General features: G+C 71.5%; 55 protein-coding genes and 2 tRNA genes (1 of these 57 only partly in view). 21 read left to right on the plus strand and 36 right to left on the minus strand.

The window, feature by feature from the left end; genetic code table 11:
* Window positions 1-422 carry the 3' portion of a protein kinase domain-containing protein gene (locus IO24_RS0120015; protein WP_031137510.1) on the plus strand. Its footprint begins 1219 nt before the window's first position, so only the last 422 of its 1641 coding nucleotides appear in the window; the start codon falls outside the window, past its left edge; it ends in the stop codon at window positions 420-422.
* 63 nt (window positions 423-485) lie between these two features.
* On the opposite strand, the gene IO24_RS0120020 is transcribed toward IO24_RS0120015, so the two are convergent.
* The 3 genes from IO24_RS0120020 to IO24_RS46620 form a co-directional block, all read right to left on the minus strand.
* Window positions 486-1025: a bacterial proteasome activator family protein gene (locus tag IO24_RS0120020; RefSeq protein ID WP_031137512.1), complete on the minus strand. Its 540-nt coding sequence runs from the start codon at window positions 1023-1025 to the stop codon at window positions 486-488.
* 85 nt (window positions 1026-1110) lie between these two features.
* Window positions 1111-1680 carry a PadR family transcriptional regulator gene (locus tag IO24_RS0120025; RefSeq protein WP_031137513.1) on the minus strand — a complete coding sequence of 190 codons (570 nt, stop codon included), beginning with the start codon at window positions 1678-1680 and terminating at the stop codon, window positions 1111-1113.
* 279 nt (window positions 1681-1959) lie between these two features.
* The gene (locus IO24_RS46620) at window positions 1960-2289 is read right to left on the minus strand and encodes a hypothetical protein (protein ID WP_037668075.1); all 330 of its coding nucleotides are present in this window, start codon (window positions 2287-2289) and stop codon (window positions 1960-1962) included.
* Window positions 2290-2350: 61 nt separating this feature from the next.
* Between IO24_RS46620 and IO24_RS47200 the strand changes: the two genes are divergently transcribed.
* Window positions 2351-2482, plus strand: a complete 132-nt coding sequence (locus IO24_RS47200; protein WP_267886815.1) for a hypothetical protein — start codon at window positions 2351-2353, stop codon at window positions 2480-2482.
* A 116-nt stretch (window positions 2483-2598) separates the two neighbouring features.
* Here the strand turns inward: IO24_RS47200 and IO24_RS0120035 are convergent, their stop codons facing one another.
* A complete protein-coding gene (locus IO24_RS0120035) occupies window positions 2599-3588 on the minus strand; it encodes an NAD(P)H-quinone oxidoreductase (protein WP_031137516.1) in 990 nt (329 codons plus the stop codon).
* 213 nt (window positions 3589-3801) lie between these two features.
* Between IO24_RS0120035 and IO24_RS0120040 the strand changes: the two genes are divergently transcribed.
* Window positions 3802-4821, plus strand: coding sequence for an ATP-binding cassette domain-containing protein (locus IO24_RS0120040; RefSeq protein ID WP_031137517.1), 1020 nt, complete (start codon window positions 3802-3804; stop codon window positions 4819-4821).
* A complete protein-coding gene (locus IO24_RS0120045) occupies window positions 4818-5666 on the plus strand; it encodes an ABC transporter permease (RefSeq protein WP_031137518.1) in 849 nt (282 codons plus the stop codon). The genes IO24_RS0120040 and IO24_RS0120045 overlap by 4 nt, the downstream gene beginning before the upstream one ends.
* 74 nt (window positions 5667-5740) lie before the next feature.
* Here the strand turns inward: IO24_RS0120045 and IO24_RS0120050 are convergent, their stop codons facing one another.
* Genes IO24_RS0120050 through pdhA form a run of 6 tightly spaced genes read right to left on the minus strand, consistent with a single transcriptional unit; the run spans window position 5741 to window position 12881 of the window.
* Entirely contained in the window at window positions 5741-6850 is a 1110-nt protein-coding gene (locus IO24_RS0120050) for a potassium channel family protein (protein WP_031137519.1), read from the minus strand.
* Window positions 6847-8235 (minus strand): molybdopterin molybdotransferase MoeA, encoded by a 1389-nt coding sequence (locus IO24_RS0120055; RefSeq protein WP_031137521.1) that lies wholly within the window; start codon window positions 8233-8235, stop codon window positions 6847-6849. The genes IO24_RS0120050 and IO24_RS0120055 overlap by 4 nt, the downstream gene beginning before the upstream one ends.
* A complete protein-coding gene (locus IO24_RS0120060; RefSeq protein WP_031137522.1) occupies window positions 8232-9242 on the minus strand; it encodes an NTP transferase domain-containing protein in 1011 nt (336 codons plus the stop codon). The genes IO24_RS0120055 and IO24_RS0120060 overlap by 4 nt, the downstream gene beginning before the upstream one ends.
* Window positions 9243-9301: 59 nt before the next feature.
* On the minus strand, window positions 9302-10729 hold the full coding sequence (locus tag IO24_RS0120065; protein WP_031137523.1) for a dihydrolipoamide acetyltransferase family protein: 1428 nt from the start codon (window positions 10727-10729) through the stop codon (window positions 9302-9304).
* Window positions 10729-11733: an alpha-ketoacid dehydrogenase subunit beta gene (locus tag IO24_RS0120070; RefSeq protein WP_031137524.1), complete on the minus strand. Its 1005-nt coding sequence runs from the start codon at window positions 11731-11733 to the stop codon at window positions 10729-10731. The genes IO24_RS0120065 and IO24_RS0120070 overlap by 1 nt, the downstream gene beginning before the upstream one ends.
* A complete protein-coding gene (pdhA, locus tag IO24_RS0120075; protein WP_031137525.1) occupies window positions 11730-12881 on the minus strand; it encodes a pyruvate dehydrogenase (acetyl-transferring) E1 component subunit alpha in 1152 nt (383 codons plus the stop codon). The genes IO24_RS0120070 and pdhA overlap by 4 nt, the downstream gene beginning before the upstream one ends.
* A 190-nt stretch (window positions 12882-13071) precedes the next feature.
* On the opposite strand from pdhA, the gene IO24_RS0120080 reads away from it, so the two are divergent.
* Entirely contained in the window at window positions 13072-13557 is a 486-nt protein-coding gene (locus IO24_RS0120080; protein WP_031137526.1) for an Lrp/AsnC family transcriptional regulator, read from the plus strand.
* 18 nt (window positions 13558-13575) lie between these two features.
* Here the strand turns inward: IO24_RS0120080 and IO24_RS0120085 are convergent, their stop codons facing one another.
* From IO24_RS0120085 to IO24_RS0120095, 3 genes are all read right to left on the minus strand, one after another.
* Window positions 13576-13884: a hypothetical protein gene (locus tag IO24_RS0120085; RefSeq protein ID WP_031137527.1), complete on the minus strand. Its 309-nt coding sequence runs from the start codon at window positions 13882-13884 to the stop codon at window positions 13576-13578.
* Window positions 13885-13972: 88 nt separating this feature from the next.
* Entirely contained in the window at window positions 13973-14563 is a 591-nt protein-coding gene (locus IO24_RS0120090) for a TetR/AcrR family transcriptional regulator (RefSeq protein WP_031137528.1), read from the minus strand.
* The gene (locus IO24_RS0120095; RefSeq protein WP_031137529.1) at window positions 14560-16083 is read right to left on the minus strand and encodes a 3-hydroxyacyl-CoA dehydrogenase; all 1524 of its coding nucleotides are present in this window, start codon (window positions 16081-16083) and stop codon (window positions 14560-14562) included. Before IO24_RS0120095 ends, IO24_RS0120090 begins: the two co-directional genes overlap by 4 nt.
* Window positions 16084-16243: 160 nt before the next feature.
* Between IO24_RS0120095 and paaN the strand changes: the two genes are divergently transcribed.
* Window positions 16244-17935 carry a phenylacetic acid degradation protein PaaN gene (paaN, locus tag IO24_RS0120100; RefSeq protein WP_031137530.1) on the plus strand — a complete coding sequence of 564 codons (1692 nt, stop codon included), beginning with the start codon at window positions 16244-16246 and terminating at the stop codon, window positions 17933-17935.
* Here paaN and IO24_RS0120105 read toward each other — a convergent pair.
* The 3 genes from IO24_RS0120105 to IO24_RS0120115 are packed head-to-tail and all read right to left on the minus strand — an operon-like array spanning window position 17932 to window position 20731.
* Window positions 17932-18747 carry a TrmH family RNA methyltransferase gene (locus IO24_RS0120105; RefSeq protein ID WP_234335181.1) on the minus strand — a complete coding sequence of 272 codons (816 nt, stop codon included), beginning with the start codon at window positions 18745-18747 and terminating at the stop codon, window positions 17932-17934. The genes paaN and IO24_RS0120105 overlap by 4 nt on opposite strands.
* Window positions 18744-19955 (minus strand): HTTM domain-containing protein, encoded by a 1212-nt coding sequence (locus IO24_RS0120110; RefSeq protein WP_031137532.1) that lies wholly within the window; start codon window positions 19953-19955, stop codon window positions 18744-18746. The genes IO24_RS0120105 and IO24_RS0120110 overlap by 4 nt, the downstream gene beginning before the upstream one ends.
* Window positions 19952-20731, minus strand: coding sequence for a DUF5819 family protein (locus tag IO24_RS0120115; protein WP_031137533.1), 780 nt, complete (start codon window positions 20729-20731; stop codon window positions 19952-19954). Before IO24_RS0120115 ends, IO24_RS0120110 begins: the two co-directional genes overlap by 4 nt.
* A 380-nt stretch (window positions 20732-21111) precedes the next feature.
* Here IO24_RS0120115 and IO24_RS0120120 point away from each other — a divergent pair, with 380 nt between their 5' ends.
* A complete protein-coding gene (locus IO24_RS0120120) occupies window positions 21112-22245 on the plus strand; it encodes an acyl-CoA dehydrogenase family protein (RefSeq protein ID WP_031137535.1) in 1134 nt (377 codons plus the stop codon).
* A 30-nt stretch (window positions 22246-22275) separates the two neighbouring features.
* On the opposite strand, the gene IO24_RS0120125 is transcribed toward IO24_RS0120120, so the two are convergent.
* The 4 genes from IO24_RS0120125 to IO24_RS0120140 form a co-directional block, all read right to left on the minus strand.
* Entirely contained in the window at window positions 22276-22605 is a 330-nt protein-coding gene (locus IO24_RS0120125; protein ID WP_031137536.1) for a rhodanese-like domain-containing protein, read from the minus strand.
* Window positions 22606-22667: 62 nt separating this feature from the next.
* Entirely contained in the window at window positions 22668-23495 is an 828-nt protein-coding gene (locus tag IO24_RS0120130; RefSeq protein WP_031137538.1) for a hypothetical protein, read from the minus strand.
* Between the two features lie 287 nt (window positions 23496-23782).
* Entirely contained in the window at window positions 23783-25222 is a 1440-nt protein-coding gene (locus IO24_RS0120135) for a DUF2252 domain-containing protein (RefSeq protein ID WP_045296004.1), read from the minus strand.
* A 156-nt stretch (window positions 25223-25378) separates the two neighbouring features.
* A complete protein-coding gene (locus tag IO24_RS0120140; protein WP_031137541.1) occupies window positions 25379-26059 on the minus strand; it encodes a ScbR family autoregulator-binding transcription factor in 681 nt (226 codons plus the stop codon).
* Window positions 26060-26461: 402 nt separating this feature from the next.
* Between IO24_RS0120140 and IO24_RS0120145 the strand changes: the two genes are divergently transcribed.
* Window positions 26462-27421: a ScbA/BarX family gamma-butyrolactone biosynthesis protein gene (locus IO24_RS0120145; RefSeq protein ID WP_078899088.1), complete on the plus strand. Its 960-nt coding sequence runs from the start codon at window positions 26462-26464 to the stop codon at window positions 27419-27421.
* On the plus strand, window positions 27418-28341 hold the full coding sequence (locus tag IO24_RS0120150; protein ID WP_031137544.1) for an NAD-dependent epimerase/dehydratase family protein: 924 nt from the start codon (window positions 27418-27420) through the stop codon (window positions 28339-28341). Before IO24_RS0120145 ends, IO24_RS0120150 begins: the two co-directional genes overlap by 4 nt.
* Here the strand turns inward: IO24_RS0120150 and IO24_RS0120155 are convergent.
* The 4 genes from IO24_RS0120155 to IO24_RS0120170 form a co-directional block, all read right to left on the minus strand.
* Window positions 28286-29644: a cytochrome P450 family protein gene (locus tag IO24_RS0120155; RefSeq protein ID WP_031137546.1), complete on the minus strand. Its 1359-nt coding sequence runs from the start codon at window positions 29642-29644 to the stop codon at window positions 28286-28288. The genes IO24_RS0120150 and IO24_RS0120155 overlap by 56 nt on opposite strands.
* 116 nt (window positions 29645-29760) lie before the next feature.
* On the minus strand, window positions 29761-30474 hold the full coding sequence (locus IO24_RS0120160; protein WP_031137548.1) for a ScbR family autoregulator-binding transcription factor: 714 nt from the start codon (window positions 30472-30474) through the stop codon (window positions 29761-29763).
* 97 nt (window positions 30475-30571) lie between these two features.
* Complete coding sequence (locus IO24_RS0120165; protein WP_031137551.1) at window positions 30572-31231, minus strand: response regulator; 660 nt, start codon at window positions 31229-31231, stop codon at window positions 30572-30574.
* Window positions 31221-32492, minus strand: a complete 1272-nt coding sequence (locus IO24_RS0120170; protein WP_031137553.1) for a sensor histidine kinase — start codon at window positions 32490-32492, stop codon at window positions 31221-31223. Before IO24_RS0120170 ends, IO24_RS0120165 begins: the two co-directional genes overlap by 11 nt.
* Window positions 32493-32648: 156 nt before the next feature.
* Here IO24_RS0120170 and IO24_RS0120175 point away from each other — a divergent pair, with 156 nt between their 5' ends.
* Together IO24_RS0120175 and IO24_RS0120180 are read left to right on the plus strand one after the other, a co-directional pair.
* Window positions 32649-33374 carry an ABC transporter ATP-binding protein gene (locus IO24_RS0120175; RefSeq protein WP_031137555.1) on the plus strand — a complete coding sequence of 242 codons (726 nt, stop codon included), beginning with the start codon at window positions 32649-32651 and terminating at the stop codon, window positions 33372-33374.
* Window positions 33368-35806: an ABC transporter permease gene (locus IO24_RS0120180; RefSeq protein ID WP_031137557.1), complete on the plus strand. Its 2439-nt coding sequence runs from the start codon at window positions 33368-33370 to the stop codon at window positions 35804-35806. The genes IO24_RS0120175 and IO24_RS0120180 overlap by 7 nt, the downstream gene beginning before the upstream one ends.
* 143 nt (window positions 35807-35949) lie before the next feature.
* On the opposite strand, the gene IO24_RS0120185 is transcribed toward IO24_RS0120180, so the two are convergent.
* Window positions 35950-36033: transfer RNA gene (locus tag IO24_RS0120185), tRNA-Leu, on the minus strand.
* 473 nt (window positions 36034-36506) lie between these two features.
* Here IO24_RS0120185 and IO24_RS0120190 point away from each other — a divergent pair.
* From IO24_RS0120190 to pknB, 6 genes are all read left to right on the plus strand, one after another.
* Window positions 36507-37376 (plus strand): FhaA domain-containing protein, encoded by an 870-nt coding sequence (locus IO24_RS0120190; protein ID WP_031137559.1) that lies wholly within the window; start codon window positions 36507-36509, stop codon window positions 37374-37376.
* Between the two features lie 10 nt (window positions 37377-37386).
* Window positions 37387-37899 carry an FHA domain-containing protein FhaB/FipA gene (locus IO24_RS0120195; RefSeq protein ID WP_031137561.1) on the plus strand — a complete coding sequence of 171 codons (513 nt, stop codon included), beginning with the start codon at window positions 37387-37389 and terminating at the stop codon, window positions 37897-37899.
* A gap of 140 nt (window positions 37900-38039) precedes the next feature.
* Window positions 38040-39596, plus strand: coding sequence for a Stp1/IreP family PP2C-type Ser/Thr phosphatase (locus tag IO24_RS0120200; protein WP_037668080.1), 1557 nt, complete (start codon window positions 38040-38042; stop codon window positions 39594-39596).
* 22 nt (window positions 39597-39618) lie between these two features.
* Entirely contained in the window at window positions 39619-41067 is a 1449-nt protein-coding gene (locus IO24_RS0120205) for an FtsW/RodA/SpoVE family cell cycle protein (RefSeq protein WP_031137563.1), read from the plus strand.
* Entirely contained in the window at window positions 41064-42542 is a 1479-nt protein-coding gene (locus IO24_RS0120210; RefSeq protein WP_031137565.1) for a peptidoglycan D,D-transpeptidase FtsI family protein, read from the plus strand. The genes IO24_RS0120205 and IO24_RS0120210 overlap by 4 nt, the downstream gene beginning before the upstream one ends.
* A 169-nt stretch (window positions 42543-42711) precedes the next feature.
* Window positions 42712-44742: a Stk1 family PASTA domain-containing Ser/Thr kinase gene (gene pknB, locus IO24_RS0120215; protein ID WP_031137567.1), complete on the plus strand. Its 2031-nt coding sequence runs from the start codon at window positions 42712-42714 to the stop codon at window positions 44740-44742.
* Window positions 44743-45143: 401 nt separating this feature from the next.
* On the opposite strand, the gene IO24_RS0120220 is transcribed toward pknB, so the two are convergent.
* The 6 genes from IO24_RS0120220 to IO24_RS0120245 are packed head-to-tail and all read right to left on the minus strand — an operon-like array spanning window position 45144 to window position 49349.
* Window positions 45144-45893, minus strand: coding sequence for a class E sortase (locus IO24_RS0120220; protein WP_031137568.1), 750 nt, complete (start codon window positions 45891-45893; stop codon window positions 45144-45146).
* A 13-nt stretch (window positions 45894-45906) separates the two neighbouring features.
* Entirely contained in the window at window positions 45907-47022 is a 1116-nt protein-coding gene (locus IO24_RS0120225; RefSeq protein WP_031137569.1) for a class E sortase, read from the minus strand.
* Window positions 47019-47657 carry an aminodeoxychorismate/anthranilate synthase component II gene (locus IO24_RS0120230; protein ID WP_031137570.1) on the minus strand — a complete coding sequence of 213 codons (639 nt, stop codon included), beginning with the start codon at window positions 47655-47657 and terminating at the stop codon, window positions 47019-47021. The genes IO24_RS0120225 and IO24_RS0120230 overlap by 4 nt, the downstream gene beginning before the upstream one ends.
* Window positions 47654-47851 (minus strand): hypothetical protein, encoded by a 198-nt coding sequence (locus IO24_RS0120235; protein ID WP_037668147.1) that lies wholly within the window; start codon window positions 47849-47851, stop codon window positions 47654-47656. Before IO24_RS0120235 ends, IO24_RS0120230 begins: the two co-directional genes overlap by 4 nt.
* Before the next feature lie 17 nt (window positions 47852-47868).
* Window positions 47869-48546 carry a class E sortase gene (locus tag IO24_RS0120240; RefSeq protein ID WP_031137571.1) on the minus strand — a complete coding sequence of 226 codons (678 nt, stop codon included), beginning with the start codon at window positions 48544-48546 and terminating at the stop codon, window positions 47869-47871.
* Between the two features lie 20 nt (window positions 48547-48566).
* Window positions 48567-49349: a DUF881 domain-containing protein gene (locus IO24_RS0120245; protein WP_031137572.1), complete on the minus strand. Its 783-nt coding sequence runs from the start codon at window positions 49347-49349 to the stop codon at window positions 48567-48569.
* A gap of 139 nt (window positions 49350-49488) precedes the next feature.
* Here IO24_RS0120245 and crgA point away from each other — a divergent pair, with 139 nt between their 5' ends.
* The gene (gene crgA, locus IO24_RS0120250; RefSeq protein WP_031137573.1) at window positions 49489-49743 is read left to right on the plus strand and encodes a cell division protein CrgA; all 255 of its coding nucleotides are present in this window, start codon (window positions 49489-49491) and stop codon (window positions 49741-49743) included.
* Window positions 49744-49997: 254 nt separating this feature from the next.
* Here crgA and IO24_RS0120255 read toward each other — a convergent pair whose 3' ends face one another.
* Together IO24_RS0120255 and IO24_RS0120260 are read right to left on the minus strand one after the other, a co-directional pair.
* Complete coding sequence (locus IO24_RS0120255; protein WP_031137574.1) at window positions 49998-50888, minus strand: rhomboid family intramembrane serine protease; 891 nt, start codon at window positions 50886-50888, stop codon at window positions 49998-50000.
* An 88-nt stretch (window positions 50889-50976) separates the two neighbouring features.
* Window positions 50977-51504: a peptidylprolyl isomerase gene (locus tag IO24_RS0120260; protein ID WP_031137575.1), complete on the minus strand. Its 528-nt coding sequence runs from the start codon at window positions 51502-51504 to the stop codon at window positions 50977-50979.
* Window positions 51505-51842: 338 nt separating this feature from the next.
* Between IO24_RS0120260 and IO24_RS0120265 the strand changes: the two genes are divergently transcribed.
* The 3 genes from IO24_RS0120265 (at window position 51843) to IO24_RS0120270 (ending at window position 53853) form a co-directional block, all read left to right on the plus strand.
* Window positions 51843-52544, plus strand: coding sequence for a DUF5324 family protein (locus IO24_RS0120265; RefSeq protein WP_031137576.1), 702 nt, complete (start codon window positions 51843-51845; stop codon window positions 52542-52544).
* Between the two features lie 133 nt (window positions 52545-52677).
* A complete protein-coding gene (locus tag IO24_RS43155) occupies window positions 52678-52875 on the plus strand; it encodes a DUF397 domain-containing protein (RefSeq protein WP_078965992.1) in 198 nt (65 codons plus the stop codon).
* Window positions 52876-52962: 87 nt separating this feature from the next.
* The gene (locus IO24_RS0120270) at window positions 52963-53853 is read left to right on the plus strand and encodes a DUF5753 domain-containing protein (protein ID WP_031137577.1); all 891 of its coding nucleotides are present in this window, start codon (window positions 52963-52965) and stop codon (window positions 53851-53853) included.
* 40 nt (window positions 53854-53893) lie between these two features.
* Here IO24_RS0120270 and IO24_RS0120275 read toward each other — a convergent pair whose 3' ends face one another.
* The 3 genes from IO24_RS0120275 to IO24_RS0120285 form a co-directional block, all read right to left on the minus strand.
* Entirely contained in the window at window positions 53894-54703 is an 810-nt protein-coding gene (locus tag IO24_RS0120275; RefSeq protein ID WP_031137578.1) for an SAM-dependent methyltransferase, read from the minus strand.
* Window positions 54704-54906: 203 nt separating this feature from the next.
* Window positions 54907-55080, minus strand: coding sequence for a hypothetical protein (locus IO24_RS0120280; RefSeq protein ID WP_157851277.1), 174 nt, complete (start codon window positions 55078-55080; stop codon window positions 54907-54909).
* An 867-nt stretch (window positions 55081-55947) separates the two neighbouring features.
* Window positions 55948-56020, minus strand: a tRNA-Ala gene (locus IO24_RS0120285).
* Between the last annotated feature and the right edge of the window lie 45 nt (window positions 56021-56065).

The raw sequence follows: 56065 nt of genomic DNA on the forward strand, positions 1-56065 counted from the left end.
TCATCGTGTCCGTCGTCGCGGTCGGCGGCCTCGTCTCGGCGCTGCTGCTGAACGGCGGCAGCGAGGACGACAAGGGCGGCGGTGGCAGCAGCGCGAGCGCGTCGGCCTCGGCGGAGAAGAAGGCCGGCTACCGCGGGCCGGACACCACGAAGACGATCGACACCGAGGAGTGCACGGAGCCGCGGGAGTCGTACAACGACCCCGACAAGATCCAGATCCCGGACTTCAAGTTCAAGAACATCAAGTCGGTCAAGGCCTGTCTCCAGGCGGCCGGCTGGGAACTGAACGAGAAGAAGGTCGACGAGAACACCTACGGCGACGGCACGGTCATGAACCAGTTCCCGTCCGCCGACACCGACGTCGACCCGAAGGACATGCCCGAGATCGAGCTCAGCGTCTCGACGGGCAACCCGCCCTCCTGACCGGTCCTGACAAACGGACGGGCCCGGCAGCTTCGGCTGCCGGGCCCTTTGGTCGGTGGTGGTCTACAGGTACGGGCCGCCGGTCCGGCCTCCCGGGTGCTGCTCGTCGAGGCCGTCCCCGACACCCGGCGGGAGGGCGCGGCGCATCTGCTCCAGCTGGGCGCGGGCCGCCATCTGCTGGGCGAACAGCGTCGTCTGGATCCCGTGGAAGAGCCCCTCCAGCCAGCCCACCAGCTGGGCCTGCGCGATACGCAGCTCCGAGTCGCTGGGGGTCGCCTCGTCCGTGAAGGGCAGCGACAGCCGCTCCAGCTCCTCCACCAGCTCGGGCGCCAGACCGTCCTCCAGCTCCTTCACCGAGCTGGCGTGGATGTCCTTCAGCCGGACCCGGCTGGCCTCGTCCAGGGGAGCCGCGCGCACTTCCTCCAGCAGCTGCTTGATCATGCTGCCGATCCGCATGACCTTCGCGGGCTGCTCCACCTGCTCCGTGACCGGGGTCTCGCGGGAGTCCTCGTCTGCGCTGCCGCCACCGAGCGCCATGCCGTCCTGGCCCACGACCAGGATCTGAGGGTTCTCCGGCGACCTTTCGTTCCTCGGCATCTCCATGTCGCCATTCTCTCGTACGCCTGCACCTCACCTCCGTGGTGCCCCCGCAGGAGGCTGATCCACCGTGCTGGAGGAGACGAACCGGTCACGCTCCGGGTTGCTCCTGCGGGGGCGGTTCCTCCTCGCGGGTGAAACGCAGCAGGCGGGCCTCGCAGTGCTCCAGCCAGCGGACCTCGGCCTCGGCCTGGAAGACGAGCTGCTCCAGGACGAGCAGCCGGGCCATCTCCTCGGGGTGCTCCGGGGCGCGGGCCAGTGCCTCGGCGCGCTGCCGCACGTGGTCGTGCAGGGCCCGCGTCACGTGCCGCCGCTGGGCCTCGACGACCTCCCTCACGTCGACGCCGTCCGCGCCGAGAGCCATCACCAGCTTGATCGCCAGCTCGTCGCGCGGCGGGCCGGCCCGTTCCACGGGACGGTCGTACCAGGCACGCAGTTCGGCCCGGCCGGCCTCGGTGAGCGCGTACAGCGCCCGTCCGGCCGCGTCGACGTCGTCCTGGGCGACCATTCCGTCCCGCTCCAGACGGCTCAGCGTCGTGTAGACCTGCCCGATGTTCAGCGGCCAGGTCCCGCCGCTGCGGGCCTCGAAGTCGGTGCGCAGGCGGGAGCCGTAGCGGGGGCCGGCCGCCAGGAGCGCCAGCAGCCCGTGACGTATCGACATAACCGGATTGTGCAGTGATTCCGCCCCGTCGGCCGAACCCGGAGTGCCGGGACTCCGGTGCGGTGTGAGGCTGATGGCCTCGATATGACCGAACTTGCCGTTTCTGCCCCACCGGGCGCGGCGGGAGGGGGTCACCCACGTGACTCCATGGCTACGCGCACTGCGGGCGACGGGACTGGTGCTCGCCCTGGGGGCGGGCGCGGTCGTCTCACCCGGCGGATCCGTCCCGTCCTACGGGGCCGTCCCCACCTACGAGGAGGAGGCCGAGGGAGCGGCGGCTCAGGAGACGGGGTCCGGGCCCGTTTCCGCCCCGCCGCCCAGATCCGCTTCATCGGCCCCGTCGGCCCGGTCCGCGCCCTCGTCCCTGGCTGCTCCATCGGCCCCGTCGCCCCCGGCGGCGTCGTCGGCCCGGTCCGCCCCGTCGCCGCTGGCGGCCCCGTCGGCCCGGGCGGCTTCGGCGGCCCGGGCGGCTTCGTCGGGCCCGTCGGCTTCGGCGGCCCCTTCCGGGCCCGGCGAGCCCTCGCGGGCCGGGAGCCGGGCGGGAGAGGGCCGGGTGCGGCCGGGGCGGCCGGAGGACGCCGGGGAGAGGCCGGGTGTCGCGGACGCCACGGCCGTCCCCGAGGAGCCGCGGGAAACCGTCCCGGCGCCCACCGCCCCGGCGGAGCGGCCCGTGCGAGAGGCCGCGACCGCCGAACGACCCGTCGGCCCGGTCCTGCGCATCCTGCCCCTGGGCAGCGGCCTGGTCCTGATCGGACTGGGACTGGGCCTGGCGTTCGTCGCACTGCGGCTGCGGAGGGTCTAGCCGCGAGCCCGGCGACGGGTCATGCCGCTGCCGTGGGCCGGAGCCGGGCCCGTCGAACCCCTGCCGCGGGCCTGAGCCGGGCCCGTCGAACCCCTGCCGTGGGCCCGGATGCGGGTTCAGGTGCCTTGCGGGGCGATGAGCAGGACCTTGCCGACGTGGCCGCTCTCCTCCACCACCCGGTGCGCGGCGGCAGCGTCCGGCATCGGGAGTTCGCGGTCGACGACCGGGCGCAGATGGCCGCCGGTGAACAGGGGCCAGACGTGTTCGCGTACGGCCGCGACGATGGCGGCCTTCTCCTCCAGTGGCCGGGCGCGCAGGGACGTGGCACTGATGGCGGCGCGCTTGGCCAGCAGGGCACCGATGTTCAGCTCGCCCTTGACACCGCCCTGCATGCCGATGATCGCGAGCCGGCCGTTGACGGCGAGGGCCTTGACGTTGCGCTCCAGGTACTTGGCACCCATGTTGTCGAGGATGACGTCGGCCCCGGCACCGTCCGTCGCCTTCCTGACCTCCTCGACGAAGTCCTGCTCGCGGTAGTTGACCAGGATGTCGGCGCCCAGCTCGGCGCACCGGTCCAGCTTCTCCTTCGTACCGGCCGTCACGGCCACCCGCGCACCGACGGCCTTGGCCAGCTGGATGGCCATCGTGCCGATGCCGCTGGACCCGCCGTGCACGAGCAGCGTCTCGCCCGGGCGCAGGTGGGCGACCATGAAGACGTTCGACCAGACGGTGCAGACCACCTCGGGCAGCGCCGCGGCCTGTGTCAGGCCGACCCCCGCGGGCACGGGCAGCAGCTGCCCGGCCGGGACGGCCACCTTCTCGGCGTAGCCGCCGCCGGAGAGCAGCGCGCACACCTCGTCGCCGATGTTCCAGCCGGAGACGCCGGTGCCGATCCCGGCGACCCGCCCGGAGCACTCCAGGCCGGGGTAGGGGGACGCGCCGGGCGGCGGTTCGTAGAAGCCCTGCCGCTGCAGGATGTCGGCCCGGTTGACGGCACCGGCCGCCACCTCGACCAGGACCTCGCCCTCGCCGGGCACGGGGTCCGGGACCTCGTCCCAGACCAGCGCCTCGGGCCCACCAGGTTCGGGAATCGTGATCGCATGCATGCAGGGGACCGTACCCGTCGGTCCCCGGACCGAGTCCCCTCCGTCCCCGGACCGAGTCCCCTCCGTCCCCGGACCGAGTCCGCTCCGTCGCCGGGACCGCCACGCCTACGCCTTTGGTCCGGTCCCGGCGAAAAACCGTGTGCGGGACCGATGAGTTTGCGCGACGGTAAAAGTCTCCCCATGCGTAGCCCAAGCACGCGGAAGGACCCCAGCATGAGCACGCAGACGTCCGGCCTGGCAATCGAGACCGCGGGCCTGGTGAAAACGTTCGGCGAGACGAGGGCCGTCGACGGAGTCGACCTGTCCGTGCCCGCGGGCACGGTCTACGGCGTCCTCGGCCCGAACGGCGCCGGCAAGACCACCACCGTGAAGATGCTCGCCACACTCCTGAGGCCGGACGGCGGGGAGGCGCATGTGTTCGGCCACGACATCGTCCGCGAGGCGGACGAGGTACGCGGCCGGGTGAGCCTCACCGGCCAGTACGCGTCGGTGGACGAGGACCTCACCGGCACCGAGAACCTGGTCCTGCTGGGCCGGCTCCTCGGACACCACAAGAAGGCGGCACGCGAGCGCGCCGGCCAGCTCCTGGAGGCCTTCGGGCTCACGGAGGCGGCCGTGAAGCAGGTCAAGCACTACTCGGGCGGCATGCGGCGTCGCATCGACATCGCCGCGTCCATCCTGAACACCCCCGACCTTCTCTTCCTCGACGAGCCGACGACCGGCCTCGACCCGCGCAGCCGCAACCAGGTGTGGGACATCGTGCGGGCCGTGGTCGCGCAGGGCACCACCGTGCTGCTGACCACGCAGTATCTGGACGAGGCCGACCAGCTGGCGTCCCGGATCGCCGTCATCGACCGCGGCAAGGTGATCGCCGAGGGCACCAAGGGCGAGCTGAAGTCGTCCGTCGGCGCCGGATCCGTCCATCTGCGCCTACGAGATCCCGACCAGCGCGCTCTCGCGGCCGACCTGCTGCGCCGCACCCTCGACGCGCGGGTGCAGCCGGAGCCCGACCCCGTGGCCCTCACCGCCCGCCTCGGTACGGCGGCCGGCGACGACTCCGCGGCCGAGCAGGCCTCCCGCGCCCTGGGCGAGCTCGCCCGCGCCGGGATCACCGTCGACAACTTCTCGCTGGGCCAGCCCAGCCTCGACGAGGTGTTTCTCGCCCTCACCGGGCACGACACGCACGACTCCTCCGACCGCTCCGACGACCCGAAGGACGAGGTGGCGGCATGAGCACCGCGACGACCACCGAGGGCAAGGAACTCGCCCCGGTCAGCACCGAGACTCTCGCCGCGCTGCTCGTCTCCAAGGAGCGTCCGCCGCGGCCGAGCGCCTGGTCGGCCTCGATGACCTTCGGCTGGCGGGCGATCCTCAAGATCAAGCACGTGCCGGAGCAGCTCTTCGACGTCACGGCGTTCCCGATCATGATGGTGCTGATGTACACGTACCTGTTCGGCGGGGCGCTGGCCGGTTCGCCGAAGGAGTACATCCAGTTCCTGCTGCCGGGCATCCTCGTGATGTCGGTCGTGATGATCACGATGTACACGGGTATCTCCGTGAACACCGACATCGAGAAGGGCGTGTTCGACCGGTTCCGCAGCCTGCCGATCTGGCGGCCGTCGACGATGGTCGGCTATCTGCTCGGTGACGCCCTGCGGTACACGATCGCGTCGATCGTGATGCTCACCGTCGGCATGATCCTCGGCTACCGGCCGGACGGCGGGGTCGCCGGTGTGCTCGCCGGGATCGCCCTGCTGGTGGCCTTCTCGTTCGCCTTCTCGTGGATCTGGACGATGTTCGGGCTGATGCTGCGCACCGAGAAGTCGGTGATGGGCGTCAGCATGATGGTGATCTTCCCGCTCACCTTCCTGTCCAACGTGTTCGTGGACCCGAAGACCATGCCGGGCTGGCTGCAGGCGTTCGTGAACAACAGCCCCATCACGCATCTGGCGTCGGCGGTGCGCGGTCTGATGGGCGGCGACTGGCCGGCCGACGAGGTCGCTTGGTCGCTGGGCTGGGCGGGGCTGTTCGTGCTGGTCTTCGGGCCGGTCACGATGCGGCTGTACAACCGGAAGTAGTCTCGAGGCCCTGGTCTTGGCCGGCCGTCGCGCACCGCGAGGGTGCGGGGCGGCCGGCCCGTTCGCTTCGCTCGTCAGGTGTTGCGGGGCATCGGGGGCATCGGGCGGATGTCCGGCGCGACCTGGGTGGCCGGGGTCTTCCGCACGATCGTGATGAGCCGGTCGGTCAGCTCCAGTCTCCCGACGGCCGGATCGTCGTAGCCGAGGACCCGGTGACCACGTATGACGCTCACCACCAGGTCGGCGACCTCCCGCGGCGTCTTGCCCACCTCGGCCTTGACGACCGGCCGTTCGACGATGTCGAGGCCACTGCCCTGCTGGATGAGGTCCTCCATCACCATGCCGGCGGAGGGGCTGAGCACGGACAGGCCGAGCAGCCGGCCGGCCGCACTGGCGCTGGTGACGACCGCGTCGGCGCCCGACTGCTTGAGCAGCGGAGCGTTCTCCTCTTCCCGCACGGTGGCCACGATCTTCGCCCCGCGGTTGAGCTGGCGGGCCGTCAGCGTCACCAGGACCGCGGTGTCGTCACGCTGGGTCGCGATGATGATCTGGCGGGCCCGGTGCACCTCGGCCTGCTTCAGCACCTCGCTGCGGGTCGCGTCCCCGACGATGCCCGCGTAACCTTCGGCGGTCGCGGCGTCGACCACCTTGGAACTGGGGTCGACCACGACGACCTGCTCCTTCCGCAGGCCCGTCGCACAGACGGTCCGGATCGCCGACCTGCCCTTCGTGCCAAAGCCGACGACGACGGTGTGATCGCGCAACGTGGACCTCCAGCGGGTCAGTCGCCACTCCTCCCGGGTGCGTTCGGTGAGGGCTTCCAGGGTGGTACCGACCAGGATGATCAGGAACAGCACGCGCAGGGGCGTGATGACGAGGATGTTGGTGAACCGGGCGCTTTCGCTGGCCGGGGTGATGTCACCGTAGCCGGTGGTGGAGAGGGTGACGGTCGCGTAGTAGAAGGCGTCGAGGAGGCTGATGCCGCCGCCGGCGTTGTCGTTGTAGCCGTCGCGGTCGGCGTAGACGATCAGCGCGGTCACGACGAGGACGAACAGCGCCATGGAGAGCCGCTTGGCGACCTGGCGGATCGGGTGCTCCACCACTTTCCTCGGGAGTTTCACCCGATAGGTCACCAGATGTTCATCGGCCTGGCGGGCGATCGCGTCCTGGCCCGGAAGTTTCACGTGAAACACACCCCGATTCCTCCGGACGCCCAGGGCAGGTCGAGCAGTTCCGTCTCCTGCCCCGGACGTGCGCCGCCCGGCGGTACGACGGCCAGCGCGTCGGCCGCCGCGATGCCGCGCAGCATGGCGGGGCCGTTGTAGTGCAGCGGCACGGCCTCGTCGCCGCGCAGGACGACGGGAACGAGCCGGGTGTCGTGCGGGTGCCCGTGCACGGCGTCGCGGAGCGGCATCGTGTACGGGTCCGGGGCCGGGCGGGCCGCGAGGATCCGCAGCAGCGGCTCGGCGAGCGTCAGCAGGCCGGAGACGGCGGCGAGCGGGTTGCCCGGGAGGCCCACGAGGTGCTGGGTCTCCGCGGTGCGGGCCAGCAGCATGGGGTGGCCCGGGCGCACGTTGACGCCGTCCACGAGGAGTTCGGCGCCGATCCGGCGCAGGACGGGGTGGACGTGGTCGACGGGACCCGCCGCGGTGCCGCCGGTGGTGAGGATGACGTCGGCGTCGGAGGTGGTGATGGCCTCGTGCAGGGTGTCGGCGTCGTCGCGGACGCGCCGGACGGCGGTGACCTCGGCGCCGAGCGCGCGCAGCCACGGCGGCAGCATGGGGCCGAGCGCGTCCCGGATCAGGCCGTCGTGCGGCAGGCCCTGGGTCAGCAACTCGTCTCCGAGGACGAGAACTTCGGCGCGCGCCCGGGCCACGGCGGTGACGGTGTCGTATCCGGCCGCCGCCGCGAGCCCGAGGACGGCCGGGGTGACGAGGGTGCCGACGGCGAGGAGCTGGTCACCGGTGCGGCATTCCTGGCCACGCGGGCGGATGTCCTGGCCGGGGACGACGTCCCTGGTCGCGTACAGGCGGCCCTTGTCGTCGGTGCGGCCGTGCTCGCTGCGCAGGACCGCGGAGGTGTCCGGAGGGATACGGGCGCCGGTGGCGATCCGGACCGCCTCGCCGTCGGTGAGGGGCGCGGGCGCGGCGTGCCCGGCGAGGACGCCCTCGTCCCGTACGTGCCAGGGAGCCGGGCCGCAGACCGCCCAGCCGTCCATCGCCGAGGTGTCGAAGGAGGGGAGGTCGGTGAGAGCGTCGAGCGGGGCGGCGAGGGTCAGGCCGAGAGCGGTGTCGAGGGGCGCGGAGACGGGGGCCCGGCGGGCGGCCCGGGTGGCGTTGCGGCCGGCGCGTTCGGCGAGGGCCCGGGCCTCGGGCCACGGGGTGGCGCGGTGGCGGGTGCCGGGCCGGGCCGCGGGGTCGGGCCGGTCGGGGGTGCGGGCGCTGTCCGTCTCCCCTCGCGCGGCGGGGTCGGGCAGGTGGTTGCCGTTGCTGTTCTTCACGAGGGCGAGCACCTCCTCGACGTCGAGGTCCTCGGCGTCCTCACCGGCTCGGGCGCCGTGCGGGGTCATCCGGCGTCCGGGCGGGTGTCCGGGGTGGCGTCGGGGGCGACATCGCCCTGAACGCCGGACGGCTGGGGCCCGGTGCCGGACGGCTGGGGCCCGGTCCCGGGCGCCTGGGCCTCCGTGGTGCTCTCCTGCGCCCAGCGGGCGGCGAGGGCCGCGGCCTTGCGGGCGGCCTCGGCGACCGCCTCGGGGCCTTTGCCGGACTGCGCGGCCGCGTAGCCGACGAGGAAGGTGGTCAGCGGCGCCGCGGGCCGGGCCACACCGTGGGCGGCGTCGCGGGCGAGGTCGAGCAGGCCGCGGGTGTCGACATCGAGGTCGATGCCCAGTTCGTCCTTGACGGCGGAAATCCATTCATCCAACACGTGCCCATGCTCCCTGATACGTGCCCTGGCGGTGGCGATGTCGTCCCAGGTGTCGCAGTCGAAGGACGCGACGGGGTCCAAGATGCGGGTGAGGTTCAACTCGGCGGTGAGACGCCGCAGGGGAAGACCGGTGAGGGCGCCGTGCCGGCCGGCGAGGAGCGCGAGTTCCTCGCGCAGCCGCGGCGTGCGGTAGGCGGCCACGAGCGGCTGGTCGCGGCCGCCGGGGTCGGTCAGCAGCGCACCGTCGCAGCCGCTCGTCCGCAGCGCGTGCAGCAGGCGGCCGACGGTCGGCTCCTGCAGGAACGGCAGGTCGGCGGAGAGCACCACGACGTGTTCGGCCGTGGTGCGGCGGAGCCCGGCGTCGAGCGCGGCGAGCGGCCCGCCGCCGGCCGGGTCCTCGCGGGCCCAGGTCACGGGCCGTGCGGTCGGCCGGGGCGCGGCGACGACGACGGTCCTGCGGGCGCCGCCGCAGGCGGCGAGCACCCGGTCGAGCAGGGCCCGCCCGCCCACGCGCACACCGGGTTTGTCCGTGCCGCCCAGGCGCCGGGCGGCACCACCGGCGAGCACGACGGCGTCGTACCCGGCAGGGTCCGCCCCCTGGGCGGGGCCGGTGCCGGCGCGGGGTTCACCGGGGGGCTCGTAGGCGGTCACCCCCCGAGTATGCGTGCCCCCGCGATCACAGGGAACGCGGGGGAACCGACACGCTCACGTCAGAGCGTCCGCAGCAGCACCGCCGGTTGTTCCACGCAGTCCGCCACGTACCGCAGGAAGCCGCCGGCCACGCCCCCGTCGCACACCCGGTGGTCGAAGGTGAGCGAGAGCTGGACGACCTGCCGCACCGCCAGCTCGCCCTCGTGCACCCACGGCTTGGGGACGATGCGGCCGACGCCGAGCATGGCAGCCTCGGGGTGGTTGATGATCGGGGTGGAGCCGTCGACGCCGAACACGCCGTAGTTGTTCAGCGTGAAGGTCCCGCCGGTGAGTTCGCCCGGCGTCAGCGCCCCCGTCCGGCCCGCCTCGGTCAGCCGGGCGAACTCGGCGGTCAGCGACTCGGCGTCGCGCGCGTGCGCGTCCCGTACGACCGGGACGACCAGGCCCCGGTCGGTCTGCGCCGCGAAGCCCAGGTGCACGTGGTCGAACCGGACGATCTCCCTGGCCTCCGCGTCCACCGTGGCGTTGAGCTCGGGGAAGCGGGCGAGGGCCGCGGTGCAGATCCGGGCCAGCAGCGCCAGGAGGGAGATCTTCGGTCCGCCCGCCGCGTTCATGGCCGTACGCGCCCGCATGAGCTCCGTGGCGTCGGCGTCCACCCAGCAGGTGGCGTCGGGGATCTCGCGGCGACTGCGCGCCAGCTTGTCGGCGACGGCGCCCCGGACGCCCTTGAGGGGGGTGCGGATCTCGCCGGGGCCCGCGGCGGAGGCCACCGAGGGCTGGGGAGCGGATGCCCGCGGCACGCGCGGGTGCGGCTCGGCGGCCGGTGCCGCCGTGGCGCCCTGGCCCGCGGCGCGCAGGGCGTACTCCACGTCCGCCCGCAGGATCAGCCCGTCGGGTCCGCGGCCCGTCAGCTCCCGCAGGTCCAGGCCGTTCTGCCGGGCCAGCCGGCGCACCAGGGGCGAGATCACGGGGACGGGTCCGTCCTCCGTCGCGAGGCCGTCGCCCTGCGCCTTCACCGGGGCGGCGCCTGCGGCCTGCGCGTTCACCGGGCTCGCGGCGGCGTCGGCCCGCCCGTTCACCCTCCCGGCGGCTCCCGCCTGCCCGGTTGTCGCGGACGGGCCGGGCACCGGTCGCTCCTGCCGTACCCGGCGGCGCCGCGCGGGCGCCTCGGAGGTGCCGTATCCGACCAGGACGTTGCCCGAGCCCTCGGAGCCGGCGTCGCCGGCGCCGGTGGCCGGACGCTCCCCCACCGCCACGGTGATCAGCGGGGCGCCGACGGGCAGTTCCGTGCCCTCCTCGCCGAAGCGGGCCGTGACCACACCTCCGTAGGGGCACGGCACCTCGACCATCGCCTTGGCCGTCTCGACCTCGACGACCGGCTGGTCGATCGCGACCACGTCACCGACCTCGACCAGCCAGCGCACGATCTCCGCCTCGGTGAGCCCCTCCCCGAGGTCGGGCAGCTTGAACTCGAGCACCTGTGCCATCAGCTCTCGGCCTCCCACTGCAGACGCCCCACGGCGTCCAGGATCCGGTCCACACCGGGCAGGTGGTGGCGCTCCAGCATCGGCGGCGGGTACGGGACGTCGAACCCGGCCACGCGCAGCACCGGCGCCTCCAGGTGGTGGAAGCAGCGCTCCGTGACCCGGGCCGCGATCTCCCCGCCCGGGCCCCCGAAGGAACCCGACTCGTGGACGACGACCGCGCGTCCCGTCCGCCGCACCGAGGCACACACCGTCTCGTCGTCGAACGGCACCAGGGAGCGCAGGTCGACGACTTCGAGGTCCCAGCCCTCGGCCAGGGCCGCCTCGGCCGCCTCCATGCAGACGGGTACGGACGGCCCGTACGTGATGAGTGTGGCGCTCCGGCCCGGGCGCCGCACCACCGCGCGGCCTATCGGTTCAACGGGCGCCGGCTCCTCGGGGTTCCAGGAGTCCTTCGACCAGTACAGCCGCTTCGGCTCCAGGACGACGACCGGGTCGTCGGAGGCGATGGCGGCGCGCAGCAGCCCGTAGGCGTCGGCGACGGTCGCGGGCGTGACGACATGGAGCCCCGGAGTCGCCATGTAGTACGCCTCGGAGGAGTCGCTGTGGTGCTCGACGCCGCCGATGCCGCCGCCGTAGGGCACGCGGATGGTGATCGGGAGGGGCATCTTGCCGCGGGTGCGGTTGCGCATGCGCGCCACGTGCGAGATGAGCTGCTCGAACGCCGGGTAGGCGAACGCGTCGAACTGCATCTCCACGACCGGGCGCAAGCCGTACATGGCCATGCCGACCGCGGTGCCGAGGATGCCCGCCTCGGCGAGCGGGGTGTCCGTGCAGCGGTCCTCGCCGAACTCCTTGGCGAGTCCGTCGGTGACGCGGAAGACGCCGCCGAGGGTGCCGACGTCCTCGCCCATGACGTGCACGGCGGGGTCGGCGGCCATGGCGTCGCGCAGCGCGCGGGTGAGGGCCTGCGCCATGGTGGCCGGCTTGACGGCGACGGTGGTCATCGGTGCGTGCCCCCCTCCGGCTCGGTGCCGGCCTCGGCCTCCAGCTCGGCCCGCAGCTGCTCCCGCTGCTCGCGCAGTTGCCCGGTCGGCTCGGCGTAGACGTGGGTGAACAGGTCCATGGGGTCCAGGGCCGGGTCCTGGTTCATGTGCTCGCGCAGGGCCGCGGCCATGGTCTCGGCGTCCTGGCGGGCGGCCTCGATGCCGGCCTCGTCGAGCAGGCCGCGCCCGGTCAGCTCGCGCTCCAGCAGCCGGATCGGGTCGTGCTCACGCCAGGTCTCGACCTCGGCGTCGCCGCGGTAGCGGGTCGCGTCGTCGGCGTTGGTGTGGGCGTCGACGCGGTAGGTGATCGCCTCGACGAGGGTGGGACCGCCGCCCGCGCGGGCGTGGCGTACGGCGTCGGAGAGCACCTCGTGGACGGCGGCGGCGTCGTTGCCGTCGACCAGACGGCCGGGCATGCCGTAGCCGACGGCCTTGTGGGCCAGCGACGGGGCCGCGGTCTGTTTGGCGAGCGGGACGGAGATCGCGAAGCCGTTGTTCTGCACGAAGAAGACGACCGGGGCCTGCCAGACGGCGGCGAAGTTCAGCGCCTCGTGGAAGTCGCCCTCGCTGGTGCCGCCGTCGCCGACCATGGCCAGGGCGACCACGTCGTCGCCCTTGAGGCGGGCGGCGTGCGCGAGGCCCACGGCGTGCGGCAGCTGGGTGGCGAGGGGGGTGCACAGGGGGGCGACCCGGTGCTCGTACGGGTCGTAGCCGGTGTGCCAGTCGCCGCGCAGCAGGGTGAGCGCCTCGACGGGGTCCACCCCGCGGGCCACCACGGCGAGGGTGTCGCGGTAGCTGGGGAAGAGCCAGTCGCGCTGCTCCAGCACCATCGCGGCGGCGACCTCGCAGGCCTCCTGGCCGGTGGTGGAGGGGTAGACCGCGAGACGGCCCTGCTTGGTGAGGGCGGTGGCCTGCGCGTTGTAGCGGCGGCCCTTCACCAGCTGCGCGTACAGCGCCCGCAGGAGCTCCGGGTCGGCCTTCGCGGCCGCCTCGGTGCCGAGGACACGGTACGGCTCCGCGTCGGGCAGCAGCGGCGCGGGATCCATGCGCGGCTGCCAGGCGGGCGGCGGGGTCGGCCGGTACGCGCCCCGCTGCTCCATGACCGTCATGACGGCACCTCCTCGTGGGAGTGGCTTGGAGAGACGCGTCGGCTGTGACGCGCCTCACCTACCGATTGTTCGGTCGCCGGCACATTTTGGCTACGGGTGGCCTCAGGCTGTGGACAAACGGTTCTCCACAGCCTGAGATGGACGCAGTACGTCCACGGCAGGGAGGTCGGCACAGGTGGCATCTGAACAAATGGCCGAACGGCAGGACGACACCGGCACCCTGCCGCCGCCGCGCCCCCTGGACGCCATAGATCAGGACATCCTGCGCATGCTGCAGGCGGACGGCCGCGCCTCGATACGGTCGGTCGCCGAGCGGGTCCACGTCTCGCGCGCCAACGCCTACGCCCGCATCAACCGGCTCGTCGAGGACGGTGTCATCCGCGGGTTCGGCGCCCGCGTCGACCACGAGCGGGCAGGCCAGGGCACGTCCGCGTACATCACGCTGAAGATCGTGCAGAACTCCTGGCGCACGGTGCGCGAAGAACTCAGACAGCTGCCCGGCGCCTCCCACATCGCCCTGGTGGGCGGCGATTTCGACGTGCTGCTGCTGGTGCACGTGTCCGACAACCGGGCGCTGCGCGAGCTGGTGCTGACCCGGCTCCAGGCGATCCCGCAGGTGCTCAGCACACGCACGCTGCTGGTGTTCGAGGAGGAGGACCTGGAACCGCAGGGCTGAGCGGCCGGACCGCGCCCGTCAGCTCGAGGCCACCGCGACGCCGAGCAGCACCGCGAACGTCACCGGGAGCAGCGCGCATCCGAGCCCGGTGCCGGCCGCCGCCATCCGCAGTCCGCGCAGGGACCGGCGGTGCGGCAGCACCCAGGCGAGCACAAGCAGGCCGGTCGCCCAGAACAGCACGCCCGAGAAAGCGCCGGGGCCGTCCTGGGCGGCGAACCAGCGGTACTCCAGCGCGAGGAGCGGCAGGCCGAGCAGGGTCGCCACGAGCGGGGCCCGCCACCACGTCCGGTGGGTGGCGGGGGAGGGCGGCGCGTCATGTCCGAGCATGCACCCACCCCATCACCGCGGGGTGGACGGGACATCGTCACGCGTACTCATCCCGTCCGCGCGCGGGTACTCATGCAGGGGGCCGCGGTCAGGCGGCTTTGCGCAGGCCGGAGAAGGCCAGCAGCACCACCGCGTCGGCCACCTCGCGCTCGCTCATGCCGCGGCCGTCCGGCCGGTACCACTCGACGATCGAGTTGATCATGCCGAAGACCAGCCGGGTCACCAGCCGGACGTCTATGTCGGCGCGCACGTCCCCGTCCTCGGCGGCCGCCTTGAGCAGGTCGGCGACCCGGTGGTCGAAGTCGCGGCGCCGCTCCAGGGCCCACCGCTCGGCGTCGGTGTTGCCGCGCACGCGCAGCAGGAGGGTCACATAGGGCAGCTCGGTGATGAGCACCTCGACCATGCGCCGGACGACGTACTCCAGGCGGTCGGCGGCGCGCCCCACGCGCGCGTGCTCCTCGTCGAGGATCCCGAAGAGGCCGTCCAGGGCCCGGCTCACGGCCCGGCGCAGCAGCTCCTCCTTGCCGGCGACGTGGTGGTAGATCGACGACTTGGAGATGCCGGCAGCCTTGGAGAGGTGCTCCATGGAGGTGCCGTCGTAGCCACGCTCGATGAACACCTGGACGGCCACGGACAGCAGCGTGTCCGGGGTGTAGGTGTCGCGCTTGGCGGTGGTCATGAGGCTGTGCCCTCCCGCGGGTCGGAGGCGTGGGCGTGGCGGTACAGCGCCAGTGACGGCGCGTAACGGCCCGAGGTGTCACACCGGTGCATGTCGTCCAGGAGCGTGTAGGCCCAGGTGCGGCCGAGTCTGCGGCTCCACTCGAAGGGGCCCAGCGGGTAGTTGACGCCGAGCCGCATCGCGGTGTCGATGTCCTCCTCGGTGGCGACGCCCTTGGCGACCGCGTCGTGCGCCAGGTCGATGATCCGCGCGACCGTACGGGCGACGATCATGCCGGGCAGGTCGCCGATGAAGCTGACCTGCTTGCCGAGCGCCTGGAAGAGGCCAGTGGCCTCGGCGAGGGTCTGCGGGGAGGTGTCCTGCGAGGCGGAGAGGGCGATCCGGGTGGCCTTGCGGTAGTCCAGGGCGAGGTCGAAGTAGACCAAGTCCCTGAACTCCACGGCGGTCTGCCCGTCGGCGAGGACGAGCCGGCCGCCGCTCGGGAGCAGCAGACAGGCCCCCTGGTCCTCGTCGTCGTCCTCGTCGCGGACGGGGATGCCCGCCTCACGGATCAGTGTGAGCAGCTCGGCGGCAGGGCCCAGGTCGCCCTCGGCTACGACGTACGCGGGCGGCTGCCGCTTCTCGGCCGTGTCCGGCTCGGGACGCTCGGCGCCGTCCCGGTGGTCGTACCAGCCCTGGCCGGTCTTGCGGCCGAGGCGGCCGGACTCGACCAGGCGCCGCTGGGCGAGGGACGGCGTGAAGCGCACGTCCTGGAAGAAGGACTGCCAGACCGACTGCGTGACGGACTCGTTGACGTCCTGGCCGATCAGGTCGGTCAGCTCGAACGCGCCCATCCGGAAGCCGCCCGACTCGCGCAGCACGGCGTCGATGGTGGCCGGGTCGGCGCCCTGTGCCTCGTAGACCGCGAAGGCCTCGGCGTAGAAGGGCCGGGCGATGCGGTTGACGATGAAGCCGGGGGTGTCCGCGCAGGCGACCGGCGTCTTGCCCCAGGCGCGGGCGGACTCGTACGCGCGCGTGGCGGACGAGACGTCGGTGGCGAACCCGGAGACGACCTCGACCAGCGGCAGCAGCGGCGCGGGGTTGAAGAAGTGCAGGCCGACGAACCGGCCCGGGATGCGCAGGGCACCGCCGATGGCCGTGACGGACAGCGACGAGGTGTTGGTGGCGAGCAGGCAGTCGTCGTCGACGATGCCCTCCAGCGCGCGGAACAGGTCCTGCTTGACGTCCAGCCGCTCCAGGACGGCCTCGACGACCAGGGCGCAGTCGGCGAGCTCGGGGAGGTCCTCGGCGGGCAGCAGCCGGGCGCGGGCGGCGTCCCGGTCGGCGCCGGTGAGCCGGTCCTTCTCGACGAGCCGGTCCAGGCGGGCACCGATCGCGTCGGCGGCCTCCCGGGCCCGCCCGGGGACGGTGTCGTACAGCCGTACGGGGTGGCCCGCGACCAGCGCGACCTGGGCGATTCCCTGGCCCATCGTGCCGGTGCCGACGACGGCCACGGGGCTGCTGAGGTCGAGTGCTGTCATGTGCGCGATCCTCCCGCACGGGGTTTTCCACAGATGCGGCGGACCCCCTTGAACCGACCGATCGTTCGGTTACTCTAGCTCTGTCCGAGTGTTCCTGCCCAGGTTTCTGCCCAGGTCATGAACTCGACGAGGAGTTCTTGAGACGAGGAGTTGGTCACCCATGACCGCCGCACTCTCGGCGCACGAGCTGATCGCCCGGCACCGGTCCACCCTCGACCAGGCGCTGGAAGCGATCCGCACACGCGCGTACTGGTCCCCGCACCCCGAGCACCCCAAGGCCTACGGGGAGAACGGCAGCCTGGACGCGGCGGCGGGCAAGGCCGCCTTCGACGCCCTGCTCGGCTCCCGCCTCGACCTCGGCCAGCCCGGGACGGACGACTGGGTGGGCGGCGAGACGTCCCCGTACGGCGTCGACCTGGACGTGACGTACCCGCACGCGGACCTGGACGTGCTGCTGCCCGCCATGAAGGCCGGGCAGCGGGCCTGGCGGGACGCGGGCGCGGAGCAGCGCGCGGTGGTCTGCCTGGAGATCCTCAAGCGGATCAGCGACCGGACGCACGAGTTCGCGCACGCGGTCATGCACACCTCCGGCCAGGCGTTCATGATGGCGTTCCAGGCGGGCGGGCCGCACGCGCAGGACCGCGGCCTGGAGGCGGTGGCGTACGCCTATGTGGAGCAGGTGCGCACGCCCGACAACGCCGAGTGGAACAAGCCGCAGGGCAAGCGCGACCCGCTGGCCATGACCAAGCAGTTCACGCCGGTCCCGCGCGGCATCGCCCTGATGATCGGCTGCAACACCTTCCCGACGTGGAACGGCTACCCGGGCCTGTTCGCCTCCCTCGCCACCGGCAACGCGGTCCTGGTCAAGCCCCACCCGCGCGCGGTGCTGCCGCTCGCGCTCACCGTGCAGGTCGCGCGCGAGGTGCTCGCCGAGGCCGGTTTCGACCCGAACCTGGTGGCGCTGGCCGCCGAACGCCCCGGCGAGGGCATCGCCAAGACGCTCGCGCTGCGCCCCGAGATCCGGATCATCGACTACACGGGCTCGACCGAGTTCGGCGACTGGCTGGAGGCCAACGCCCGCCAGGCGCAGGTCTACACGGAGAAGGCCGGCGTCAACACCGTCGTCGTCCACTCCACGTCCGACTACAAGGGCATGCTCTCCAACCTGGCGTTCTCGCTGTCCCTGTACAGCGGCCAGATGTGCACCACCCCGCAGAACCTCCTCGTCCCCCGCGAGGGCATCTCCACGGACCAGGGCCCCAAGTCCTACGACGAGGTGGTCGCGGACCTGGCCAAGTCGGTCGACGGGCTGCTCGGTGACGACGCCCGGGCGAACGCCCTGCTCGGCGCGATCGTCAACCCGGACGTGAAGGCCCGCCTGGAGGCCGCTTCGGGGCTGGGCGAGGTCGCCCTGGCCTCCCGGGAGATCACCAACCCGGACTTCCCCAGGGCGGTCGTCCGTACGCCGGTGATCGTGAAGCTGGACGGGGCCAAGCCGGACGACGAGGCCGCGTACATGAGCGAGTGCTTCGGGCCGGTGTCCTTCGCCGTGGCGGTCGACTCGGCCGCGGACGCGGCGGAGCTGCTGCGGCGGACCGTCCGCGAGAAGGGCGCGATGACCGTCGGGGCGTACACGACCGACCCGGAGGTCGAGCAGACCGTGCAGGAGGTCTGCCTGGAGGAGGCGGCACAGCTGTCGCTGAACCTCACGGGCGGGGTGTACGTGAACCAGACAGCCGCGTTCTCCGACTTCCACGGGTCGGGGGGCAACCCGGCGGCGAGTGCGGCGCTGTGCGACGGGGCGTTCGTGGCCAACCGGTTCCGGGTGGTCGAGGTGCGCCGGGACGCCTAGGAGCTCGGGAGGTGCGGTGATTGCGCGGCTGCCGGTGCGTTGTGGTTCGTCGCGCAGTTCCCCGCGCCCCTGAGATCCGCACCGCAGCTCCAGTGGTACAGGGTCATCGCGACACTGGTCGCGAGGTTGTAGCTGGAGACCTGGGGGCGCATCGGGAGGGACAGCAGATGGTCCGCCCGGGCACGCAGCTCGGCCGACAGGCCGGTGCGCTCGGAGCCGAAAGCGAGGACGGCGTCGTCCGGGAGCTTGACGCCCCGGATGTCGTCGCCCTCCGGGTCCAGCGCGAACAGCGGACCCGGCGGCAGCTCGTCGGCGCTCAACCGCTCCACCGTCGTCGCGAAGTGCAGACCCGCCCCGCCCCGCACGACCGTCGGGTGCCAGGGGTCGACCGTCCCGGTCGTCACCACACCGGTCGCCCCGAAACCGGCGGCCAGGCGGATCACCGCCCCCGCGTTGCCCAGGTTGCGCGGGTTGTCGAGCACCACGACCGGGGCCGTCCGGGGCACGTGCGCCAGCTTCTCCAGGCTGGAGGCGCGGGACGGCCGTACGGCCAGGGCGGCCACGGCGGTGGGGTGCGGGCGCGGCACGAACGACGCGTACGTCTCGTGCGGCACCTCCGTCAGCAGCCCGGCCAGCGCGTCCCGGACGTCCGGGGCCAGCTCGTCGGCGAGGGCGAGCGCGGCCGCCCGGTCGGCGGTGACCGCCACCGGCACCTCGGCGCCGAAACGCAGCGCGTGCTTGAGGGCGTGGAACCCGTCGAGCAGGACGGTGTCGCCGGCGAGCCGGTGCCAGACGGTCACGGGGTCGGTCATGCCCCGAAGCCTACGTGCGTGGTCTCGGAGCTCTCCTGGGCGCGCTGCCCGGGCAGGGGCGTACGCCCGCCCCGGCGCGGGAGCCGGTCACGCGCGCGGGCCGCCCGGCCGCCCAGCCGGCGCAGGAAGCCCGTCGGCAGGAACACCGCGTCCGCCGCGATCATCGCCAGCGAGAAGAACGGCAGACCGAGGACCACGGCGATCACCGCGTGCTCGGTCATCATCACGGCCAGCAGGACGTTCTTCACCCGCCGGTTGAACAGGGTGAACGGGAAGGCGACCTGCACGAGGACCGTTCCGTAGGTCACCAGCATCACCATCGTGCCGCTGGCGGACAGCAGATCGGCGAGCGCCGGCCAGGGCGAGAAGTACTCCAGGTGCAGCGGGTAGTAGACCGCGGTGCCGTCCTGCCAGCGGGAGCCCTGGATCTTGTACCAGCCGGCCGTCGCGTAGATCAGGCACGCCTCGGCCATGATCACGAGCAGGGCGCCGTTGTGCACGATGGTGGCGATCACGTCCAGCAGGACCCGCGGCTCTCCGGTCCCGGCCCGCCGCCCGACCAGCCACCACAAGGCCTGCGCCACCCACACCGTCCACAGCAGCGCCGGTATCAGCCAGTCGCCCTGCATCCGTCCGGCCAAGGTGGCCGCGACCAGCACGAAACCGAGCACACCCCACAGGGCCGGCCCCGTACGGTCCGTGACCCGCTCGCCCCGCGCGCGGGCCGCCCGGTCCCGCGCGGCCCGCCGGGCGTCCAGCGACCACACCTGGGCGCACCGCGTGAACACCAGGTAGATCGACATCAGGTGCAGCACGTTGTCGCCGCCGTCACCCATGAAGACACTGCGGTTCTGCAGCGACAGCACGCCGACCATGAACAGCACCGACACGGTGCGGGTGCGCCAGCCCAGCATCAGCAGGGCACTGGAGAGGACCGCGAGCACGTAGACGATCTCGAACCAGACCCGGCCGTCCGACCACATCAGAATGGTGAAGGAGCCGTTGGACGCGACCAGCTGCTGGGCGAGATCCCAGCTCCAGGGACCGTCGGGACCGTACAGCTCGTGGCGGTGGGGCAGCTCGCGGAGCAGGAACAGCAGCCAGGTGGCACTGAAGCCGATGCGGATGACGGCCGTCTGGAAGGGGCCCAGGGCGGCCTCGGTGACGCGGGCGATACCGCCCGAGACGGCCAGCGAGAAGCGGTTCACCGCACGCCTCCCGCGACCTCGTCCTGCGAGACCTTCCACCACGGCAGCTCGCGGTAGGACGGCGTGGTGGTGACCTTCTCCCGGCTCCACCCGGGCGGCGGCACATTGCTGGTCCGGGAGCGCACCTGCACCCGTTCGAGGACACCGGCGCCCCCGGTCGCCGCCCGTACCGCGTGCTCGCGGTCGAGGCGCAGCACCATGATCCGGCGAAGATACGACTCCGAGAGCGAGCCGCGCAGCCCCACCGGGCGGTTCTCGCTGTCATGCGTCGCGACGAAGAAGTCCCAGGCCCGGCGCAGCTCGTTCTGCTGGGTGTGGCTGGGCAGCAGGTTGCCGTCGATGGCCTGGCCGTCCTCGGCGGACAGGTCGTACCAGCCGGTCGTCAGCGTCATCCCGTCCGGCCCGCGCACCCCGGCGCGGACCTGGATCGAGATGTTCTGCTGGAGCGGATTCGGTGCGAAGAGCTTCCAGTTCTGCTCGAACTCCGGATAGATCCAGTCGTCCACGGCCTCGCCGTGCGCCTTGGTGACCGTGTTCGCCGGCGCGACGTGCAGGAACGTCATCCCCAGATGCACACACACCCCGATGGCGACGACCGCGAGCGTCAGGGCGACCACGATCTGGTGGCGGAGCGAGAGCGCGGCGATGCCGGTACGGGGTTCACCGGGCTGATGGGGCCCGGCGGAGTCCGCCGGGACCTGCTCCGGGGGCGGGGCCGGCCGGCTCGGCGTATCCGGGCCGTGCCGGGCGCCCGAGCCCTCGTCGTACGCGTCCATTCCGCCCCGTTCCACGATCCCGGTCCGTCGTTCCGTCCGCCCGGCCGCGAGGGCGTCGTACCGCCCGCGCGGCGATGCGCGGCGTCGGCACGGGCACGGTACTCAGGACGCCCCACCCGGGCACAGCCCCTGTCCGCCGGTCCGCCCGTGGCCGTCGCCACACCGCGGAGGCCGACCGTACGGCGAGTGCGGCCCTCCGAGAGCCGCGGTCCCTCTGGTCCACAAGGGACCCCCGCAGGTTATCCACAGGGCGCCCCGGCCGGTCGTCCGCAGGAGTGACACCCTACGGCGCCCGCCCGTACACCCATTCCCTTCTTCTAGAACCTGTTCTATCTTGACGCCCCGTCAGCTCAACGGGATCCGCCGGAAGGACAGGCACCGTGGACTTCACCTTCACCGAGGAGCAGCAGGCGGCGGCCGAGGCGGCGAGGGGCGTGTTCGCCGGGGTCGCGCCCGACGCCGTGCCCAGCCCGGCCCTCACCCCGGGCGCCGTCGCCGAGACGTACGACCGCGCCCTGTGGGCCGGGCTCGCCGACGCGGACCTGCTGAGCCTGCTCCTCGACGCCCGGTACGGCGGGTCCGGCCTGGACGCCGTCGCGCTGTGCCTGGTACTGCGGGAGTCGGCGGGGGTACTGGCCAGGGTGCCCCTGCTGGAGAGCAGCGCCGCAGCGGCGGCCGTCCAGGCGTACGGCAAACCGGAGGCGAAGGCGGACCTGCTCGCCCGGGCCGGCCGGGGCGAGACCGTCCTGACCGTCGCCGCGCACGGCCGCACCGGCCACGACCCGGCGGAGCAGGCCGTGACCGCCCGGCAGGACGGCGGGACCTGGGTGCTGGACGGGGTGCAGACGGCGGTGCCGTGGGCCCACGACGCGGACGTCACGCTCGTCCCCGCGCACACCGGTACCGGCCGGACCCTGCTGGCCCTGGTGCCGCGCGGGCACGAGGGCGTCGTCCTCGCCGAGCAGTTCTCCACCAGCGGCGAGCGGCTGGGCGAGCTGCGGCTGGAGTCGGCCCGGCTCGCCGCCCGGGACGTGATCGACACCGGCGGGGCGTGGGAGTGGCTGCGGGATCTGCTGGCCACCGGGACGTGCGCGCTGGCGCTCGGGCTCGGCGAGCGTGTACTGCGGATGACCGCGGAGTACACGGGCAAGCGGGAGCAGTTCGGGTTCCCGATCGCGACCTTCCAGGCCGTCGCCGTGCAGGCCGCCGACCGCTACATCGACCTGCGCGCGATGGAGGCCACACTGTGGCAGGCCGCCTGGCGGATCACCTCCGGAGCCCCGGGCCCTCTGCCCGCCGCCGCTGACGTGGCCGTCGCCAAGATCTGGGCGGCGGAGGGCGTCCGCCGGGTCGTGCAGACCGCACAGCACTTGCACGGCGGGTTCGGCGCCGACGTGGACTACCCCCTGCACCGCTACCACGCCTGGGCCAAGCATCTGGAACTGTCGCTCGGCCCGGCCGCGGCACACGAAGACGCCTTGGGCGACCTGCTGGCAGCCCACCCGCCGGCCTGACCGCAGCGGGCCGGGGAGGGGTGGTGGGTGCTAGAGGACGAACCCCTGCTGCCCGTCGTCCGTCACGACGGGACGGCCCGCCGCCTCCCACACCTGCATGCCGCCGTCGACGTTCACGGCGTCCACGCCCTGCTGGGCCAGGTACATCGTGACCTGGGCGGACCGGCCGCCGGAGCGGCAGATCACATGGACGCGGCCGTCCTGCGGGGCCGCCTCGGTCAGCTCGCCGTACCGGGCGACGAACTCGCTGATGGGGATGTGCAGCGCCCCTTCGGCGTGACCGGCCTTCCACTCGTCGTCCTCCCGGACGTCCAGCAGGAAGTCGCCGTCCTTGAGGTCCGCGACCGCGACCGTGGGCACACCAGCTCCAAAACTCATGCGTCCGACGCTACCGGAACCGGCGGGAGCACCGGCCGGGCGGCTCAGTCCTGGCCCTTGCCCTCGCCGAGCAGCGCGGCCAGCTCCGCCTCCCGCTCGGTGACCTGGGCGAGCAGCCCCTGCCCGATCTCGTCCAGGAGCCGGTCCGGGTCGTCCGGGGCCAGCTGGAGCATGTGGCCGATGGCGCCGTCCTCCAGCTCCCTGGCGAGCAGACCGAGCAGCTCCTTGCGCTGGGCGAGCCACTCGAGGCGGGCGTAGAGCTCCTCGGCGCGGCTCGGGCCCCGCTTCAGCTCGGGTCCCTTGGCCCACTCCTCGGCGAGTTCACGCAGCTCGGCCTCGTCGCCCCGGGCGTAGGCGGCGTTGACCCGCGTGATGAACTCCTCGCGCCGCCGGCGTTCCTCCTCCTCCTGCGCCAGGTCCGGATGGGCCTTGCGGGCGAGGTCGCGGTAGAGCTTGCGCGCCCCCTCGCTGGGGCGGACCCGCTGCGGGGGCCGGACCGGCTGGTTCGTGAGCATCGAGGAGGCCTCAGGGAACAGACCGCTGCCGTCCATCCAGCCGTGCAGCAGTTCCTCGACGCCGGGGATGGGGGCGAGTCGCGCCCTGGCTTCCTCCGCCCGCTGCCGGTCACCGGGGTCGCCGCTGCGGGCGGCTCTGGCCTCGAGGATCCGGGCGTCCAGCTCCTCGAGCCGGGCGTACAGCGGGCCGAGCTTCTGTTCGTGCAGCCGGGAGAAGTTCTCGACCTCGACGCGGAAGGTCTCCACCGCGATCTCGTACTCGATCAACGCCTGCTCGGCGGCCCGCACGGCCCGCTCCAGCCGCGCCTCGGGGCGTGCGGCGTCGCCACCATCCTGGTCAGCTTCCGGGGTCGTCACCCGACCAGCCTAGGTGACGGACCGACCGGGCCCGTGCCCCGGCGGACGCCCCGGACCGTCGACCTGCCGGACGGCCCCGGAGGACAGCGACCCAGCCGGCAGCCCGCCGTTCGCAGCCAGCAGCCCGAAACCGGTAGGCCTGTAGGCCGCGAGGCCGCGAGGCCGCGAGGCCGCGAGCCCACGACCCGCAACCGCAACCCGCAGGCCTCGTCCCCCAGCCCTCAGGCCGCAACCCCGCAGCCCTCAGCCCTCAGCCCTCAGTTTCGCGACTCGCGCCCCACAGGCCCCTACACCCCCATCTCCGCCGCGACCTTCCCCGCCTTCACCCCCGCCACCAGCTCCGCGTGATCCGCCTCGGTCCGGTCCGCATAGGCCACGGCGAAGGTGGCCATCGCCTCGTCCAGCTCCTCGTTCTTCCCGCAGTACCCGGCGATGAGCCGCGGGTCGGCGCTGTGCGCGTGCGCGCGGGCCAGGAGCGCACCGGTCATGCGGCCGTAGTCGTCCATCTGGTCGGCGGCCAGGGCTGCCGGATCGACGCTGCCCTTGCGGTTGCGGAACTGGCGGACCTGGAAGGGGAACCCGTCGACCGTCGTCCAGCCCAGCAGGTTGTCGCTCACCACCTGCATCCGCTTCTGGCCCATCACGACGCGCCGGCCCTCGTGACCGGCCTCCGGTGCGTCGAAACCGGCCGTGACCAGATGCGGCACCAGCGCCGACGCCCGCGCCTCCTTCACCTGGAGCACCAGCGGCTCGCCCCGGTGGTCCAGGAGCAGCACGACGTAGGAGCGGGTGCCGACACTGCCCGTGCCGACGACCCGGAAGGCCACGTCCTGCACCGCATGCCGGGCGAGGAGCGGCAGGCGGTCCTCCTGGAGGGTGCCGACGTACTCCTCCAGGGACGCGGCCACCGCCGCGGCCTCCGCGTCCGGGACCCGCCGCAGCACCGGCGGGGCGTCGACGAAGCGGCGCCCGCCGTCCTCTGTGGCCTCGGTGGACTTGGCCGCGAAGCGGCCGCTGGTGTTGTGGCGGGCCTTCTCGGAGACCCGCTCCAGCGTGCCGAGCAGATCATGGGCGTCCGTGTGGGAGACGAGTTCCTCGTCCGCGATGGCGTTCCACGCGTCCAGCGCCGGGAGTCCGGCCAGCAGCCGCATGGTCCTGCGGTAGGCGCCCGCCGCGTCGTAGGCCGCCTTGCGGCACTGGTCCTCGTCGGCGCCCGCCACCCGTCCCGCGAGCACCAGGGAGGCCGCGAGACGTTTGAGGTCCCACTCCCAGGGACCGAGCACCGTTTCGTCGAAGTCGTTCAGGTCGATGACCAGGCCGCCGCGCGCGTCGCCGTACAGGCCGAAATTGGCCGCGTGGGCGTCGCCGCAGAGCTGGGCCCGGATCCTGGTCATGGGCGTGCGCGCCAGGTCGTACGCCATGAGGCCCGCCGAGCCGCGCAGGAACGCGAACGGAGTGGCGGCCATGCGGCCGACCCGGATGGGAGCCAGTTCGGGCAGCCGCCCGCGGCCCGACTCCTCGACGGCGCTCACCGCGTCGGGCCGGGACGGGTCCAGATCGAGCGTGGCGTGCGCGCCGCGCGGGATCTGCTTGCGCAGGGCCTTGCCCTCGTCCTTGGGCGAGCCCTCGGCGGGCCACTCGGCGAAGCCACGCACCCTGGGCAGCCTGCGCGGCGCCCCGTCCCTCGCCCTGGCTCCGCCCTCGTCCTGAGCTTCTGCCCTGGTCATCCCGACCGCCTCCCCCGCACGCGCACGAACATCAACTCGTGCCGACCGTACAACCGGCGGCCGAAACGCGTCAGACCCTGTGGACAACTCCACACCTGTGGACAACCCGTTCCGGCGCGTACGGACGTGGCTACACCCCTGAGGACACGGCGGTGGCTACGCCCCCGAGGGCACGGAGGCCTCGGCCGGTGCGGCCGCTTCCTCCTCCGTCCGCGCCTGCGCCAGCAACCAATCGGCCCGGTCCACCGAGATGTCGAGCCGGGCCAGTACCGCCGGGACGGTGATGCTGGGCAGGAAGTGCTCGAACAGCACGACGACACGGCGCTCCAGGTCCTGCCGCTGGCAGCGCAGCTGGGACAGCAGCTGCACCCCGGAGAAGCTGCCGACGAGCAGCTCCGCCGTCTCCGCCACGTCCACGTGCTGCAGCAGCTCGCCCCGCGTCTTCGCCTCGGTCAGCATCTGCGTGTTCTGGTCGATCCACATGCGGAAGGCCGGGGTGCGGTCGAGGTCCATGGCCCCCTGGTCGAGGGCGAGCCCCACGCTGGCCCGCACCAGCGGTTCGGACCGCAGCCGGCGGGCCATCACCAGACCGGAGTCGACGAGTTCCTGGAGCCTGCTGGACTGCGGCGGGAGCGCGAGCGCGAGCTGCTCCTCGAAGACCCCTACCGCCAGCTCCTCTTTGGAGCCGAAGTGGAAGTACAGCGCGCCCTTGGTGACGCCTGCCCGGTCCAGGATCTCGCCGATGGTCGCCGAGGTGTAGCCGCGTTCGTCGAAGACGGCCGCCGCCGCCTCCAGGATGGTCCGCCGGGTGCGGATCGCGCGCTCCTGTCGCGCCATCGAGTGCCTCCTGCTCTCCGTCTATCCCTGTGAAGTCGCTGTATGGCGAGGGCGCGAGTGCCTGTCCCAGCGGTGTGGCTCACCCTTTGAAAAAAACCGGCTCGTCCGTATCTTAGTCAAGCGTCGACCGCGGCCAGGCAGCCGATCCTGGGGGTTCTCATGCCGCAGACAGGGCCTTTAAGCGCACTCACAGAGGATCAGACCGGACGTGAGGGCCGTCCGGCAAACGCAACCGCTACGACCGTCGAGAACCCGCCACAAACCGCCCTTCCCCAAGGGACCGCGCCACCGAGTCCGGCCGCCGCGCGATCCGCGCCGTCGGCGACCACCGACGAAGCCGCGCCGCCGACGACCACCCCCACGGACGAAACCGAAACGACGCCACCCGCCGCCTTCACCCCCGTGTTCGCATCCGCATCCGAGTCACCTTCCCCCGTCACCGAGCGCCCCGCCCCCCGCTCCCACACCGTCGTCACCAAAGAACTCGCGCATCGCACCACCGAGACGGACGTCTTCCCCGCCCGGTGGACCCGAATCTCCGACGCCCGTTTCCGGTTCAGCGCGCACTGGCCGGCCGACCACCCGTTCTTCGGCCCGGTGGACGACCTTCACCAGGACCCGATGATCGTGGGCGAAACGTTGCGGCAGGCTTCGATGGTGCTGGCGCACGCCGAGTTCGGCGCCCCGGCCGACACCCACTTCGTCATGTGGGACCTGACGGTCCGCGTCGACCCGACCGCGCTGCTGCTGGCGGAGGCCGCCGAGCCGGTCGAGTTCGACGTCGTGTGCTCCGAGGTCCGCCGCCGCGGCCGCGGGCTGCACAGCATGCGGACCACGATGGAGTTCCGCCGTGCGGGACGGCTCGTCGCCCGCGGCACCGGCAGCACCGGCTGCACCTCACCGCGCGCCTACCGCCGCCTGCGGGCGGGGAGGCTGAACGCCCTGGACACGCCGGTGCCGCTGCTGCCCGGCATAGCGCCACAGACCGCGGGACGGGCCGGCGCCGAGGATGTCGTCCTCGCCCCCGCCGACCGCCCCGGCGTCTGGAACCTGCGCGTCGACACGGGCCACCCGGTCCTCTTCCCGCGGCCCAACGACCATGTCCCCGGAATGGTCCTGTTCGAGGCGGCCCGCCAGGCCGCGACCGCCGCGTCCGGCCTGCACCCCTTCCTGCCCGGCCGGATGACCGCCGAGTTCGCCCGGTACGCCGAACTGCACAGCCCGTGCCGGATCGAGACGGAGATCCTCGAAGACCACCCCGGGGAGGTGACCGTACGGGTGTCGGGGCGGCAGGACGGCGCGTTGGTCTTCACCGCCGGACTGACCTCCGCCCGGCCGGCGCGGGTACGGTCCCTGTCGTGACGGTCAAGGTTCTGATCACGGGCGCGAGCGGCTTCGTCGGCAGCCGGGTCGCCGCCACGGCGAAACGGCAACCGGGTGTCCAGGTACGCCTGTTGTCCCGGCACGCGCCGCACGGCCCCGAATACGTCCACGGCGACCTCTGCGCGCCGCCCTCACTGCGCGGCGTCTGCGCCGGCACCGACGTCCTGGTGCACTGCGCAACGCGAGTCGGCGGCGACGCCGAGACCGTCCAGGCGGTCAACGACCACGGCACCCGGGCCCTCGTCGAAGAGGCCGTGCGCGCCGGAGTGCGCCGGATCGTCTACGTCGGTACGGCCGCCGTTCTCGGCCGGGGCCCCTTCCGGGGCGTACGCCCCGCGGAGGTGCCGATCGCCCCGGCGTCGCCCACCAGCCGCACCCGGGCCGCCGCCGAACGGTACGTCCTCGACGCGGGCGGCCTGGTGCTGCGCCCGCACCTCGTATACGGCGAGGGCGACCGCTGGGTGATACCCGGACTGGTGTGGCTGATGAAGGAGCTGTCGGCCACCCTGACCGGCTGCGAGGCGCTCCAGTCGATGATCGACGTCGACAGCCTGGGCCGTGCGGTGGTGGCCGCCGCCCTCTCCCCGGCGTCCGGCGGCGGTGTGCACCACGTCGGCCACCCCGAGCCGGTGGCGGTTCCCGACCTGCTGGCCGCTGTGTGCGGGGAGTTGGAGGAGCCCGGCGGCGGTGCGGCCGTGGACGTCGCCACCGCCCTCGACCGGGCCGCCGGGTCACCGCTCGCCCTCCATCATCTCGGCATGCTCACGGTCGACCACTGGTTCGTGGACGACGCGTTCTGGAAGGACTTCGACTGCTCACCCGGTGAGGGGTTCGCGGCCGCGTTCAGCCGCGCGGCGCCCTGGTACCGCGCGTTCCTCCAGGGCCGGAGAGTTTCCTGACCGCCTCTCCCTCCGCTTCCGCCTCCCCCTCCGCTGCCGCCTCCTGCGGATGCGGGCCCGGTTCCCGGCCGTGCAGCAGCACCGGCAGTTCCTCGTGGCCGGTGGAGATGATGGACCGCAGCCGCTTCGGCGGATGCGACGGGTCGGCCAGGGCCAGCCGCGGGAAGCGCGCGAACAGCGACGTCAGGGCCACCGTCGCCTCGGCCATGGCCAGAGGGCGGCCCAGGCAGTGGTGCACGCCGTGGCCGAAGGACACGTGGTCGCGGCTGGTGGCGCGCGTCACGTCGAACCGTTCGGCGTCTGGCCCGTGCCGCTCGGGGTCGCGCCCGGCACCGGCGAAGGAGACCACGAGCGGGTCACCCTTGGGGATGGTCAGGCCCGGCTCGATCTCGATGTCCTCGACGGCGTAGCGCAGGCCCGACATGGCGCCCGGCGCCTCGAAGCGCAGCGACTCCTCCAGGGCGTCCTCCCAGGTCGCCCGCCCGGAGCGGACGAGGTCGAGCTGGTCGGGGTGGGCGAGCAGGCTGTGCACGGTGTTGTCGATGAGGTTGACGGTCGTCTCGAAACCGGCGGTGAGCAGCAGGATCAGGTTGTCCATCAGTTCCTGCTCGCTGAGGCTGCCTTCGTCGCGTGCCGCGATGAGCGCCGTCGTCAGGTCGTCGGCGGGGTGCTCGCGCTTGTGCTGGAGGAACGCGGTCAGCGTGCCGTAGAGGTCGACGGCGTTGGCCTGGGCGTCCTCCAGGGAGATCGCCGTGTCGAAGAAGCGGTTGATGATGCGGTAGAGGGCAGCGCGGGGACCGTCCTCGCCGGGCGGCACGCCGAAGAGCTCGCACACCACCTCGTGCGGGATGGGCGCCGCGAACGCCGCCCTCAGGTCGACGACTTCGCCCTCCGGGATCCCCTCCAGGGCGTCCAGCGCCCGGTCGACGATCTCCTGGACGCGCGGCAGCACCGCGTCGACGCGGCGTTTGGTGAAGGCGGCGGCCATCGGCTTGCGCAGCCGGCTGTGGTCGGAGCCGTAGGCGGTGACCATGTTGCGGACCGAGACCCAGATGGCGAGCGGCCAGGTGCGGGAGATGTCCCCGTTGATCCAGGCCGGCCAGTGCTGGTAGGCGTCCTTGCTCGTCTCGGGTCCGGCCAGGAGCCGTTTGTTCAGCTCCAGGCCGGTGATCCACCACGCCCGGACGCCACCGGGGAGTTCGACCTCGACGGCCGGGCCCTGGGCACGGATCCGGGATATCTCGCCGTAGAGGTCCTGACCGGACGGGTCGATCGACAGGAAGGGGCAGGCCTGCTGTGCCATTCATCGCTCCTTGGTCCAGAGGCTGGGGATCCATGGTGCGATCCGGCCGACGGCAAAACTTGCCAACCGGTTTGTTTTGGCCACTACTTCACGCACTGTTGGCCAAGGGTGGGTGACTACCGCAGCGCGAGCCCCGCCCTGCCGGCCTCCGCCGGCACGTCCTGGGCGACCGGTTCGCTCCCCGCCGGTTGACGCCCCGCGGGTTCTTTCCCGACCGCTTCACTCCCCGCCGGATCCAGCGCCCCGGCCAGACGCGGCGCGGCCAGACACGGCAGCAGCAGCCGCCACAGGTCGGTCAGCGAGGGCCGGGCGAGCCAGCCGTGGTCCTCCCGCGCCAGCACCTCGATGCCGGTCGTGGCGGCGAGGACGACGGCGCCGGTGCGCTGCGGCGTCACACCGGCGGCGAGTTCGCCCCTGCGCTCCGCCTCGGCCAGCAGCCCCTGCACGCACTCGCGCCATTCCCGGCGCAGGTCCCGTACCCGCCCAGCGGCCCCCTCCACGTTCAGCCGCAGCCCCGCCCGCACCACGCCGTCGGCGGACAGCATCCGGGCGACGTGGTGCGTGACGTCCACGAGGCGTTGCAGGGCGCAGCCGTCGTCGCAGCGGCTGCGGACCGCGGCCGCGCGCAGGGCACGGGCGGCAGCGTCCTCGACGGCCTCCGCGACGGCGGCCTTGTTGGCGAAGTGGAAGTGCAGTGCGCCGGAACTGACGCCGGCTCCCGCGCTGATCTCCGCCAGGCTGGCCCGGACGTACCCGCGGGCCTCGAACTGTGCGGCCGCCGACCGGATCAGCGCGAGACGGGTCCGGACGGCCCGGTCCTGTTTGGTCACCCGTGGCTCCCCTGCAGGGCTCTGATGGCGACGCAATGAAACCAACTTGCTGGTTTTTATACAACGCGTCGACGGCCCAGGGGCCGTGGGACGGCTCCTAAGCCCGCAGATACGCCAGCACGGCCAGCACCCGGCGGTGGGTCGCGGCCGCCGGCGGCAGGTCCAGTTTGGTGAGGATGCCGGAGACGTGCTTGCCCACGGCCGCCTCGGAGACGACCAGTTCGCGGGCGATCGCGCTGTTGGACCTGCCCTCGGCGATCAGCGCCAGCACCTCCCGCTCGCGTGGGGTGAGCCGCTCCAGCGGGTCGCGTCGGCGGCGCAGCAACTGCCGTACGATCTCGGGGTCCACGACCGTACCGCCGGCCGCCACCTCGCCGAGCGCCTCGACGAACTCCTCGACCTGGCCGACGCGGTCCTTGAGCAGATAGCCGACGCCGGTGCCGTCACCGGAGTCCAGCAGTTCGGCGGCGTACCGGCGCTGCACGTACTGGCTGAGGACCAGCACCGGCAGCGTGGACCGCTCCCGGCGCAGCGCTACGGCCGCGTGCAGGCCCTCGTCCTGGAAGCCGGGCGGCATCCGCACGTCCGTCACGACCACGTCCGGGTCGTGCTCCCCGACGGCCGCGACCAGTGCCACGGCGTCCCCCACGGCCGCGACGACCTCGTGCCCGCAGCGCCCGAGCAGTCCGACGAGCCCGTCCCGCAGCAGCACGCTGTCCTCCGCCAGGACGACCCGCAGCGGCCGCTCAACTCGCAGGGTCACAAGGGATCTCCACACGCAGCAGGGTCGGTCCGCCGGGCGGACTGGACAGGGAGAGTCTGCCATCGAGCACCGACACCCGGTCGGCGAGCCCGGTCAGCCCGCTGCCCTCCCCGGCCCGCGCACCACCGCGCCCGTCGTCGCGTATCCGCAGGAGCAGCCGCCCGTCGCGGTGCCCGCCGCTCACCTCGGCCCTGCTCGCCCCGCTGTGCCTTCCCACGTTGGCCAGTGCCTCGCACACCACGAAGTACGCGGCGGCCTCGACCGCCGGGGAGAGCCGCCCGGGCAGCTCCAGGTCGACGTCCACGGGCACGGCCGAACGGTCGGCGGCGTCGGCGACGGCCGCTTCGAGACCGTAGTCGGCGAGGACCTTGGGGTGGATGCCGTGGATGAGCTCGCGCAGTTCCGCGAGGGCCGTGCCCGCCTCCTGGTGCGCCTTGGCGAGCTGGTCGGCGAGCGGGCCGGGCGGGGCGTCGAGGCGCGCCAGCCCGAGCGTCATCGTCAGGGCGACGAGCCGCTGCTGCGCCCCGTCGTGCAGATCGCGTTCGATCCGCCGCCGCTCCGCCTCGAAGGCGTCCACCAACCGCACTCGCGACCGGGCCAGTTCGACCACCCGGGCCCCCAGGTCGGCCTCCCGCGGCGCGACCAGCAGCCTGGCCAGCCCGGCCCTGGCCCCGGCGACCACACCCACCAGCCAGGCGCCCAGGGCGAGCAGGACCAGGCCGAGCACGGCGCACCCGGCGGCAGCCGGCCAGGTGCTGACCAGCCACACCTTGAGCACCTTCGCCTCGCCGGAGACGGCCATGAGCAACGGAGTCGCCACCACGGTGAGCGGCCCCAGCAGGAAGACGGCGAACGCGACGGCGTCGACCGGCCACAACAGGCCCGCGAACAGCAGGGCGTGGCCCAGCTCCCGCCAGGTGGTCCGCTCCCGCAACCGTGTGGACAGCCAGGCCCGCAGCCCCGGCTCCCCGGGCGCCTCGTGCGGGTCGGACGCCGGCTCCGCGTCGACCAGCCGCAGCCGGAACCGCTCGAGAGCCGCCACCGGAAGGCCCGCCAGGGCCGTACCCAGCAGCACAGGCAGGCCCACCAGCGCGAGCGCGAGCACCCCGCCGGTCACCACCAGGAGCACCATCCCCACGAGCACGACGGCACCGGTGACCGCGCCGGTGAGCAGGTAACCGGCCGACCGCCACGGCCACGCCGACAGCAGATAGCCGGGGCGGGACATGGCCTGCCACACGTTCCGAGGGTGCATGGGGATCACCGTAGAAGCCGCTCGGGGCCCAGGCCATGGGCTCAGACGGAGGCCCGGGGGTATGCCTGGCCCTACCCCAGGTCTAGGCCCCGCCGCACTGCGCCGGCCCGCCCCGCCCGGTTTCGTTGGAAGCGACACCGACACCAGGGGGAACCCATGACACACGACGCCGTCCGGCTGGACTCGGTCACCAGGGCATACGGGCACGTGACCGCACTCGACACGGTCTCACTCGCGTTCCCGGCCGGGACCTTCACCGCCGTCATGGGCCCCTCCGGCTCCGGCAAGTCGACCCTGCTCCAGTGCGCGGCCGGACTGGACCGGCCCACGTCCGGGTCGGTCACCGTCGGCGGCACCGAACTGACCGGGCTCGGTGAGCGGCGGCTGACCCTGCTGCGGCGCGAGCGCGTCGGGTTCGTCTTCCAGGCGTTCAACCTGCTGCCCTCACTGACCGCCGAGCAGAACGTGGCCCTGCCCCTGCGCCTGGCCGGCCGCCGCGTCCCGGCAGACCGGGTGCGCCAGGCGCTCCGGCAGGTCGGGCTCGCCGACCGGGCCCGGCACCGGCCGGCCCAAATGTCCGGCGGCCAGCAGCAACGCGTCGCCCTGGCCCGCGCGTTGATCACCCGGCCCGACGTGCTGTTCGGTGACGAACCGACCGGCGCCCTGGACACCCGGACCGGCCGCGAGGTGCTCGGGCTGCTGCGCGGCATGGTCGACCGTGAGGGCCAGACGGTCGTCATGGTCACCCACGACCCGGTGGCCGCCGCGCACGCCGACCGGGTGGTCTTCCTCGTCGACGGCCGCGTGAGCGGGGAGCTGACCGGCGCCGGCGCCGACACCATCGCCACCCGCATGACCCGCCTGGAGGCCGTGCCGTGCTGAGCGTCACCCTGCGCACCCTGCGCACCCGCTGGGCCACCTTCACCGGCAGCTTCGTCGCGCTGTCGCTGGGCGTGGCGCTGCTCACCGTGATGGGCCTGGCCCTGGCGTCGACTGCCACCGCCCCGCAGCGCGGCCCCGAGCGCTTCGCCGCCGCCCCGGTCGTGGTCAAGGGGCAGGACACCCTGCGCGTACCGACCCCGGCCGGCACCCGCGCGTCCCGGCTCGCGCACCCGCGCCCCGTACCGGCCACGACCGCCGCACGGTTGCGGAAGCTGGGCCCGGTCGTCGAGGACCGCTCGTTCCCCGTCCGGGCGAAGAGCGGCCCCGCCGGCCTGGTGGGCCACCCTTGGTCCACCGCCGCGTTCGCCCCCTACGGCCTCGCCACCGGCCGGGCACCCCGCGCGGCCGGCGAGGTCGTCGTCACCGGCGACTGGGCCCGCCCGGGCCAACGGCTGCACACCGACCGGGGCACCGTCCGCGTCGTCGGCACCCTGACCTCGCGCGGCTTCGAGCACGCCGTGTTCTTCACGGACACCCGGGCCGCCCAACTGGATCGGAAGATCGTCCAGTTGGTCGTGCGGGCCGACCCGGCGTCCGTACGGGAGGCGGTGGGCGACAGCGCCCAGGTCCTCACCGGCGACGCGCGCCGCCTCGCCGACGCCGACCCCGGCCGCGACCGTGAGGCGCTCACCGCGATGAACGCCCTGTTCGGCACCGCCGGCGGCGTCACCGCCTTCGTGTCGGTCTTCGTCGTGGCGTCGACCTTCGCCTTCGCGGTCGCCCAGCGCCGCAGGGAGTTCGCCCTGCTGCGCACCGCCGGGGCGACCCCGGCCCAGATCCGCCGGACCGTCCTCGCCGAGGCCCTCGCCGTCGGCACCCTCGCCTCCGCGGCCGGCTGCGCGCTCGGTTCCCACGGGGCACCACTGCTGGCGGCCCGGGTGGTCGACGAGGGCCTCGCCCCCGCCTGGTTCACCCTCGGCGAGCACACCTGGCCCTACCACGCGGCCTTCTGGACGGGCCTGCTCGTCGCCCTGTGCGGAGCGACCGCGGCGTCCTGGCGGGCCGGCCGCACCGCCCCCACCGAGGCCCTGCGCGAGGCAGCCGCGGACAGCGGGCCTGTGACCCGAGGGCGTCTGCTATGCGGCACGGCCCTCCTGCTCACGGCCGCCGCGACCCTGGCCCTCTCCCTCACCGGCGACCCGTCCGACCTGCTCCACCGCAAGACGTACATCATCCGCCCGATGCTGCTGATCACCGCGGCCGCCCTGCTCGCCCCCCTCGTGCTGCGCCCCCTGATCCGCCTGCTGACCTGCCTGCCCTCGGCCGTGGGCATGCTGGCCCGCGAGAACACGGCCACCGCGGTACGCCGCACCGCCGCACTGGCGGCCCCCGTCCTCGTCACGGTCGCCCTCGCCGGTTCACTCCTCGGTGCGACCGCCACCCTGAACCACGCGAAGAGCACCGAGACGAGCGACCGCACCACCGCCGCCTTCGTCATCACCCCGGCAGCCGGAACGGGCTTCGACGCCGCCGTCCTGCGCAGGCTGGACTCGGTCCCGGGCACCCGGATCTCCCCGACGTCCTCGACGGCCGTGCACGTCCTGGAGGACGGCGTGGCCCTGATCCGCTCCGAGGCCCGCGCCGCGCCCCCCGGCGACCTGGCGGCCACCACCCGCCTGCCGCTCACCGCGGGCCGGCTGGGCGACCTCGACGACGACTCGGTCGTCGTCAACGAGGAGTGGCAGCGGCACCGGGTGGGCGACCGGGTCCGCGTATGGCTCGGCGACGGGACACCCCGCAGCCTGCGCATCGCCGCGGTCATGCCCACCGGCACCGGCGGCAACGGCGTCTACGTCACCCCGCGCAACGCCCCGGGCGCCCCGGTCGACCGCGTGGACGTGGCACTTGAGGACGGCACGTCCGCCGGCACGGTGGCGCCCGCCCTGCGCGAGGCGCTCGGCGCGGGCGGCGGCCAGGTCCTCACCCGGGACGCGTGGCTGCGGGCCACCCACCCCGAAACCAACCGCACCACCCGCCTCGGGCTGCTCCTGGTCCTCGGCATCGCCCTGCTCTACACCGGCATCTCCGTGGCCAACACCACAGTCATGGCGGCCTCCGACCGGGTCCGCGACCTGGCCGTGCTGCGGCTGGCCGGTGCCACCCGGGGGCAGGTGCTGCGGCTGACCGCCGCCGAGGCCCTGACGGCCGTCGCGGCCGGCGCGCTCCTCGGGCTGCTGGTCACCGGAGTCAACCTGGCCGGCATGTGGGGCGCCCTCGCCCTGCTGTCGGTGCGGCCCGCCGTCACTCTCCCGTGGCAGGCCCTCAGCGCGACGGCCACCGTCTGCGCGCTCCTGGCCGTGTCCTGCGCGACGGCTCCCGCAGCCCTCACCCTGCGCCGCCGACCGGTGGACCTGGCCGCGGTACACGAGTGAGAGACGACCCGCTCGTGCGGAAACGCTTCGCCGGGCCTGAGAGCTTCCTCACACGAGGCAGACCCGGCCAGGCCGGAGACAACCATCACATCCGCAGACACGAAGAACGGGCGGCATCTGATCGATGCCGCCCGTTCCGACGGTGCGCGAGGGGGGAGTTGAACCCCCACGCCCTTGCGGGCACTGGAACCTGAATCCAGCGCGTCTGCCTATTCCGCCACCCGCGCATTGGGTGTGTCCTGGGCGCTATCCCCGTGGGGGTCGGCGCCTTCCGACACCCAGAACATTAGCACGCTGGAAGGGGTGGGTTCACATCCCTTATCCCCGCAGGCAGGCCCCCCGACGAACCTTCGATGCCCCTGCCACGTATCAACCCGTACCGGTTCACGTATCAACCTCGTACCGGTACCCGCCGTCTCCGCAGGAGGGGGTCGGGGTCCACAGTCAGGTGCGGGACACTGGTCTTCGGCCGCCTCTACGATCCTTGCCAGACATACCCGAGGCGGTTACGCGCAGCAGTACCACCGGAGGAGTTCGAAGAGGAGCTCCACAGGGAACTTCGTCATGCGTCGACACCCGTCGGCAGTGCTGACAGGGGGAACCAGCCGATCGAGCGGCGCGTGGATACGATCAGTAAGCAGTACCAGGCAAGCGGCCCGCAGGGCAGTACACAGGACGGCAGCGACGGAGGAGGTGCCCCATGGGAGTCCTGAAGAAGTTCGAGCAGCGTCTCGAAGGTCTGGTCAACGGCACCTTCGCCAAGGTGTTCAAGTCCGAGGTCCAGCCCGTGGAGATCGCGGGAGCTCTCCAGCGCGAGTGCGACAACAACGCCACCATCTGGAACCGCGACCGGACGGTCGTGCCCAACGACTTCATCGTCGAGCTCAGCACGCCGGACTTCGAGCGGCTCAGCCCCTACTCCGGCCAGCTCGGCGACGAGCTCGCCGGCATGGTGCGCGACTACGCCAAGCAGCAGCGCTACACCTTCATGGGCCCGATCAAGGTGCACCTGGAGAAGGCGGACGACCTCGACACCGGCCTGTACCGGGTACGCAGCCGTACGCTCGCCTCCTCCAGCAGCCACCAGCCCGGCCCGGCAGGCGGCGGCGCCGGTCCCGCCGCACCGCAGGGCGGACGCCCCGGCGGCTACGGCCCCCCGTCGTCCGCCGCGCCCGCCGGCGCCCCGCCCATGCCGGCCGCGCCGCCGCCCGGCGGCCGCCCCGGCGGATACGGCTACCCGCCCGCCGCGAACGCCCAGCGGCCCCCGGCCGCCCCGGCCGCCGGCGGACGCACCCGCCACTGGATCGAGATCAACGGCACCCGCCACCAGATCTCCCGCGCGACGCTGGTGCTGGGCCGCAGCACCGACGCCGACGTGCGGATCGACGACCCCGGCGTCTCGCGCCGGCACTGCGAGATCCGGACCGGAACGCCCTCGACGATCCAGGATCTCGGATCCACCAACGGCATCGTGGTGGACGGGCAGCACACCACCCGCGCTACGCTCCGCGACGGCTCGCGGATCGTCGTGGGCAGCACCACCATCATTTACCGGCAAGCCGAAGGGTGAAGCGGGGGCAATGTCAGAGCTGACCCTCACGGTCATGCGGCTGGGTTTCCTGGCCGTACTGTGGCTGTTCGTGATCGTGGCCGTGCAGGTCATCCGCAGCGACCTGTTCGGTACGCGTGTCACCCAGCGCGGATCGCGCCGCGAGGCAGGCCGGCAGCAGCAGGCCGCCGCCCGCCAGGCGCCACCGCCGCAACGCCAGCAGTCCGCCGGCGGCCGACGCGGCCGTAACGCCCCCACCAAGCTCGTCGTGACCGAGGGCACCCTCACCGGCACCACGGTCGCCCTCCAGGGCCAGACCATCACCCTGGGCCGGGCGCACGACTCGACGATCGTGCTGGACGACGACTACGCCTCCAGCCGCCATGCCAGGATCTACCCGGACCGCGACGGCCAGTGGATCGTCGAGGACCTCGGCTCCACCAACGGCACGTACCTGGACCGGTCCCGGCTGACGACTCCCACACCGATTGCGCTGGGCGCGCCGATCCGCATCGGCAAGACCGTCATCGAGCTGCGGAAGTAGTGCTACATCATGGATAGGCGCGAGCGGAGCGAGCACGCAGTGGCGGGCCCCACCCCGGCCCCCCGCGCGCTCCCGACCGGAGGGTGGGCAGTGTGGCTCGACACGACCGGCTGTACCCGGAGCCGACAGGCGAGGTGCGCATGAGTCTGTCACTGCGCTTCGCGGCCGGATCGCACAAGGGCATGATCCGGGAGGGAAACGAGGACTCCGGGTACGCCGGCCCGCGCCTGCTCGCCATCGCCGACGGCATGGGCGGAGCGGCGGCCGGTGAGGTCGCCTCCTCCGAGGCCATCTCCACCATCGTCGCCCTAGACGACGACGTCCCCGGCTCCGACATCCTCACCTCGCTCGGCACGGCGGTACAGCGCGCCAACGACCAGCTGCGCTCGATGGTCGAGGACGACCCCCAGCTGGAAGGCATGGGGACCACCCTGACCGCCCTGCTGTGGACCGGCCAGCGCCTCGGCCTCGTACACGTCGGCGACTCGCGCGCCTACCTGCTCCGCGACGGCGTCCTCACACAGATCACCCAGGACCACACCTGGGTACAGCGCCTGGTCGACGAGGGCCGCATCACCGAGGAGGAGGCCACCACGCACCCGCAGCGCTCGCTGCTGATGCGCGCCCTCGGATCCGGCGACCACGTCGAGCCGGACCTGTCCATCCGCGAGGTCCGCGCCGGCGACCGCTACCTGATCTGCTCCGACGGCCTGTCCGGCGTGGTGTCCCACCAGACCCTGGAAGACACCCTCGCCAGCTACCAGGGCCCTCAGGAGACCGTCCAGAACCTGATCGAGCTGGCGCTGCGCGGCGGCGGCCCGGACAACATCACCGTCATCATCGCCGACGTCCTCGACCTCGACACCGGCGACACCCTCGCGGGGCAGCTGTCCGACACCCCCGTCGTGGTCGGCGCCGTCGCCGAGAACCAGCACCAGCTGCACGACAACGGCATCATGCAGACCCCCGCCGGCCGCGCCTCCGGGCTCGGCCGCCACGGCCACCGGCAGGGCGGCGGGGGCGGCGAATTCGGCCCGCCCGGCTCCGGCGACACCACCGGCTACATCCCGGCGGCCGGCTTCGACTACGGCGACGACGACTTCACCAAGCCCCGCAAGAAGGGCCGGTGGCTGAAGAGATCCCTCTACGGCGTCCTCGCGCTGGCCCTCGTCGGCGGCGGTCTGTACGGCGGATACCGCTGGACGCAGACCCAGTACTACGTCGGCGCCGAGGACGAGCACGTCGCGCTGTACCGCGGCATCAGCCAGGACCTCGCCTGGGTCTCGCTCTCCAAGGTCGAAAAGGACCACCCCGAGATCGAACTCAAGTACCTGCCGCCCTACCAGCAGAAGCTGGTCGAGGCGACCATCGCCGAGGGCGGACTGACGAACGCCCAGGCGAAGATCCAGGAACTGTCGGTGCAGGCCTCCGCGTGCAAGAAGGAGGCGCAGCGGCGCGAAGCCGAGAGCCAGAACAACTCCAAGACCGGCGAAGGCGAGGCCGGGGGCACCACGGGAACCACTCCCGCCTCCTTCACGTCCAAGGCCACACCGACGCCGAACCCGTCCAGCCCGTCGGGTTCACCGTCGGCACCGGAGAAGTCCACGCCCCCGACCACGACCGCACCCACTCCCAGCCCCGGCCCCAGCCTCTCGGAGGAAGAGCAGAAGGTCGTCTCGCTGTGCGGTAAGCAGTAGCCGTGAGAGGCCCTGTCACACGATGAGCGGTACGAATACGTCGCACTCGCCGACGCACCACACGTCCACGATCGGCGCCATCGGCGCGCCGAGCCGGCGCAACACCGAGCTCGCGCTGCTGGTGTTCGCCGTAGTCATCCCGGTGTTCGCCTACGCCAACGTCGGCCTGGCGCTCAACGACTCGGTACCTCCGGGCCTGTTGAGCTACGGGCTCGGGCTCGGGCTGCTCGCGGGCGTCGGCCATCTCGTCGTCCGGAAGTTCGCCCCGTACGCCGACCCCCTGCTGCTGCCGCTGGCCACCCTGCTCAACGGGCTCGGCCTCGTCGTCATCTGGCGCCTGGACCAGTCCAAGCGACTGAGCAACTACGCCGAGGCCGCACCGCGTCAGCTGCTGTACTCGGCGATGGGCGTCGCCCTGCTGGCGGTCGTGCTGATCTTCCTCAAGGACCACCGCGTCCTGCAGCGCTACACCTACATCTCCATGGCGGGTGCGCTGTTCCTGCTGGTCCTGCCGCTCGTGCCCGGACTCGGCGCGAACATCTACGGCGCCAAGATCTGGATCAAGATCCCCGGCCTCGGCACGCTGCAGCCCGGTGAGTTCGCGAAGATCGCCCTCGCCGTCTTCTTCGCCGGCTACCTCATGGTCAAGAGAGACGCCCTGGCCCTGGCCAGCCGCCGCTTCATGGGCCTGTACCTGCCGCGCGGCCGCGACCTCGGTCCGATCCTCGTCGTCTGGGTCATCTCGATCCTCATCCTGGTCTTCGAGACCGACCTCGGTACGTCCCTGCTGTTCTTCGGGATGTTCGTCATCATGCTGTACGTCGCCACCGAGCGGACCAGCTGGATCGTCTTCGGTCTGCTGATGTCCGCGGTCGGCGCCGTCGGCGTGGCGAGCTTCGAGCCGCACATCCAGACGCGTGTGCAGGCCTGGCTCGACCCCATGCGCGAGTTCGAGCTCTCCCGCGCCGGCGTCCAGGACGGCATCGTCCACTCCGAGCAGGCCATGCAGGCCCTGTGGGCCTTCGGCTCCGGCGGCACCCTCGGCACCGGCCTCGGACAGGGCAACTCCGACCTCATCGGCTTCGCCGCCAACTCCGACTTCATCCTCGCCACCTTCGGCGAGGAGCTGGGCCTCGCCGGCGTCATGGCGATCCTGCTGCTCTACGGTCTGATCGTCGAGCGCGGCGTTCGCACCGCCCTCGCGGCCCGCGACCCGTTCGGCAAGCTGCTGGCCATCGGCCTGTCCGGCGCCTTCGCCCTCCAGGTCTTCGTCGTGGCCGGCGGTGTGATGGGCCTCATCCCGCTGACCGGTATGACGCTGCCGTTCGTGGCGTACGGCGGTTCCTCCGTGATCGCCAACTGGGCCCTGATCGGCATCCTCCTGAGAATCAGCGACACGGCCCGCCGCCCGGCCCCCGCGCCCGCCGCCAACCCCGACGCCGAGATGACCCAGGTGGTCCGCCCGTCATGAACAAGCCCCTGCGCCGAATCGCGATCTTCTGCGGCCTGCTCGTCATGGCACTCCTGATCCGCGACAACTGGATCCAGTACGTCCAGGCCGACGAACTCAGAACCGACAAGAACAACCGCCGCGTCATCATCGAGCGCTACGCCTCCCCGCGCGGCGACATCATCGTCGACGGAAAGCCGATCACCGGTTCCGCCGAGACGCCCGGCAGCGACTTCAAGTTCAAGCGCACCTACAAGGACGGCGCCATGTGGGCGCCGGTCACCGGCTACGCCTCGCAGGCCTTCGGCGCCACCCAGCTGGAGAACCTCGAGGACGGCATCCTCACCGGGAACGACGACCGGCTGTTCTTCCGCAACACCCTCGACATGCTCACGGGCAAGAAGCAGCAGGGCGGCAACGTCGTCACGACCCTGAACGCCGCCGCGCAGAAGGCCGCCTACAACGGCCTGAAGAGGCAGGGCGGCAAGGGCGCCGTCGCCGCGATCGAACCGTCGACCGGCAAGATCCTGGCGCTCGCCTCCTACCCGTCGTACGACCCCTCGTCCTTCGCGGGCAACTCCACGACGACGGACACCAAGGCCTGGCAGAAGCTGCTGAAGAAGAACAACCCGGACGACCCGACGCTGAACCGTGCCCTGCGCGAGACCTACCCGCCGGGCTCCACCTTCAAGGTCGTCACCGCGGCCGCCGCCCTCGAGGACGGCCTGTACCCGGACCCGGACGAGAAGACCGACTCGCCCGACCCGTGGATCATGAAGGGCACCAACACCAAGCTGCCGAACGAGGGCAACATCCCCTGCAAGAACGCGACGCTGCGGGTGGCTCTCCAGTACTCCTGCAACACCGTCTTCGGCAAGATCGGCTCCGACCTCGGCAACGACAAGATGCTGGACATGGCCAAGAAGTTCGGCTTCACCGAGGAACAGTTCACGCCCGTCCGCTCCACCGCCTCGGTCTTCTCCGACGACATGAACCCCTCGCAGACGGCGCTGTCGTCCATCGGCCAGTTCAACACCGCGGCCACCCCGCTGCAGATGGCCATGGTCGCCTCGGCCGTCGCCAACGACGGCAAGCTGATGAAGCCGTACATGGTCGACGAGCTCCAGTCGCCCGGCGTCGACCCGATCGAGAAGACCGACCCCGAAGAGCTGAGCCAGCCGCTGTCGGCGGAGAACGCCCAGATCCTCCAGTCGATGATGGAGACGGTCGTCGACAAGGGAACGGGCTCGAACGCCAAGATCGACGGCGTCAAGGTGGGTGGCAAGACCGGTACCGCCCAGCACGGCGTCGACAACAGCGAGAACCCCTACGCGTGGTTCATCTCCTACGCCAAGGGCGAGGACGGCAGCGCGCCGGTCGCCGTGGCGGTCGTCGTCGAGGACGACGACGCCGTCCGTGACGACATCTCCGGCGGCGGCCTCGCGGCACCGATCGCGAGGAACGTGATGGAGGCGGTCATCAACAGCAAGAAGTGACTCCGCTCACGCCTGCTTCACATCGGTGCACGTTGCGATACCGGTCCTGTATCGGCTGACGGGCTTGGCCAGGTCACACAAAGCGAGCCGGGTACGGTAGGCCCGGACGGCAGCCTCCGACCGTACAAACATGCCGGTCGGGACCGACGGAGAGGGCTGGTAGGTAGCTATGGAAGAGCCGCGTCGCCTCGGCGGCCGGTACGAACTGGGCCAGGTGCTCGGGCGTGGTGGCATGGCGGAGGTCTACCTCGCGCATGACACCCGCCTCGGCCGCACCGTGGCGGTGAAGACGCTGCGCGCGGATCTCGCGCGTGACCCTTCCTTCCAGGCCCGGTTCCGCCGGGAGGCCCAGTCGGCCGCCTCGCTCAACCATCCCGCGATCGTCGCGGTCTACGACACGGGCGAGGACTACATCGACAACGTGTCGATCCCGTACATCGTCATGGAGTACGTGGACGGCTCGACACTGCGTGAGCTGCTGCACTCCGGCCGCAAGCTGCTGCCGGAACGGTCCATGGAGATGACCATCGGCATCCTCCAGGCCCTGGAGTACTCCCACCGCGCAGGCATCGTCCACCGCGACATCAAGCCGGCGAACGTCATGCTGACCCGCAACGGCCAGGTCAAGGTCATGGACTTCGGCATCGCCCGCGCCATGGGCGACTCCGGCATGACGATGACGCAGACCTCCGCGGTCATCGGCACCGCCCAGTACCTCTCTCCGGAGCAGGCGAAGGGCGAGCAGGTCGACGCCCGGTCGGACCTGTACTCCACCGGCTGTCTGCTCTACGAGCTGCTGACCGTCCGCCCGCCCTTCGTCGGCGACTCCCCGGTGGCCGTGGCCTACCAGCACGTCCGCGAGGAACCGCAGTCGCCGAGCGTCTTCGACCCCGAGATCACGCCCGAGATGGACGCGATCGTGCTGAAGGCGCTCGTCAAGGACCCGGACTACCGCTACCAGTCGGCCGACGAGATGCGTGCCGACATCGAGGCCTGCCTCGACGGCCAGCCGGTCGCCGCCACCGCCGCGATGGGTGCCGTGGGTTACGGCGGCTACCCCGACGACCAGCCGACGACGGCCCTGCGCGCGGACTCCGGCGCGGGCGCCACGTCCATGCTGCCCCCCATGAACCCGGACGACGGCGGCTACGGCTACGACGACCGCCCCGACCGGCGCCGCGGCCAGCAGCGCAAGTCCAACACCTCCACCATCCTGCTGGTGGTGGCCGGCATCCTCGTCCTGGTCGGGGCGATCCTGATCGGCCGGTGGGCGTTCAGCGGCGACGGCGGAGCGAACAACGACACGCTCGCGGCCCCCAACTTCGTCGGCGAGACGCTGGCCAACGCCAAGCAACTGGCGAAGAACGGCGATCTCAAGCTGAGCACCACCAACAAGCCCTGTGACAACCAGACCAAGGGCAACGTCTGCACCCAGGACCCGAAGGCCGGAGTGACGGTCACCAAGGGCGACACCATCTCCCTGGTCGTGTCCACGGGGGCGCCGAAGGAGACGGTGCCGGACGTCACGGGCCTGACCTACGACAAGGCCGCGGCCCAACTCGACAGCAAGGGCTTCAAGGTCGAGCAGAAGACCGAGGAGTCCGACCGCACCCCCGGCGTGGTCATCGACCAGGACCCGAAGGGCGACACGGAGCAGGAGAAGGGCTCCACGATCACCCTGACCGTCGCCAAGGAGGCGGAGAAGTCGACCGTCCCGGACGTGCTCGGCCAGAGCTGTGACGCGGCCAAGCAGCAGATGCAGGCCAGCAACCTGGTCGGCAACTGCACCGAGGTGGAGACCGACGACGACAACCAGGTCGGCAAGGTCATCCAGACCACACCGCAGGCCGGCACGTCGGTCGACCCGAACTCGTCGGTGAACATCCAGATCGGCAAGAAGAAGCAGCAGCAGAAGGTCAAGGTCCCGCAGGTCGTCGGCCAGACGGTCGGCCAGGCCAAGCAGATCCTCGCGCAGCAGGGCTTCACCAGCATCCAGTTCGCGGGCGGCAGCGACCAGAGCGACAACGCCCTCGTCGCCGGCCAGAACCCGGGCCCCGGCCAGGAGGTCGACGACCCCGCGGGCACGACGATCACTCTCCAGACCGTCGGCATCGGGAACAACAACGGCGGCGGAAACAACGGCGGCGGCGGAAACGGCGGCATCTTCGGCGGCCTCAACGGCAGCAACGAGGACGACTGACCCCGCCCCGACCCCAACCATCACGCCACAGCGCCCCCGGCCCCACACAGAGGCCGGGGGCTCTGCCGTACCGGCTGCCGGCCGGCGAAGAACTGAGGTCCTTCAAGAACCTCAGCGGCATCCAGTCCCGCACCCGCTCCCTCGCCCCTCCTCGACATGGAGTACCTGGCGCGCACACAGCCTGTGGACGACCGTCGTCCCCCCATGTTCACGCCCTGCTCGAAACGTCGGGCGAGCACGGCTGGAAGGCCCCGCGGGCCGGTGGCGGAATGGGGAGCCGGGGCGGTCCTGACCGTTCTGGGGTAGCGGCCCGGTCCCGGCAGAAGGCCCGAAGCCGCAAGAGATGGTTGCGGCTTCGGGCCTCCGTCATGCTGGCGACCGGTCTCCCATTCAGGGGGCGGTCAGCGCAGTTCCTCCGGCGGCGTACGGTCCTCGTCCACCTTCTCCGTCCGCTCCAGTTCCCCCCACACGACGTACCGGTACGTGCTCGTGTACAGCGGCGTGCAGGTCGTCAGCGTGATGTAGTGGCCGGGCTTCTTCCTGCCGGACTCCTTCGGGACCTGGGAGAGAACCTTGACGTTGTACTTCGAGGTCTCGGGAAGGATGTCGTAGACCTTGTAGACGAACCACTTGTCCTTCGTCTCGAAGACGATCGGGTCGCCCTTCTGGATCTTGTCGATGTTGTGGAACTTGGCGCCGTGGCCGTCCCGGTGGGCGGCGAGGGAGAAGTTGCCCTTCTTGCCCGACATCGGCAGGGTCGCCTTCACGGGATCGGTGTAGTAGCCGGCCACGCCGTCGTTGAGGATCTTGTTCGACGTGCCCTTCTCGATCAGAACCTCGCCCTTGCTCATCGCGGGCACGTGGAGGAAACCGATCCCGTTCTTGGTGTCCAGCGCCCCGGGGCCGCCCCGGCCGTGCGCCCAGTCCTCACGGACCTTGTCCGCCTGCTTGCCGGCCGCGCGATCGGCGACGACGTTCGTCCACCACAGCGAGTAGACGACGAACAGGCCGAGGACCAGGCCCGCGGTGATGAGGAGTTCCCCGAAGAAGCTCACCGCCATGGCGATCGGGCCCGGCCTGCGACGTGCCGCAGGCGGCCGGGACGCCGCGCCGGTGTGCTTCTCGTGGTCCGTGTCGGTGGTCGCTGCCACTGGTCATCTGCCCTTAACTGACGAGCGCATCCGGCTTGCCCTTGCTGCGCGGCCGTTCCTCGACCATCTTGCCCCAGACGATCATCCGGTACTTGCTGGTGAACTCCGGCGTGCACGTGGTCAGCGTGATGTAGCGGCCGGGCTCGGTGAATCCCGACCCCGGGGGGACCGGATTCAGGACGCTCGTGTTGCTGGGCGGCGTGACCGGCAGGATCGACGCCATCTTGTAGACGTAGTACTTGTCCTGCGTCTCCACGACGATCGGATCGCCCTTGGTGAGCCTGTTGATGTACCGGAACGGTTCTCCATGGGTGTTGCGGTGGCCCGCGAGCCCGAAGTTCCCGGTCTTGTCACCGGGCATCGCTGTCTTCAGCGCGCCCTCCGCGTAGTGGCCGACCATGCCCCGGTCGAGCACGCCCTTGCTGTTGGTGCCCTCGGCGATCGGCACCACCACGTCCAGCTTCGGGATGTGCAGGAGGGCGAATCCCTGCCCCGGCTCGAACGTCCCCGGGTTGCGCTTGCCGCTCGCCCAGTCGTTCTGGAGGCTGCTGGCCTCCTGGCCGGCCTGGGCATGCGCCCGGACGTTCGTCCACCACAGCTGGTACGTGACGAACAGCAGCATCAGCACGCCGGTGGTGATGAACACCTCACCTATGGCCCGGCTGGCGACGACCGCCGGGCCGGGCTTACGGGCCCGTGCCTGCCGCCGCGCCTCCACCCGCGACAGCGGCGCCCCGGACCGGCTCCCGGCGCCGGAGCCGGCGGGCGCCGCCGACGGGGTGTCCGCCGCGCCGCCATGACGCCCGTGACGGCGCTTGGCGGCCTTTCTGCGGGCCGCACGGCCACCCTCGGCGGATCCGCCCCGCCCTGCGGCGTGAGAAGCCGGAGAGCCCGCTGTGGAGCCGCCGGTCTGCGGGGGTGGATCCGGTAGCCGCAGCGCCACCGTCTCCTCGTCGACGGGCGGCAGAAAGGACTCGTCCCGGACGGGTTCGTACGACGCGTGCGGCTCGGGCTGCGGGGAGGCACCGTACGCCCCACCGCCCGACCACTCCTCGAACGCACCCGGCACCCCGTACGACTGCTGCCCGTACGAGGTGTCGGACTCGCGCTCGGGGCGCAGCGCGGTCACGCCGTGGCCCTGCCCACCACCGGGGCGAGCCCGGCCGACCTCGCCACCGCACCCTGGTCGCCGCACTCCGTCAGCCAGTTGGCCAGCATCCGGTGCCCGTGCTCGGTCAGCACCGACTCCGGGTGGAACTGCACGCCCTCGACCGGAAGTTCGCGGTGCCTGAGACCCATCACGATGCCGTCGTGCGTGCGGGCCGTGACCTCCAGCTCCGCCGGGACCGTGGCCGGCTCGGCGGCCAGCGAGTGGTAACGCGTCGCCGTGAAGGGGGAGGGCAGGCCCGCGAAGACGCCGCCGCCACTGTGCTCGACCAGGGAGGTCTTGCCGTGCAGCAGCTCGGGCGCCCGGTCCACCACGCCCCCGTACGCCACCTGCATCGACTGCATGCCCAGGCACACACCGAAGACCGGGACACCCGTGCCGGCGCAGTGCCGGACCATGTCGACACAGACGCCGGCCTGCTCCGGCGTGCCCGGACCCGGAGAGAGCAGGACCCCGTCGAAACCGTCCTGGGCATGCGCCGTCGACACCTCGTCGTTGCGCAGGACCTCGCACTCGGCGCCCAGCTGGTACAGGTACTGGACCAGGTTGAAGACGAAGCTGTCGTAGTTGTCGACGACGAGAATGCGCGCACTCACTGGTTGTCCACCGTCACATCGTTGAAGGGCAGCAGCGGTTCCGCCCACGGGAAGACGTACTGGAAGAGGACGTACACCACGGCCACGACCAGGACGAGTGAGATCACTGCCTTAGCCCACGTGTTCCCCGGCAGATGCCGCCAGATCCAGCCGTACATGCCGTCCCTTCCGTCGTACCACGGCACCAGACCCACGCCGTACAACCACCAGACTAGCGGCGCAGCGCCTCTGGTTTCCCGGCCTCCACGGGCTGGGTGGAGTCCAGGTGCGCCCAGACGATCAGCCGATGGCTGTGCCCCCATTCCGGTTCGCACGTGGTCAGCGTCAGATACCGTCCCGAACGCGTGTACCCGGATGTACGTGGGACAGGGTCGATCACCTCGATGTCCGAGGGCACTGTTTTGTACGGGCCTTTGTCGATCCGATACGTGAACCAGGTCGTGCCGTCGGTCAGCACCACGGCGTCACCACGCCTGAGCTCGGGAAAGTCCTTGAACGGGTCGCCGTAGGTGCGGCGGTGGCCGGCGACCGCGAAGTTCCCCCGCTGCCCGAGCTGGGCGGTCTCGGCGTAGTGGCCGAGGCCCTTCTTCAGCGTGCCGGTGGCGGTGCCTTCGAGCACGGGCTTGTTCCACGTGAAACCGAGCCGCGGAATGTACATGATCGCGAAAGGCTTGCCTCTGGCGTAGGGCGCGGGCTTCGCAGGGCCCACGGGAGAGCCACCGGCCGGCGGGCGGGGCTTCGACCACTCCTTCCGGAGCAGGTCGATCTGGTCGTCCATGACACCATCGGCCCGCACACCGGTCCAGAAGAGCACGTAGACGACGAACAGCACGATCACGCTGCCGGCCGTGATGCACAGTTCGCTGACGGTCCTGACGATCACGCGCACCGGCAGCTCCCCCGGTCCGGCTACTGCTCCACAGGCTTCGCGTAGTGCAGATCCACTGTGCCCGAGTAGCCGGGGAGAGTCACCGGGCCGTTCTCCTCGACTTTCCATCCGAGCCCGTAGACATTGACGTAGACCATGTAGTTCTGGATCGCCGGGGACGCCGCGAGCGCCTTCTGCAGCCTGCCCGGATCACCGACCGCCGTGATCTTGTACGGCGGCGAGTAGACACGGCCCTGAAGGATCAGGGTGTTGCCCACGCAGCGCACGGCACTGGTGGAGATCAGCCGCTGGTCCATGACCTTGATGCCCTTGGCCCCGCCCTGCCACAGCGCGTTCACCACGGCCTGGAGATCCTGCTGGTGGATCACCAGGTAGTCGGGCTGCGGCTCGGGGTAGCCGGGGAGCTTGGCGGTGGCGTCCGGCGGGGCGTCGTTGAGCGTGACCGTGAGCGAGTCACCCTTGAGCTTCTGCGTGCCGGCGCGCTTCTCCAGGGCCGCGAGTTTGTCGTCCTCCGCCTTGGTGCTGCCGTCGTCGCGCTCGGCGAGCGCCTCTATGTCCTTGCGCAGGGCCCCGTTGGTCTCGTCCAGCTCGCCGTTCTCCCGGCTGCGCTCGTGGATGAGGTCGGACAGCTTCAGCAGAGAGCTGTCCGTGCGAATGTTGGTGCCCTTGGCGGTGTCGAAGCTGGTGAAGAAGATGAGACCCGCCAGAGCGAACACGGCCGCCGTGAGGACGCGCACAGGCCGAAAACGCCGTGCGCGCTCAGGGGTGGATCCCGTCCCGGGGGAGTCGGCAGAATTGCTCAACGTACCCTTATCTCCTTCGGCGCGGCGGAAGCACTACGCTAACGGACGCCCGGGGGAGCAATCGGAGTCCCCTTACGCTGCCCCGAGACCGACCCAGATACCTGCGCGGCCACGCAGCGCATCGACAGGAGAGACCCTCGTGCCGAAGTCACGTATCCGCAAGAAGGCCGACTACACGCCGCCGCCTGCCAAGCAGACGACCGCCATCAAGCTGAGCAACCGTGCCTGGGTCGCGCCCGTCATGCTGGCCATGTTCCTCATCGGGCTGGCCTGGATCGTCGTCTTCTACGTCACCGACGGCACGCTGCCCATCGACTCGCTGGGCAACTGGAACATCGTGGTGGGCTTCGGCTTCATCGCCGCCGGATTCGGCGTCTCGACCCAGTGGAAGTAACGGTCACCGGAAGGTGAACGCAGCTCTGCCCAGGGCTGTTCGCTGAGTTATCCACAGCAGTTTTCCACATGGGGATAATGAAGACGATCTGTGGATAACCCACGGGACGTTGACGCCGGTATGACGGAAGTACCGGCACTCGAAAACATGTTCGCCCCCTGTCTGACCTGCGGCGACGCGGGCCGGTGACAGGGGGCACATGTGTTCCCGCACGGTATGCACAAGATCCGGCACCCGCTGTGGACAACGCCTGCTCAGGCGAGCTGCGCCGTCCTCAGTATGGTCATGAGCACGACCACTCCGAGGACCAGGGCGCAGGTGCCGTACTGGACCAGTGCCCGGCGCTCGCGCGGGGCGTGGACCATGGCGTACCCGACGACGACACCGGCGACCAGGCCGCCGATGTGGGCCTGCCAGGAGATGTTGAACCCCGGGCTGAAGGTGAAAATCAGGTTGATCACCAGCAGCGCGATGATCGGCCGCATGTCGTAGTTGAGCCGGCGCATCAGCACGGCCGTCGCGCCGAACAGCCCGAAGATCGCGCCGGAGGCGCCCAGGGTGGCCGTGTTCGCGGAAGCCAGCAGGTAGGCCAGGGCGCTGCCCGCGAGTCCGGAGATGAAGTAGAGCGCGAGATAGCGGACGCGGCCGAGTGCGGCTTCGAGCGGGCCGCCGAGCCACCACAGGCTGAGCATGTTGAACGCGATGTGCCAGATCTCCTGGTGGGTGAACATCGACGTCACCATGCGGTACCACTCGCCCCCCGCCACGCCCTGGGTCGGCGTGAAGGGCGCCGGCGGCCAGGCGCCGAGCAGCACGATGTCGTTCAGCAGCGACTCGTGCACCTGGACGGCGATGAACACGGCCAGGTTGATCCCGATGAGGATCTTGGTCAGCAGCCGGGGGTCGGCGGTGATGGAACCGCCCGCGATCGTCCGGGGCATGGCGGCCGTGGGCGGGTGGCCCGTGCCGGAGCCGGTACGGACGCACTCGGGGCACTGGAAGCCGACGGAAGCGTTGACCATGCACTCGGGGCAGATGGGGCGCTCGCAGCGCGTGCAGCGGATGCCCGTCTCGCGGTCCGGGTGGCGGTAGCACATGGGGACGCTGTGGGCGTCCTGCGGGCTGCCCGCAGCCTGGTCGTCCATGGTCTCCCCTTGGTCGTGTGAGAAAAGCCCGCCCCGCTCATCCTTACGGATGGGCGGGGCGATTGGTTCCCTGCGGGAGCCTTTGCGCTCAGCGGGTCTCGATGACGACCGACTCGATGACCACGTCGTTCAGCGGGCGGTCGGTGCGCGGGTTCGTCTGGGCCGTGGCGATGGCGTCCACGACCTTCTGGCTGGCCGCGTCGGTGACCTCGCCGAAGATGGTGTGCTTGCGGTTCAGCCACGCCGTCGGGGAGACGGTGATGAAGAACTGCGAGCCGTTGGTGCCCGGGCCGGCGTTGGCCATCGCCAGCAGGTAGGGCTTGTCGAAGCGCAGGTCCGGGTGGAACTCGTCTTCGAACTGGTAGCCGGGGCCGCCGGTGCCGTTGCCCAGCGGGTCACCGCCCTGGATCATGAAGCCACTGATCACCCGGTGGAAGACCGTGCCGTCGTAGAGCTTGTCCGTGGACTTCTGGCCCGTCTCCGGGTGGGTCCACTCCCGCTCGCCCTGGGCGAGCTCGACGAAGTTCTTGACCGTCTTGGGCGCGTGGTTCGGCAGGAGCCGGACCACGATGTCGCCGTTATTGGTCTTCAGGGTGGCGTAGAGCTGCTCAGCCACGATCTGCCTTCCGTTGTCTTTCCGTGACTCCCTGATCCTCGCATGGACGGGCCCCCGCGTCGCCCGGCCTCGGTGCAGCGGGGGGAAACCCTCGGCGGGCGTGGGCAGAAAACCGGTCGAGTGGTCCCGGGGCGGGGGCGCTCGGCGGGGATCCGTGGCATTGTCGACGACAAGCTCCTGTTGCCCCCTATTCATCCGCTATTGCACGTGATCGGCGCTTGATGCCGACTCCCGTGACCCGGATGCCCTTCCACGCATGCCTGGTCGTGCGCCGGGAGGCATGATCCGTAAAAGGGTGGAAAGTCGAAATACCGTACGCCACCGAGGAGGAGGAACCCGTGACCCGCATCGACAGCGTGCGCGCCGCGACTGGTTCGGCGAAGGACAGCGTGCTGCACGCCGCGGAAGTGGTGGCGCCCTACGCCGACACGGCCAAGGACAGGGCCGCGCACTACGCACACGAGGCTCGCGTACGGCTGGCGCCCAAGGTGACGCAGGCCGCAGGGCAGGCGCGTGTCCAGTACGGCGCCCATGTGCAGCCGTATCTGGAGCAGGCCCGCACGCATGTGCCACCGAAGGTCGACCAGGCCGCCCAGGACGCCGCCGACCGCACCCGCAAGGCCGCCCGGCAGGCGGCGGAGTATTCCAGGCCGAGGATCGAGCAGGCGATGGCCGCGGCCGTGCCTGTCACGTCCGAGGCCGCGGCCCGGAGTGTGGCCGCGATGGCCGCGCTGCGCGGCCAGGTTTCGTCGAAGGAGATCCAGAAGCTGGTCCGTAAGCACGAACGGCGGGCCAGGGCCGGCAAGGCCGTGAAGACGCTGGTGCTTGTGGGCGCTCTCGCGGGCGGTGCCTTCGCCGCGTGGAAGTGGTGGGACAAGCAGGCCAATCCGGACTGGCTGGTGGAGCCGCCGGCCGCGACGGAGGTTCCCGAGTCGGGGCACTTGTCGTCCGTGGACGGCACGGGTCAGTCGGTTCTGGATCCGGAGGTCGAGGCCAAGCAGGCCGAGGAAGAGGCCGCCCGGCGCGACGACCGTTCCTGAGGACGTCGGATTCAACAGCACGGCGGGGGGGGGGGCCGCCCACCCCCCCCCTCCCCCGCCCCGCTCGAGTCGTCCCTCCCCCCCACACCCGCCGCCCCTGCAGTACGACAACGGTGTTCCCGCCGACCGGATCATGGGCGCCCTGTGGATCAAGAGCACGGCAAGTCAAGGGGCGGGCAACTGCGTTGAAGTCGCCGAGCTCCCCGACGGGCGGGTCGCCGTCCGGAACTCGCGGCACCCTTCGGGGCCCGCCCTGGTGTACACGCGACAGGAGATGGCAGCCTTTGTGGCCGGTGCTCGGGATGGTGAGTTCGACGGACTGACCGCGTAGCCCGGCGCGGAACAACGCTTGTCCGGTCCCATCGGGTTCTCCGCTCTGCGAGACTCGGACAAGCGTTGATCTCGCAGAGGAGAGTGCGTGCGCGTGGGATCTGATGGGCCTGCAGCGTCGATGTCCTCGCGGCAGCAGTCACAGCCGGATCCGGCAGCCCGCCTTCTCGGCGAGCGCCTGCGCAGGCTGCGCCTCCAGCGTGGTGTGACATTGAGTGAAGCGGCGGTGACGATCCGCGCTTCCGCCGCGAAGATCAGCCGCCTCGAGCGGGCCGCCACCCAGCCCAAGGCGCGGGACGTCCGTGATCTCGCGGCTTTCTACCGGGCCGGCCGCGAAGAGCTGGCGGAGATCGAGTATCTGCTCTCCCAGTCCTCCAACGGCGCCTGGTACACGCAGTACAGCGATGTCACACCGGACTTCCTCAAGAGGCTGATAGGCCTTGAGCAGGGAGCCGAGCGGATCATCATGTACGAGGCCCTCGTCGTACCGGGCTTGCTGCAGACTCGCGAGTACGCACGCGCGGTGATCTCCGCCGCCCTCCCGATGGACGCGGAGAACGAGCGGCGGGTGGCTCTGCGGCTGGACAGGCAACGGATTCTGAGGCAGCCGGACCGGCCTGTGCTCACGGCCCTGCTGGACGAAGGCGTGCTGCACCGGCCGCGCGGAGGCCGGCGGGTCATGAGACGGCAGCTGGAGCAGCTGCTGGCCCTGGGACAAGTGCCCGGGACCAATATCCGGATCGTCGAATTCGTCCACAGTGGGGATGTCTCACCGCCGTATCCGATCACGCACCTGCGGTTGCGGGACGGCCGGCCGGCGGAGGTGGTCTATGTCGAGAGCATCGGCAGCGCCACTTACCTGACCCGCCCGGAAGAGACGGAGCGCTACAGGCTGGTGCTGAATCGCCTGATGGAACAAGCGGCTTCCCGAAAGCGCACGGAGGAACTACTGCGCGAGGCGATCGAAAAGTACCGTTGAGCCCGGGTTCCGTGTTCCGTGCAGTCGTCGGCTCTTGTTTTCACAGTGCGACGACGCCGCCCCATTCCTCCCACTCGTTTCCCTGCTTCCAGACGGTCGGCTGGGAGTCGGGGCGCCATCGGCTCACTTCGACCAACCCCGGTTCCACCGGCCTCCAGTCCCGCAGGAATTCCGCGACCTCCGCTTTGGACCGTACGCGGCCCCAGCGCCCCCCGGTCGTGGTTGCCATCAGGTCGGTGACACCGTCCCGGATCGCCTTGTCGTCGCTGACGAGCTGGCAGACCACGAGGTAGCTTCCCGGGGCCAGTCGACTTGCCACGTCACGCAGAAGCGCGGCGGGATCGCTGGCGTCCGGGAGGCAGTGCAGGACGGAGACGAACAGGGCCGCGGTGGGCTTGGTCGGGTCGATCAGCCGCTGGGTGTCGCGGTGTTCGAAGATGTCATCGGTGTCACGCATGTCAGCGCACAGCACCGCCGTCTGGGCGTTCTCCTCCAGCATGGTGCGGCCGTGCGCGAGAACGATGGGGTCGTCGTCCACGTAGACCACCCGCGCCTGCGGGTCCGCCTTCTGTGCGATCTGGTGGACGTTGTCCTGCGTGGGCAGGCCGGATCCGTGATCGATGAACTGCCGGATCTCGCACTCCTCGGCCAGGAAGCGGACCACCCGTCGCAAGAAGGCGCGGTTGGTCAGGGCGAGTTCCTTGCTGCTGGGAGCGATCCGCAGCAAGTGGTCGCATGCCTCCCGGTCACTCGCGTAGTTGTCGGTTCCTCCGAGCAGCCAGTCGTACATGCGAGCCACACTCGGGGTCGTGACGTCGATCTCACGGTCTGTCGGCGTGTAATGGCCCATACGTCCTCCCCGAAGCGGCACCCAGCCGGCGTCCTGGGTGAACTGCCCATGGTAGGGGCGCACTTGGGGTGACGACAGGCCACGATCGGGCGATCGGGCCACCAGCTTCCGGACGCGCGGTCGTGCGACCCTGCGGCCCTGCGGCCCTGCGTGCACCGGAGGGCCGGCCCCGCCTCCGACCGGAAACGGGGCCGGCCCCGCGGTCATTCGATGCGCATGCGCACATAGCGGATGGACGAGCGACTGCGCAGGGCGACGCCCAGGACGCCTGTCGCGACCCCCATGGCGGCCCAGTCGGCATCCCGCACCGCGAGCCACGCCAGCACCCCGGCCGCCAGGAGCAGACCGAGGCACAGCTCCACTCGCCAGATGATCATCCGGCGAATTTGTGGACCGTACTGGCGCCAAATGCTAACTTCGCTATCGGCCGAGAGGGCATCGAACCTGCCTCGGCCAAACCTATCGATCACGTGAAGTCTTTCTCCTTCCATTGATCGCGCATGCCCCGGGGTGCTTCACCACCCTGGGGCATTTGCGTGCGCGGGGCTGTGCAGGGTCGTTTCCCTGCTGACGCCGCCACAGTAGCGGTCCCCCGTAAGGCCCGCCACGCGTTCGGCCAATGCAACAGTGGGATTTGTTGAGCCTGCAGCAACACCCATTAAACACAGCCGACTTGACCCCTCCCACCGCAGATCACACGTGACTTCCCAGAAAGCCAATTACGACCATCATTGATGGATTCGCGTCTCTTTCTGATCGATCTTTTCCGGAACAGCATCGATTACCCCGACCCTGACGCAGATAGCGCTTCCCGTCGGCCTTCCCATGCCCTGCGCTCGGGCCCCTGATCAAGGCGGGCGGAGGGGACCTGTGGAGCGTTTCATTCCGTATATCTGCACGTGCAGATGCAATAAGAGTGCAAGAGAGCGTCTCCTCCCACACACTCGGCGGGGGCCGGCCTCCCCGCCGCGAGCGGGCGCTCCCGACCGAGGCCGGGCGGGAGACCGGGCGGGAAGCCCGGCGAGGCCGCGTACAACAAGTGGAGCCGGGACAGCCGTCCCTGATGCAGCCCGGGAACCCGGAGCGGGCGGGCGCCCACGGGGATGCACCTGACACCACAACGCCCGGATCGGTTTCATCGCAGGGCGTCGACCGCCTCCCCAGCACGCCCCACCCATGGACCCCGGGCACACGAAGAGCCCCTCTGACCCAGGTTTCCCCAGGTCAAAGGGGCTCTCGCAGCGTGGAGCCTAGGGGAGTCGAACCCCTGACATCTGCCATGCAAAGACAGCGCTCTACCAACTGAGCTAAGGCCCCGGAAGGGGACGTCCGACCGGAGAAACCACGTCCCGGCGGGCGTCG

It is taken from the genome of Streptomyces flavovariabilis, from assembly GCF_000725785.1.
Taxonomy (GTDB): Bacteria; Actinomycetota; Actinomycetes; order Streptomycetales; family Streptomycetaceae; genus Streptomyces; species Streptomyces hawaiiensis.

Coding starts and splice junctions, on each gene's coding strand:
- IO24_RS0120135 (WP_045296004.1), bottom strand. CDS start 25,222: ATGACCAGGGCAGAAGCTCAGGACGAGGGCGGAGCCAGGGCGAGGGAC.
- IO24_RS0120105 (WP_234335181.1), bottom strand. CDS start 18,747: ATGACCGACCCCGTGACCGTCTGGCACCGGCTCGCCGGCGACACCGTC.
- IO24_RS0120070 (WP_031137524.1), bottom strand. CDS start 11,733: ATGACCACCGTCGCCGTCAAGCCGGCCACCATGGCGCAGGCCCTCACC.
- IO24_RS0120255 (WP_031137574.1), bottom strand. CDS start 50,888: ATGGACGACCAGGCTGCGGGCAGCCCGCAGGACGCCCACAGCGTCCCC.
- IO24_RS0120035 (WP_031137516.1), bottom strand. CDS start 3,588: ATGCATGCGATCACGATTCCCGAACCTGGTGGGCCCGAGGCGCTGGTC.
- pdhA (WP_031137525.1), bottom strand. CDS start 12,881: ATGACGGTCATGGAGCAGCGGGGCGCGTACCGGCCGACCCCGCCGCCC.
- IO24_RS0120190 (WP_031137559.1), top strand. CDS start 36,507: ATGGGAGTCCTGAAGAAGTTCGAGCAGCGTCTCGAAGGTCTGGTCAAC.
- IO24_RS0120155 (WP_031137546.1), bottom strand. CDS start 29,644: ATGGCACAGCAGGCCTGCCCCTTCCTGTCGATCGACCCGTCCGGTCAG.
- IO24_RS0120025 (WP_031137513.1), bottom strand. CDS start 1,680: ATGTCGATACGTCACGGGCTGCTGGCGCTCCTGGCGGCCGGCCCCCGC.
- IO24_RS0120210 (WP_031137565.1), top strand. CDS start 41,064: ATGAACAAGCCCCTGCGCCGAATCGCGATCTTCTGCGGCCTGCTCGTC.
- IO24_RS0120085 (WP_031137527.1), bottom strand. CDS start 13,884: ATGCTCGGACATGACGCGCCGCCCTCCCCCGCCACCCACCGGACGTGG.
- IO24_RS0120200 (WP_037668080.1), top strand. CDS start 38,040: ATGAGTCTGTCACTGCGCTTCGCGGCCGGATCGCACAAGGGCATGATC.
- IO24_RS0120090 (WP_031137528.1), bottom strand. CDS start 14,563: ATGACCACCGCCAAGCGCGACACCTACACCCCGGACACGCTGCTGTCC.
- IO24_RS0120175 (WP_031137555.1), top strand. CDS start 32,649: ATGACACACGACGCCGTCCGGCTGGACTCGGTCACCAGGGCATACGGG.
- IO24_RS0120080 (WP_031137526.1), top strand. CDS start 13,072: ATGGCCGAACGGCAGGACGACACCGGCACCCTGCCGCCGCCGCGCCCC.
- paaN (WP_031137530.1), top strand. CDS start 16,244: ATGACCGCCGCACTCTCGGCGCACGAGCTGATCGCCCGGCACCGGTCC.
- IO24_RS0120195 (WP_031137561.1), top strand. CDS start 37,387: ATGTCAGAGCTGACCCTCACGGTCATGCGGCTGGGTTTCCTGGCCGTA.
- IO24_RS0120045 (WP_031137518.1), top strand. CDS start 4,818: ATGAGCACCGCGACGACCACCGAGGGCAAGGAACTCGCCCCGGTCAGC.
- IO24_RS0120275 (WP_031137578.1), bottom strand. CDS start 54,703: ATGGGCCATTACACGCCGACAGACCGTGAGATCGACGTCACGACCCCG.
- IO24_RS0120055 (WP_031137521.1), bottom strand. CDS start 8,235: ATGACCCCGCACGGCGCCCGAGCCGGTGAGGACGCCGAGGACCTCGAC.
- IO24_RS0120040 (WP_031137517.1), top strand. CDS start 3,802: ATGAGCACGCAGACGTCCGGCCTGGCAATCGAGACCGCGGGCCTGGTG.
- IO24_RS0120115 (WP_031137533.1), bottom strand. CDS start 20,731: ATGGACGCGTACGACGAGGGCTCGGGCGCCCGGCACGGCCCGGATACG.
- IO24_RS0120140 (WP_031137541.1), bottom strand. CDS start 26,059: ATGGCGCGACAGGAGCGCGCGATCCGCACCCGGCGGACCATCCTGGAG.
- IO24_RS0120020 (WP_031137512.1), bottom strand. CDS start 1,025: ATGGAGATGCCGAGGAACGAAAGGTCGCCGGAGAACCCTCAGATCCTG.
- IO24_RS0120170 (WP_031137553.1), bottom strand. CDS start 32,492: ATGCACCCTCGGAACGTGTGGCAGGCCATGTCCCGCCCCGGCTATCTG.
- pknB (WP_031137567.1), top strand. CDS start 42,712: ATGGAAGAGCCGCGTCGCCTCGGCGGCCGGTACGAACTGGGCCAGGTG.
- IO24_RS43155 (WP_078965992.1), top strand. CDS start 52,678: ATGGGCGCCCTGTGGATCAAGAGCACGGCAAGTCAAGGGGCGGGCAAC.
- IO24_RS0120095 (WP_031137529.1), bottom strand. CDS start 16,083: ATGACAGCACTCGACCTCAGCAGCCCCGTGGCCGTCGTCGGCACCGGC.
- IO24_RS0120280 (WP_157851277.1), bottom strand. CDS start 55,080: ATGATCATCTGGCGAGTGGAGCTGTGCCTCGGTCTGCTCCTGGCGGCC.
- IO24_RS0120065 (WP_031137523.1), bottom strand. CDS start 10,729: ATGGCACAGGTGCTCGAGTTCAAGCTGCCCGACCTCGGGGAGGGGCTC.
- IO24_RS0120205 (WP_031137563.1), top strand. CDS start 39,619: ATGAGCGGTACGAATACGTCGCACTCGCCGACGCACCACACGTCCACG.